This is a genomic window from Morganella sp. B601 (genome assembly GCF_051172335.1).
GTDB classification, from domain to species: domain Bacteria; phylum Pseudomonadota; class Gammaproteobacteria; order Enterobacterales; family Enterobacteriaceae; genus Morganella; species Morganella morganii.
In genome coordinates this window covers 115,344-173,014 of record NZ_JBPIZE010000006.1, presented here as the reverse complement: position 1 = coordinate 173,014, position 57,671 = coordinate 115,344, and the positions used below count along the sequence as shown (strand labels likewise).

The following is a 57,671-nucleotide window of genomic DNA, read 5'->3' as shown; positions in this document are numbered from 1 at the left end:
TTTAGTCGGGATTAGTTTTTGTAATCCGAAGCATTATAAATTGTCCCTTGATGATACACCAGCAAATACCTATAGTATGCCCACTTCCTAAGCCGGAACGAAAAGTTGAACAGTAGCGATACTGCAAAACTTTTGGCTATGTGGTTGTGATGTTGTGTTTGCAAGTTGTCCGGGAGTTCCGGACATAGTAGCTTAAGCTACTGTTTTTTTCACTTCCTGTACATTTACCCTGTCTGTCCATAGTGATTTTTTGAATGCACCGCCGATTGCGGTGCTTTTTTTTGCCTTCCGTCCGCAGATACGTTTCCCCCGTCTGGAAAGCCGCCACGATGTTGATTATAGTAAACCGTCGCTGACGGTGCTACCGCCGCGATCCGGCCGGTCACCACCGGGCTCCCGCCTCTGATGTACCGGATACCGCACTTTTTGCATAAGCTCTGTTTATCTCAGACTGCCGTTGATAACACTGATGAAAACCTTTTCTCCCGATACATTCCGCCGCGCCTTTCCCGGGACTGCCGGTGACACTGTTTTTCTCGACAGCGCCGCCACCGCCCTTAAACCGGAGGTGATGACACAGGCCACCGCCCGCTATTATCAGCATGACAGCGGTGCGACCGTTCACCGCAGCCATCACCGGCAGGCCAGAGCCGTCACTGAACAGTTTGAGCAGGCGCGTGACGCTGTGCGGCAGCTGATTCAGGCTGAAGATGCCCGCAGCTGTATCTGGACAAAAGGCACCACCGAATCCCTGAACCTGGTCGCTCAGGGCTTTTTCCGCCCGCGTCTGCAGCCGGGGGATGAAATCATTGTCAGTGAGCTGGAACACCACTCCAACCTGATCCCGTGGATCATGCTGGCACAGCAGACCGGGGCAACCCTGGTGAAATGGCCGCTGACAGCGGACAGAACACTGTGCTGTGATCAGCTGGAAACCCTGCTGTCACCGCGCACCAGGCTGGTGGCGGTCACACAGATGTCCAATGTCACCGGCTATCAGCCGGATATTGCCCGCGCGGCACAGCTGGCACATCAGCACGGCGCACTGATTATCGCTGACGGTGCTCAGGGCGTGGTTCACCGGCCGCTGAATGTCACCCTCAGTAATGTTGATTTCTATGCGTTTTCCGCCCACAAACTCTATGGCCCGAACGGACTGGGTGTGCTGTACGGCCGTCCGGAACTGCTCAGTGATATGCAGCCGTGGCAGGGCGGCGGCAAAATGCTGACGGATACCGACTTTTTCAGCTTTACCCCGGCACCGGTTCCCGCCCGTTTTGAAGCAGGAACACCGAATGTGGCCGGTGTTACTGCGTTCGGGGAAACCCTGCGCTGGCTGGATACAATCGATCTCACCGCCGCCCACGATTACACCATTGCACTGTGTGACAGTGCGGAGCAGCAACTCGCGGCACTTCCCGGTTTCCGCAGTTACCGCAGCCCGGGCAGCCCGCTGCTGGCCTTTAATATCAATGGTATTCATCACAGTGATATCGCCACGCTGCTGTCGGAAAAAAATATCGCCCTGCGCCACGGGCAGCACTGTGCACAGCCGCTGTGTCAGGCGCTGGGAACGGAAGGCTGTCTGCGGGTCTCCTTTATGCCGTATAATCAGCCGGATGATGTCCGTCAGCTGGTGCAGGCGGTACAATTTGCTCTTGAAATTCTGGCTGACGACTGAGAGAAAAAAATGACACACACATTCCCGGCACACCCGTTCGGCCACTCTATCCACCGTGAGCAGCTCACGGAAACCTTTTCCGCCTGCCGCTCATGGGAGGAAAAATACCGTCAGCTGGTGATGCTGGCGCGTCAGTTACCGGTACTGCCGCCGGAAAGCAAAGGTGAAGAGACAGAAATTAAAGGCTGTGAAAACCGCGTCTGGCTGGATGGCACACTCAGCAGTGACGGTACGCTGCATTTTTGGGGGGACAGTGACGGGCGGATTGTTAAAGGTCTGCTGGCGGTACTGCTGACCGAAGCGGAAGGTCTGACACCGGCGGCACTGTTATCTGCGGATTTATCCGCAGCGTATGAACAGTACGGACTGAGCGCGCAGCTCAGCCAGTCCAGACAAAACGGCATTCAGGCACTGATTGATGCCGCCCGCGCCATTGCACAGCGGTTCAGCGCCTGAAAGGCTTATTCCGCCGCAGCACGCTCCGCTTTTGCCACCAGTTTTTTCAGTGCATGAGAGACCGCCACAAACCCGAAGGATGCCGTAACCACGGTGGCGGCACCGAACCCGGCGGCACAGTCCATCCGCATACTCCCTTCCGCACTGTTTTTCATACCACAGGCCGCGCTGCCGTCCGCCTGAGGGTAACGCAGCGGCTCTGTCGAGAACACACAGTCGATCCCGAGCCGTCCTTTGCCGTTTTTGCGCACACCGTAGTCTGATTTCAGGCGCTCACGCAGTTTCGCTGCCAGCGGATCCTGTAAGGTTTTCGCCAGATCCGCGACCTGAATCTGAGTCGGGTCGATCTGCCCGCCGGCACCGCCGGTGGTGACCAGCGGAATTTTGTTACGGCGGCAGTAAGCCAGCAGCGCCGCTTTCGGGCGGACGCTGTCGATAGCATCAATCACATAATCAAATCCCGGGCTCATCATGTCCGCGACATTATCCGGCGTGACAAAATCATCCGTACAATGCACCTGACATTCCGGGTTGATGGCCAGGATCCGCTCCCGCATCACCTCAATTTTCGGCTGCCCGACGGTCCCCTGCATGGCGTGGATCTGCCGGTTGGTATTGGTCACGCACACATCATCCATATCAATCAGTGTAATGGCACCAATTCCGGTACGCGCCAGCGCTTCCGCCGCCCATGAGCCGACACCACCGATGCCGACAACACAGAAATGAGATCGGGCAAACAAGCGGAGCGCCTGCTGACCATAAAGACGACCAATACCGGCAAAACGCTGCAGATAAGCATCAGATAAAAGGGTTTGCATAATACAGAAACCTGCGGTGAAAAATGACAGAAACGACTAAGAAATAATGCGGGTGCATACTTCATTGCAAAGTATACACCGCGAGAATGAAAGACTACAGCGCCGGGTTCAGGATCGGCGGGATCCCTTTTTTCAGTACCCAGACACGGCCGTAGTGATTGTAGAAACCGGCCATCAGCCCGGCATCGTGGCCGATACCGTGATAGATATCGAAGTGATGCCCCTTGATAGCGCCGCCGACATCCAGCGCGATCATCAGACGCATATCATAACGCCCGGTAAAATTGCCCTGGTTATCCAGCACCGGGACTTCCGCCAGCAGCGTGGTGCCCGGCGGGATCAGGGTTTTATCCGAGGCCACAGAGGCTTTGGCAATCAGCGGTACCGCGCTCGCCCCTTTCACCGGCGCAAACTGCTTCGGTGTGAAAAAGACAAAAGAGGCGTTTTGCTCCAGTAATTCCTGCACTTCCTGCGGAGAATGATTATCGGCCCACTTGCGGATCGCCAGCATCGACATATCTTTCTTCTCCACCTCGCCGCGATCGATCAGAACACGCCCGATACTGGTATAACCGTGTCCGTTCTTCCCGGCATAAGCGAAAAAGTTCAGCTCAGAGCCATCACCGAAATCAATATAAGCACTGCCCTGAACATCCATCAGGAAGTTATCCATCAGTGAATTGCTGTAGGCAAGAACGTAGTTATCACTCAGCGCACCGTTATAAATCTGGGCCCGGCTCGGCAGACGGCTGCCTTTTTTCGGCGGCATGCGGTAGATAGGATACTGAAACTCCCCCTGACGGGTATGACGGGCCTGAACAACCGGGGTGTAATAGCCGGTAAACTGCACGTTTCCGTAGTTATCTTTGCCTTCCATCTGATAGCTGTGCAGGTTGAACTGCCGCAGTTGCGCAGTATCCGCACCGGAACGCAGCCAGTTTTCAACCGCGCGGAAGTTCTCGCTGTACTGGTTGTACAGGCGCGGTGAGGTTGTCCGGATGGCTTCCACCTGTTTCAGAAAGTCCGGGCCGTTGACCGGCACACCGGGACTGTTGACGTTCGCCACTTCCTGTAAATTCTGTGTCAGATGCCCGTCTTTATACTGCTGACCTTTATCTGTCGGGCGCGATTCACAACCAACCAATAACGAAAACAATACGCCGCACAACAAATACCTGCCGGTTTTGCTCATACCCATCTGCCAACCAATAATTTGAATTAATACAATATGTATGCGAACGATATCAAATCGCTTTTATTATGCAACCGGTTTAATTTTTGCCACTGAACAATCATCCGGCTAAATGAATAAAAAACATACAATAAGCCGGATAATTAACCAAATCAGGGGGTGGTATAGCTTTTTATCAAGAAAAAACTTGCATCAGCTCTCATCCTGAGTATAGTGGGCGCCTCACAGACGCGGGATGGAGCAGCCTGGTAGCTCGTCGGGCTCATAACCCGAAGGTCGTCGGTTCAAATCCGGCTCCCGCAACCAATTTTTGAAGTACGCTGTCTGTGAATACAATGTGATATGCTCAGTTAATGATATTCGGACGCGGGATGGAGCAGCCTGGTAGCTCGTCGGGCTCATAACCCGAAGGTCGTCGGTTCAAATCCGGCTCCCGCAACCAACCTTCATATCATTAACAAATTCGGACGCGGGGTGGAGCAGCCTGGTAGCTCGTCGGGCTCATAACCCGAAGGTCGTCGGTTCAAATCCGGCCCCCGCAACCACTCTTCTGACAAATTCTCTGTCAACTTTTCCTGAAAACACACAAAATTTATTCCTGAAAACGATTTTTTTCAGTGCATAACTATGTCTGTACTGTATCTGTCCGTTTCACACCACATCCTTGTGATGCACAATTTCTGTGATAAACCGTATTTTCAGTTGCGCCGTGCGACGGCTCCGCCGTTGGCAAAATACGCCTTAATCCCCAGGAAAATAGAATTTGCCATCTCCTGCTGAAATTTGGCCGTTTTCAGCAGACGCTCTTCCTCAAGGTTACTGATAAACGCCGTTTCCACCAGAATCGACGGAATATCCGGTGCTTTCAGCACCGCAAACCCTGCCTGATCAACCGTGCGCTTATGCAGTTTGTTGACATTTCCCATCCGTTTCAGCACTTCTGAACCGAATTTGAGACTGTCTTTGATACTCGCGCTCTGCACCATATCAAACATGGTCTGATCGAGGTATTTGTCACCGCTTTTGCTGACGCCCCCGATTTTATCCGCATCGTTCTGGGTCTGAGCCAGATATTTTGCGGTATTACTGGTTGCCCCGCGTGTCGAGAGCGCAAAGACAGACGAGCCTCTGGCAGAGCGGTTGGTAAAGGCATCCGCATGGATTGAGACAAACAGGTCCGCCCGCATTTTACGGGCTTTCGCCACGCGCACCGACAGCGGGATAAACACATCCTCGTTGCGCGTCATATAGGCACGCATACCCGGCTCGCGATCGATAAGCGACTTCAGGCGGCGGGCAATCTGCAGCACCACATCTTTTTCGCGGGTTTTGTATTTCCCGATAGCACCGGGGTCTTCCCCGCCGTGGCCCGGGTCAATCATAATAACAATCGGCCTGTCCTGACCGGCTTTACCCGGTTTCGGCGTTTCACGCGGCAGGCTTTCTTCGAGATCACCGCGGTTGTAATCTTCCAGCAGTGCCAGCAACGGATCGTCTTCTGTCGCAGCACCATTTTTCGGATAAAAATCAAGCACCAAACGGTTTTTAAACTCAGCGACCGGGGTCAGTTCCAGCACCTGCGGACTCATCGCCTGTTTCACTTCAAACACCAGGCGGACAGTCTGCGGATCATTCTGACCGACACGGATCAGCTTCAGATGCGGATCGCGATCCTGCACCTGCTTATCCATCCCTTTCAGTACACTGTTGAGGTGCACATTCTTCAGATCGACAACAATACGTTCCGGGTTTTGCAGTGAAAACTGCTTATATTTCAGCGGATGATCCGACTCAATAGTCACACGGGTATAACTGGATGCCGGCCAGATACGCACCGCCACAATCTGTGACGACGCCGCAAAGCCGAACGGGCTGATACTCAGCAGACAAAACGCCGCAGCTCCTTTCAGTAACAGACGGCGCGACGCATCATGTTCAGAATGACTCATGAAAAAATATCCATAGCGTAAATCAAATCAACAATAACCGGTGCGGGTTATGAAAACCGGAAAATAAAGAAGCAGAACAATTTATTCCGTAAATAATTTAAACGGCACTTTATCTAATCATTTGCGCCCTGTCATTATGCATTTTTGGCTTATATGGCGATAACGCGGCATAAAACCCGGTGAAATCTTAATCGGCGACCAAAATTTACGCTTGCTATTCCTTTGCAAAAAGAATAAAAATACATAAATTACGAATAAAAATTCACTTGCGAGGGGTGTTATGAAAGAGCGCAGTATCGAACTGGTGGACGGATTCCGTCAGTCGGTTCCTTATATTAATGCTCACCATGGCAAAACATTTGTGGTGATGCTGGGCGGCGAAGCTATCGAGCATGAAAATTTTCCCGGTATTGTTAATGATATCGGCTTACTGCACAGCCTCGGCATCCGCCTGATTGTGGTGTACGGCGCTCGTCCGCAAATTGAAAAAAATCTGCTGGCCCATCAGTGTGAGCCGGTTTATCACAAAAATACCCGTGTGACAGATGCGCGGACTCTCGAGCTGGTCAAACAGGCAGCGGGACAGTTACAGCTCGATATCACCGCCCGTCTGTCTATGTGTCTGAGCAACACACCGCTGCAGGGCGCGCATATCAATGTGGTGAGCGGGAACTTTGTGATAGCCCAGCCGCTGGGAGTGGATGATGGCATTGATTACTGCCATAGCGGGCGTATCCGCCGAATCGATGAAGATGCTATCAACCGTCAGCTCAATAACGGCGGTATCGTGCTAATTGGCCCGGTGGCCGTTTCTGTCACCGGTGAAAGCTTTAATCTGACCTCCGAGGAGATTGCCACGCAGATTGCCGTCAAACTGAAAGCGGAAAAGCTGATCGGCTTCTGCTCTGCGCAAGGTGTGGTGGCGGATGACGGCGGGATTATCTCCGAAATGCACCCGAATGATGCAGAGCACTATGTGCAGGCGCTGGAAGGCAGCGGCGATTATTACTCAGGAACCGTCCGTTTCCTGCGCGGTGCGGTGAAAGCCTGCCGCCGTGGCGTGAAACGCAGCCATCTGCTCAGTTACCAGGAGGACGGCGCGCTTATCCAGGAACTCTTCTCCCGCGACGGTATCGGGACACAGATTGTGATGGAAAGCTCGGAACAGACACGCCGCGCCAATATCAATGATATCGGCGGGATCCTCGAGCTTATCCGCCCGCTGGAGCAGCAGGGCATTCTGGTGCGCCGCTCCCGCGAACAGCTGGAAATGGAAATCGACAAATTCACCATTATTGAACGCGATAACACCACGATTGCCTGTGCCGCTCTCTATCCGTATCCGGAAGAGAAAATCGGTGAAATGGCCTGCGTGGCGGTGCATCCTGATTACCGCAGTTCCGCACGGGGCGAGGAATTGCTGCACCGGGTGACGCAGCAGGCAAAACAAATCGGGCTGGAAAAGCTGTTTGTGCTCACCACCCGCAGCATTCACTGGTTTCAGGAGCGCGGCTTTGTCCCGGCAGAAATTGAAAACCTGCCGGTCAAAAAACAGGCGCTGTATAACTATCAGCGGCGCTCAAAAATCCTGATCCTCGGCTTTCAGTAATCCGCCGGACTAACGTAAACGCCCGCTCAGCCCGCTGTACCGCTGAGTCGGCGTTTTCACCGCCCGCTTAACACACTCTTCCCGGCTGTATATGGTCAGAAACTTCTTCGCCCGCGTCAGTGCTGTATACAGCAATTCACGGCTGACCAGCGGCGAAGGCTGCACCGGCAGCACCAGTGCAGTATGGGCAAACTCAGAGCCCTGTGATTTATGTACCGTCATCACATATGCTGTTTCGTGTGCCGGAAGGCGGCTCGGGCGGATACTCCGGATAGTGCCGTCCGGCAGCCGGAAATACACCCGCAGTTCATGGTTTTCATCTGTCAGCATAATCCCGATATCACCGTTAAACAGCCCCAGCGGGCTGTCATTGCGGCTTATCATCACCGGTTTACCGTGATAGGCGCGGTGCCGGTGTATCAGCGGACGGCGGATATGCCCCTGCTGATGCAGCAGCCGTTCAATACGCTCATTCAACCCTTCCACACCGAACGGCCCCTCACGCAGTGCACAGAGCAGCCGGAACTGACTGAAGGCGTCAAGTACCGCTGCCGGGTCAGCATGCTGTTTCACCAGTGATAAAAACGGCAGATAGGCTTTCATGGTGTCTGTCAGTACCTGAGCATAGCCTTCTTCATCCTCCAGCGGCACATAACGGACATCCGGCCGCTGCCCGCCGAGAACCGCCATGGTTTCCCGGACATCGCCGTTGTTAACTGCGGTGGCCAACTGCCCGATGCCGGAACCGGCATCAAAACGGAAACTTTTACGCAGCAGGCAGAGATGATCCTGCACATTTACCGGGTGTGCCGGTGATTTATCCGGCAGCACACAGCCGGTCATTGCCTCCAGCGCCTGCCGCCGCTGTGGTGTGTAACCGGATTCAGCAAAACGGCAGATATCCCCCAGCACCGCCCCGGCTTCCACCGAAGCCAGCTGATCTTTATCCCCCAGCAGGATCAGCATAGCGTTCTCCGGCAGTGCATCAATCAGTGCCGCCATCATCGGTAAATCGACCATGGACGCTTCATCCACAATCAGCACATCCGACATCAGCGGGTTTTTCTGATGATGACGTAACCGGCGGCTGTCAGGCTGAGCGCCCAGCAGGCGGTGCAGGGTTTTGGCTTGATCCGGCATCATGGCCCGTTGTGTGTCCGTCAAATCAAGCTGAGCGATCGCCTCACCCAGCGATTCTGTCAGGCGGGCTGCCGCTTTGCCGGTCGGTGCTGCCAGTTCAATCAGCAGCGGCTCAGCGGCTGATTGCACCAGAGCCGCCAGAATACGGGCAACGGTTGTGGTCTTACCGGTCCCGGGCCCGCCGGAAATCACCGCAGTCCGGCTGCTGACTGCCACCGCTGCGGCAATTTTCTGCCAGTCCTCCGGTTCTTCCGTACCGAACAGTGCATCCAGAACCGGGCGCAGTTTCTCTGCATCAGCAGAAACCTGCTGAGGCCGGGAGAAAAATTCAGCTACCCGGCATTCATACTGCCACATCCGGTGCAGATACAAATTCTCTTCTGACAGCACAACCGGTGCAGAAAGTGAGCCATCACTAACCGCATCAGAGGCAGACAGAGCCGCTTTTATCTCCGGCAGTCCCGGCTCATTCAGTGCCCGCCAGACAGACTGCATGATCTCCGCATGCCGTCCGCCCTGTTCCGCTGCGGGAATAATCCGCGACAGCGGCAGGCAGACGTGTCCGCCGCCGGTTTGTGCACTGAGCAGCGCAAACACAAGTTGCAGCAGCGGATCAGTGTCCGGTGCCAGCATCGCCGCAAACTGACAGTCCAGGGGACGCAGGATCTGCTCTGCACATAAGGTTTGTAAGTGAGTATTCATTAACCTTCCTCCCCTTTAAACAGGGCATCCAGTTGCTCTGTGAATGCCTGCTCCGGGCGATAAAACCAGATCCCCCGGCCGGGATAGTCCGGTGTCATGCCGCGCAGAAAGAGATAATACACACCGCCGAAATGCGTCTGATAGTCATAATCCGGCAACCGGTGGCGCAGATAGCGGTGCAGCGCCAGCGTATACAGCTGATACTGCAAATCATAGCGGTGTTCCAGCATCGCCTGCGCCAGTGCGTCCGGCTTATAATCTGCGTGACTATCACCCAGATAGTTTGATTTATAGTCCGCTATGTAATATTTACCGTCGTGATAAAACACAAGATCAATAAAGCCTTTCAGCATGCCGGTCACTGCCGCGAAATCCAGCGGTGGTGCCTGTGCTGACAGCGGATCATACTGCCGCGTCAGTGCATCCAGTTTTTGCGCGGTCAGGTCGCCGTCTATCGGCAGGAAAAACTGCATTTCATCCTGTTTATAACGTACCGGGATTGCACTGAGCACCGGCCCTTCCGCAGACAACGGTGTATTAACCAGATCCGTGAACCAGGTTTGCAGGAACGGTGCCCATTCAGCAGAGAATCCGTATGACAGCAGTTGCTCCCTCAGCCACTCAAGTGAGGGCTCACTATCAAATTCAAGCTCTTCAAACAGGCTGTGCAGGAATGTCCCCGCCATCGCACCGCGCGGGAAGGTACCGGCGGTCTGTGCCGTTCCGGTTTCGTCCTGCACTTCACCGAGCGTATCTGTATCCAGTGACGGGCTGAGAGAACGGATCATCGCCATCATCTCTTCCTGTCTGTCCTGTGTATACACAGAGCCACCAGACGATGCGCCGTAGCTCAGGCCGCTGTAACTGGTCACACGCCAGCGGCTGCTGACAGACCGGGTAAACGGCTTCACCGCCAGGGACGGCGGCTGTGACATACCGGGCTGCCACAGTTGCAGTTGCGGTTCTGTTATCCGGGTAACGGCAACAGCGCTGTTTCCCTGACAAAAAGCATCAAGCCGCTCCGCCAGGGTTTTGCTGTCACATGCCTGTCCGTTCTGAAGCAGATACCCCAACCCGTTAAGATGCAGGTCGGTATTACCTGTTTTTTTGCGGTTCCCTCTGATAATCGGTGCAACACCCAGGCTGCAATGGTAAACAGCCCGCGTCACCGCCACATACAACAGACGCAAATCCTCTGCCAGACGTTCTTTATCCGCCAGGGCAAGCTGTGTTTCATCCGGTGACAGTGTCAGGCACGGCTCGAAGGTGGTTTCATCATGATAAAGCCGCTGACCACCCGCCTGAAAATTACAGATAAACGGCAGCCACACCAGCGGGTATTCCAGCCCTTTGGATTTATGGATAGTGCAAATCTGAACCAGATGCTGATCACTTTCCAGCCGCATCTGCTGGCTTTCCGACTGCGCATCCGGGCGTAATACCTGTTGTGCCAGCCAGCGCACCAGGGCGTGTTCATTTTCCAGCGTCAGTGATGTTTCCTGAAGTAACTCACTGATATGCATGATATCGGTTAAGCGCCGTTCACCGTCCTGCCCCGCCAGAAGATTTTCCGCAATCTTCCGCTGACTGAGCACCCGGCGCAGCATCGGCAGAACGCCCTGCTGCTGCCAGATCTGACCGTAACCGGCGAACTCATCCACCAGCCTGTCACGGGCAGCTTCATCCTGATTCAGTGCGTCAATTTGTGCAGCATTCAGACCAAACAATCCGGATGCCAGCGCACTGCGCAACAGCCGTTCTTTTTCCGGATTCAGCACCGCCTGGAGCAGCCACAACAATTCGCGGGCTTCCGGTGTGTCAAACACACTGTCGCGGTTTGAGAGAAAAACAGACGGGATCGCCCGCTGATTAAGGGTATCCTTTATCAGTTGGGCTTCCCGGCGGCTGCGTACCAGTACGGTAATATCTGCCGCACTGACCGGACGTTGTTTGCCGGGCTGGCCAATCAGTGCCGTGCCGTTTTGTCCGGCATCCAGCCAGTCGCGGATCTGCCCGGCACACACCCCCGCCATTGTCCGCTCATAATCCCCGCTGCTGACCCCCTCTGCGGCCTGCCACCAGAACTGCACCGCCGGTTGTGTTTTTCCGCCGATAATAAAAGCGGCATCATCATTATCCGGTGCGGAACTGACCGGCTGAAACGGGATCTGTTTAAAGCAGAAAGGCTCATCTGCCTGTAAAAACAGATTGTTGACGCTGTCGACCATCGTCTTCGCGGAACGGAAATTAGTTCCCAGGGTGTAATGCGCACTGACATCCCGCCGTGCTTTGATATAGGTGAAGATATCCGCGCCGCGGAAGGCGTAAATCGCCTGTTTCGGGTCACCGATAAACAGCAGCCCGTACGGATCTGCCGGTGTGCCGTTGTCACCGGTGTTTTCCTGATAGATAGTACGGAAGATCCTGTATTGCTGGGGATCGGTATCCTGGAATTCATCAATCATCGCCACCGGAAAACGTCTGCGCAGTGTCTGCGCCAGCAGAACGCCGTTTTCCTGATGCAGCGCGTTATCCAGCCGGGTCAGCAAATCATCAAATCCCATCTCGCCCCGGGCCTGTTTCTCCTGCGTGATGGTCCGGCGGATCTCATACACCGCGCGGGTAAACAGGACATCCTCCAGCGTCAGTGCCTGTGCTGTCAGTTCCTCAATCGCAGAGAACACCGGATGTGACGGCGGCGTACCGCCTTTTTTGGTTTTTTCATCCAGCACTGCCTGACTGAAACGTTCTATATTTTTCGGCAGTGCGTAATGTGTGGTTTCGGTTTCCTTCGCCCAGTCATCAATGCCGGCAATCCATCCGGGCACCAGATTAGCGCGGTAACTGCTTTTATTCAGATCAGAGTTCTGAATAAGACTGACAAAATCAGCATCACTTTCCCGCCAGCACTGTTTGACCTCATCAATCTCGGCGATAATTTTTTCATGGCGGGAAAGTAATGTTTCATCCGATTCCGGTGCATCGGTAATCCCTGGCAGTTCCCCCTGCAGCCAGGGGTAAATATCCCGCAGCAGCGCCTCAGGATCAGACCAGAGCTGTGTAATGGCTCTGGCCAGTTCAACCGGCAGCGGGTAACAATGACGCCGCCAGAAATCCTCACAGGCCTGTTTACGGACAGGATGCTCATCCTGAATCAGCGTTTGTTCAAAGAGCACACCGGATTCAAAGGCGTTGTGTGTCAGCATGCGCTGACAAAAACCGTGGATGGTAAAAATGGCGGCTTCATCCATCTGCCGTTCAGCCAGCAGCAGGCGCTGAGCAGCACTTTGTTTATCCTCAATCAGCGCCAGAAGCGGACCGAACCCGTAATCCTCCCCCGGTTCCCCGCCTTCTTCATGACGCAGACAGGCAATCCGCAGCTTATGGATGTTCTCACGAATACGCCCCCGCAGTTCATTGGTTGCCGCTTCGGTAAAGGTCACCACCAGGATCTCTTCTACCGATAACGGCCGGACAAACGCCCCTTCACCAATACCCAGCAGCAGACGCAGATAGAGCCGTGCCAGGGTATAGGTTTTTCCTGTACCGGCAGAGGCTTCAATTAACCGCTGCCCCTGCAGCGGTATTGTCATCGGATTTAAAGATTCAGCCGCCATCGTTTTACCGGATTTCTTCTTTAACAGGTAACAGTGCCTGGAAAGCCGTGACAGACGGATACGTCGTCCATCCGGCCGGTTTCGCGTAATCATCCGCTTTGCCGCCGGTACCGGTCACCTGAGAGTAAAGTGCCAGTCCTTTTTTCGACATCACCGCGTTCTCATAGAATGTCACCACATCCTGTTTGGTCATTTTTTTCACCGCCGCAATCGTCTGCTCGCGGGTGTTGAAATCAAAGTAATTATTTTTGAAATCAAATGAATAACGGGATGCTTCTTCCTCAAAGGTTTCCGGCGGCTGTGTCATTTCGGTCAGCAGTGCATTGCGGTATTTATCAAATTCCGCATTATCCAGTGCTTTCAGGCGTTTTTCCGCATTGATATAGAAATCATCAAAGCGTTGTGACAGATAAGCCGGATTCTTTTCATTGCTTTGCAGCAGGAAACCGATCCCCCACTGGCGGCCGAAATTCGGGTTAAATGCAAACAGGGCATACCCCAGTTGTTCCTGTGTCCGCAGCTGGTCATAGAACCAAGGATGCAGAATTTTCGACAGCACAGACGAGAATGCCGCGCCTTCCGTCCGTGAATAACCGTCCGGGATAAAGATGTTGGCCAGCGCGTTATCTGTGCTGTTGGCTTTTTCGTCAAAGTTTGGTTTCAGGGCTTTATCAATCACATAGTAATCCCCGACCCACCATTCCGTACCCTGTGAACCGAGCTGTGCCTGAGCTTTCGATGCAATCTGCTCTGCCTGAGGTGCTGTCAGATTACCGAATACAAACATCTGGAGAGCACCTTCACGGATAAGACGGTCACGGTACTGCGTGATGTCACTTTCGGTAATGGTGTCCAGCGCTGCGAGGCGTTCTTTATCTTCAAAATAAGGCACTGATTTCAGACGGCTGAACGGACGCATTGCCATTTCATAGGCTTTGCCGTTATCCGATACCGCAACCTGCTCACGATACCAGGATTTCGCCTGTGCAAGCTCCGATGCTGACGGTGTAAAGGACTGGTATTCACTCACTGCGGTGGTCAGCAGTTCCGGCAGATGCTGGGAATAACCACTGACGCTGATATTCAGACCATCATCATCACTGATATTGATCCCCATTCCTGCCACGCTGGCCTGATAACTGAGCTGATTCAGCTTCAGTTCACTGACATAACTGAGCAACGCGCTGGTGACAACATCTTTGGCTGTTCTGCCGGCATTCCGGTTACGCAGTTCCAGCGCGATAATTGCCTTCGGCTCATCCGCAAAATAGCGGCTCGGCATATAGAACAGGCGCAGTTTTGCAGTGTCTGTCAGTTGTACCGGTTTTTGCTGTTCCTGCTGTTTGATCAGATCAAAATTATCCGGAATAAACGGGTTCAGTGCAGGCAGAGAGAAACGGAAATCACCTTCAGATTTACGCCATTTATTCAACTGAGCTGCAGTCACTGCATCCACCTGATAAGGCGCATCAACGAAATAGGCTTTTTTATTGCTTGGTTCCTGCGGGCTGGTATACCAGATGCGGGCTTTTTCCGGTGTTAAATCCGCAAGGCGGGCTTTGATGGCGGCAGGATCCCAGTCATCAGCCAGATAGCCGACATTCAGAACATTTTTTACCGGATATTCCATCATCGTATTTGCCAGTGATTCCACATAATTCATATCACGGACAACCGAGTTGTAGCGGAATGCCAGCATATTCACACGGGCAATTTCATCGAAATAGTCTTTATTAATCCCTTTTTCTTTAATCAGATTCAGGTACGCAAAAACAGCGGCGGTAATTTCATCGCGCTTCGCCATACCCTCATCAGTCAGTGAGACAGAGATAATAAACACGCCCTGATTACGTGCCAGGGTTGAGGATGCCGATGCACTGACATTCTCCGCCAGCCCGTTGGATATCAGCCAGTTTGCCAGCGTTCCTTCACTGCGGCTGCCCAGCAGATACGCAATATAGGTATCTGTCTGCTTGCGGAAATCTTTGCTGTTGTTGTCGATGACAAACTCAAAATCCAGCGATTTCTGCGGCTGCGCAGGAACATAGTGAATGATTTTCTGCTGCTCGGCTGCAGTGATCAGCGGAACGGTAATCTGCGGAACAGTTGCGTGGCGATCCGGAATTGTACCGAACGTCTCATTAGCCAGTTTTGCCAGTTCTTCCGGGGACTCCGGCCCGTAGATCACGGCTTTCATCAGATTGGATGAATAATAGGTGTTGTAAAACTTCAGCAGCTCTTCATGCAGGATGCTGCCGGGCTTATCTCTCAGAGTTTCCAGGTTACCACCGGAAAAACGTGAAATCGGATGTGCCGGATTCCAGGTTTCAGCCCGGACCTGATACATGCGGTGCCCGTCACGGGAACGCGCCATGGTCAGCTCGGCATTAACCGCATTACGTTCTTTATCCGCATTCACCGGATCCAGCAGTGGTTCTGCCAGGGCATCAGCCAGCCGCTCCGTTGCCCCTTTCAGCGCATTATTTTCCACTTCAAAATAGAAGTCAGTGTAATTGGAGCCGGTACTGGCGTTATGGCTTCCGCCGTGCTTCGCCAGATAATCACTGAAATTACCAGGCTCAGGGAAACGTTTTGAGCCCATCAGCACCATATGTTCCAGATAGTGCGCAAGACCCGCCTGGCTCTGCGGTTCATCCATACTGCCGATAGCCAGACTGACCGCTGCAGCTGATTTACGTGCGGTTTTATCGGAAATCAGCAGAACCGTCATATTATTTTTCAGGGTGATTGCCTGATACTGACGCGGATCGTTGGCGCTTTTCTCAATCTCTCCGGGCAGAACCTGCCAGTTATTCTGAGCAAGTGCATTGGCACCGGTAAAAAAGAAAAGCAGCGTAAAAATAAACTGCACTAGTTGTTTAGGCATCAGCCTCATTCTCCCTGTTTTTCTGATGTTGAAACATCGGCAAAAAGAGTTGTTGTGAAAATTGCTTTATTGCATCCATAAGTGCTTCATCAAAATGGCGGAATGCGCGGACGACATAATCGTCCTCCGCCTCACCGGTAAACTGATATCCCCCCTGCAGTGTCTGCAGAAGCAGTAAACCGGCTTTATGTTGGAGTGCATCATCATCAGAGAGTTCACCGGTGTTCTCATCCGCCAGTGTGGTCAGCCATGCCCAGCCGCTTTTGACAAAGACAGGCAGCGGCTCATTCAGACCACGGACAAACACATCCAGCAGCGGACGCAGATAGCCCTGCGCCTGCTCCGCCGTCAGCGGCTCAAAGATCCACACCGTATCACCGCGCCCGTACATCCGGCTGTACTGCTGCCGTCCGCTCAGGCTGTATGTCAGATGTTCAATCCACAAACGCAGCCCGTCAGCGGCGGTAAGTGCCGCCGGACGCCAGCGGAGCAGCCCGTTCTCCTGAACTCCGGTCAGTTGCCCGCTGTAAGTATACGGCCCGGTAACATAGTGAAACGACTCAATATCAGATTCTGTCCGTGCATTGCGGATTTTTTCCGCCAGAACATCCATTTCCTGTAATTGTTCTTCCCAGTAAACCTGTGCAAACGCCCCGGCCGGCAGTTCCCCCGCCGCCTTCAGTATGCGGAAGACCCGCTCTTCCGGTTCGCCGTCCACCAGCGCATCAAGCAGCCGGGTGTTAAACCCGTAACGCTGTAAATTATCAACACTGAACGGTTCTTCTTCCGGCAGAGCCACATCCTCAATATCAAAATGGACATTCAGACGCTGCTGAAAAAATGCCCTGACCGGATGACGGTAAAACCTCAGCAGCTGATCAATGGTTATTTCTGTTATATCTTCTGACGGAACCGGGACATTAAACGGCCCCTGCGCTTCGCCCTGCCGTAATGCTGCCGGTAACCACTGCGGCGAAAAGCTCTGAAATTCCGCGCCCTCCCGGTAGTTATCCGCCGCAAACGGAACCCTGGTGTGCCGGACAATCAGATGATTTTCCAGCGCTTCCCGGCTGGTATCCAGGTCAGCAAACCGGTCTTTCTCCAGACAAAAACTGAGACCGGCATATTCCAGCAGTTCACTGACCAGCACTGACGGGTTACGCTCTTCATTATCGCGGATAGATCGGCCGATATAACTGATATATAAATATTCTTTTGCTGACCCCAGCGCCTCCAGGAAAAGATAGCGGTCATCATCCCGGCGTTTGCGGTCACCCCGGCGGCTTTTTTCCGCCATAAGATCAAACCCCAGCGGCGGGATTGTCCTCGGGTACACGCCGTCATTCATACCCAGCAGGCAAATAACCTTAAACGGCACAGAACGCATCGGCATCAGCGTGCAAAAGTTTACCGCTCCCGATAAAAAGCGCTGGCTGATTTTCTCGTCATCCAGCCGCAGAGAGAGCTCATCCCGGATCAATGCAAGCGGAACATCGCCGTCATAACAGGCTTTAACCCCCTGATCCAGTACCTGCTGCCACTGCTGTAACACCATACTGAGCACCGATTCGGTATCCGGTGTCGTCATGAAAAAGGCAGACAGAAGCTCAGAACCGGTTTCACGCCATTGTGCCGGTGTCCGCAGCTCACTCAGTATTTTCTGCCACTCCCGCAACGTATCAATAAAAGCAGCCAGTTGCCCGACCCGGTCCGCTGACATACCGGAAACCTCGTCATACGGCAGGATCCCGCGCCAGGTACCTTCCTCCTCTGCCATGGCATAGCCCAGCAACATGCGTTCCAGCCCGAATTTCCAGGTGTTCTGGCCAAAAACCGGCAGTGAGAAAGACTCAATATTATGGTCATCCAGCCCCCAGCGAACACCGGATCCGCTGACCCAGCGGCGCAGAAGCGGTAAATCGCTCTCATCCAGCCCGAACTGCTGCGCCACCGCCGGGACTTCCAGCAGACTGAGTACATGCTCTGAGGTGAAACGGCTCTGCGGTAATTCCAGCAGTGTCAGTACTGCCTGTAATACCGGATGAGCCTGGCGGGCTTTACGGTCTGAGATAGCAAACGGCAGATAGCGGTTTTCGTTTCCCTGGCCAAAAACCGCCTGAATATAAGGAGAATAACTGTCGATATCCGCCACCATCACAATAATGTCGCGGGGAGTCAGTGACGGATCATTCTCCAGCAGGTTCAGTAAATAGTCCTGCAAAATCTCTGTTTCCCGCTGCGGACTGTGGCAGGAATGGAATGTCAGGGAGCGGTCATTATCCGCAATCACCCGCCGCCGCTCACTGGTGACAAACTCCTCTTTGTTTTTTCCCACCACACTGCCGTCTTCCAGATTAAGAATATCCTGCTGAACAGCAGACAGCAGTGTATCTGCCGGGCGGTCGACAAAAGCTTTAATAGCATGGATTTCTTCAATATCTTCCAGGAAAAACAGGTTATCCCGGCCGGGACGCCCCCATGATGCCAGCAGCGGGTTACCGGTATTCTGTTCCCCGTCAGCCTCAAAATCGAACAGTGAAGGTGCATCCTCATCCGATTTAAACCAGCTGACGGCTTTTTTATCCCAATAGCTTTGCGGCTTGCGCGCCAGCATACGCCGCAGTGCAGCCGGGCTCTGTAAATCGCCCCAGTAATACTGACAGGGATTGGTAAACATCAGATGGATATGGGTATGCTGCCCGAGCGCCCGCAGAGCCTGCAGATACACCGGCGGTAATGCTGAGATACCGCAGATGAAGAGGCGGGGCGGCAGATTGGCGACAATCTCCGGGTCACCTTCATTGAGCACATCAATAAAGCGCTGATAAAGATTGGCACGGTGCCATTCCGGCTGCCCCAGGCTGCGGGTCAGTGTCTGCAAATCCCGCCACAGGCATTTCTGCCAGGACTGGTTATGGCTCAGCCCGTCAATCAGTTCATTATTTTCCCAGGCCGTCAGCCAGTCCGGCCGGTAGACAAGATACTGGTCAAATAAATCAGCAATACGTCCCGATAGCTGATGCAGTTTGCGTTTATCCCCGTCATCATCAAGATAATGGCGCAGCGGGGCAAAATCCGGATCATCAAGGCGCTGCGGCAACAGTGACATCAGCTTCCACGTCATTGCCCCTTTGCTGAAGGCACTCTCCTTCGGAATATCCGGCAGGACACGGGTAAACATATCCCAGATAAATGTGGCGGGAAGCGGAAATGTTATATTCGCGGCAATACCCAGTTTTTCTGCCAGACTGATTTGCAGCCACTGAGACATCCCCGGGCTTTGCACCAGCACGGTTTCAGGACAAAAAGGATCATTAATTTTATCATTATCAATAATATGGCATATCAGATCTTTCAGCAGGTCCAGATCATTGGAGTGATAAACTGTAAACATTGTCCTGTCCTTACATACATTGCCATCTGCCGGCAGTTAACCGGCGCTCTCCCGGAGAGACCAGCCCGATAGTAACGGAAATACAGCCCGGTGACACATTTTCCTGATAACTTTCCCATTTCTGCAGGGGAGATAAATGTGTCTGCATCATCTGCCGTAATATTCCGGGATCAGCCGTAAAACGCATCATCTGATGCAGATGACGCACCGTGCTGACATCCGCATACTGCCGCTGTTTTCCGCTGTGCAGCAACTGATAATAGCGTAATAATCCGGTAATCAGAATCGTAAAGATAAAGGCACAAATCATCACTTCCGGTAGCGACATTCCGCGTTCATTCATTGTTTTCTCCCGTTTCAGTATGCCGGTTGCAGCCGGGTTTTAAATCCGGCGGGCAAAAATCACTCCATCCCTGCGGCAGGGCTGTCAAAATCATGTTGCCTCCTTCTTCCCTGGCACTGACCAGCTGATAATGCGTGATATTTTGTTCAAACCAGGGAGAAAATATACTGCCCTGTAATAACAGCTTGTTGGCTCTCAGCCGCCGCAAACAACTCTTCAGTGCCGGGTCCGGTGCTGTCCGGCAGTAAAACTGTGTTTCGTTCAGTGCTTTCCGGGACCACGCCAGTGTCAGCCCCCATTCCAGTGCAGAGGCCGCACCGGCATCCGCCCGGTAAAATGCCGTTTCATCCTGACCGTTACGCCACTCTGTCTGATAAAAGCGATGTAAAACAGACAACATCATCAGTGAAATTCCCAGCAACAGCATAATCATCAGCAACAGGGCATTTCCTCCGGAGTGACCGTCTTTCTCCCCGCCGGATCTACAGGTGGTAATTAGGCATGACAATCAGGCTTTCTCCGGTTCGCTGTATTAAGGGCATGTCCCGCCCGGTGAGTGTCAGGGTCAGTTTCAGGCCATTTTTTCCGTACAGTTTTACCGGCGTAACCAGAAACCGGGAAACATTCACATAGCGGCTATCCGTGACCTTTTGCCAGCCGGTATCCCGGCAGCTGCGGGCATCGCGCGTCCATTCCAGTGCCTGCTTATTCAGACGGTAGCCAAAATGCTCCCCGATTTTACGGACATTCCGCTCCCAGCGGCCATTGTGATTGAGATCGTAAGCAACAATGATGCAACTGCCGGCTGTCTCGCCGCGCCGGGCGGAAATTTCCAGCGGTTTTCCCTGACAGAGCCCCCGGCAGAATGCCGTCCGCCGGAGATCTTTTTCCAGCCGCAAAAGAGTTTCCCGCATTATCGTATCCAGCTTATATTGCCGGAATGTGTTCAGCACATCCCGCCCCAGAGCCGGAAAAAAACGGGTTACCGAGACCAGAAGAATCGCACTGACAGCCATTCCCGCCAGCATTTCAAATAGCAATGAACCCTTTTCCCGTCTTTTATTCAGCATGACGGTACTCCGGATATCATGCCCGGCGAGCACAACCGTATACGGCCCGGGGCCGAGATAATCAGTTTTATCTGTCCCTGCGTATTTTCCAGTAAAAAGCTGGCAGCAGAGGCGGTATGCCGGGTTCCCCAGAACAACACGGTACCGGTCGTACCGGAAACAATCCGGACACCTTCCATCGGTGTGAATCCTTCCGGATCATCATCACACCGTGCTGCGGATACCTGATGACATGCCCGGCTTTTCTCACCAAACGTAACCGCGATTTTCCGTGTTTCGTTCAGATAGGTTGCTTTCAGTTTATGACTGCTGAGATATTGCTGAAACAACGCAGCCGTTTCTGTCAGATAACGCCGCTCTCTGTGGCTTTCCCATGAAATATTAATAAATGAAACAGGTAATGCCATAATAAATAAAACAATAATGACTTCCATCAGCGATATCCCCCGTTCTGTCTGCATGTATTCATCCGTTCGTTTTCTCTGCCGAAAAAATAACGGATTTACCACTCCCAGAAAGACAAGACCAAAAAAAATGCGATGCAACAGGAAAAAAATTCTGCGGAATAGTGCAAATTCACATTCGTTTTTCGTGTTGTGCGGAAAAAATTATCTGTCGGAGAAAAAAGTGTGGAGTGAACAAATTGAAGGCGCTAAAAAGTACAGACACCACCGCTCTTTAACAATACGGAAATTAACTGATATAAAAACCGGCCACCGGTACTGTATTTAAATATCAGCACCGGTGAACCGGACATCATCAGATAAAGAATAAAGAACCTACTAATGATTTTTATAAATAATAAAAATATTAACTCAATTATTAATGTAGTTGACAGATCTAATATTAATGGAGAATAAAAATAATATTATCTTGTATTAAAAAAATAAAAATAATGTTATAATATAAAAACCATATACTGCGTCAACAGGAAAACGAAAGTGGAACAATATTTAGACATTGCAAAGCGGATTCTGGAGGAAGGGAAATGGATTGAGAATAAACGGACAGGCAAAAGATGCCTGACAATTATTAATGCCGATTTCACTTACCACGTTGACAAAAATGAGTTCCCGCTGGTGACCACCCGCAAGGCATTCTGGAAAGCCGCAATTGCGGAAATGCTGGGTTACTTACGCGGATATGACAGCGCCGCTCAGTTCAGAGCCATCGGCTGTAATACCTGGAACGCTAACGCCAATGAAAATACCGACTGGCTGGCAAACCCGAACCGCAAAGGTGAGGACGATATGGGCCGCGTTTATGGTGTTCAGGGACGGCAGCTGAAAGTATCCCCGACAGAAGCACAGTATGATTTATTATTATCATTAAGTGATGCCGGAGATAAAGAAGGCGTTAAAGCACTGATTAATGAACTGCGAAAAAATACATTCGATCAACTCCGTAAAGTCTATGAAAATTTAAAAAAAGGAATTGATGACCGCGGTGAAATCATTTCATTCTGGAATCCGGGTGAATTTGATCAGGGCTGCCTGAGACCCTGCATGTTTATGCATCATTTTTCTGTTCTTGATGGTACATTATATTTAAACAGTTATCAGCGCAGTTGTGATTATGCACTGGGTTATGTTTTCAATGCACCGCAATGTTATTTCCTGCTGGCTATTATGGCTCAGATAACCGGCCTGAAATGCGGTAAAGTTTATCACAAAGTAGTTAACCTTCATTTATATGAAGATCAGCTGGAATTAATGCGTGATGTCCAGATTACACGTCAGCCGTTTGCGTCACCAAAACTGCATATTAACCCTGACATTAAAACGCTGGATGATTTAATGACATGGGTAACCACCGATGACTTCACAGTGACAGATTACCAGCACCACGACCCGATTAAATACCCGTTCTCTGTCTGAGAAACCATTAAACAACCGCACATAAAAAAACTGCATCCGTTACGATGCAGTTTTTTATTACTCACTAAAGCCTGATCTATTCCGGTGCGTTCTGTTTTCCGGTATCACTCTGCTTTTTATTACCCGGGCATTTGTATGCCCATACCATCATCAGTACGCCAATAATAATCATCGGCACAGACAGAATCTGCCCCATGCTGATCCCGCCGAATAAACCAAGCTGGGCATCCGGCTGGCGGAAAAATTCCACAATGATACGGAACAGCCCATAGCCGATCAGGAACAGACCTGACACGCTGCCCATCGGGCGGGATTTGCGGACAAACACATTCAGAATGATAAAGAGGACGATCCCTTCAAGCAGCATTTCATACAGCTGCGACGGGTGACGCGGCAGAACGCCGTATTGCTCAAGCACCGGCATCAGAGACGGATCAGCAGCAGCCAGTTTCACGTCTTCACTGTAAGACGTCGGGAACAGAATGGCCCACGGTGTATCGAGAGTCACACGTCCCCACAGTTCGCCGTTAATAAAGTTACCGATGCGCCCCATACCGAGACCAAACGGAATCAGTGGTGCCACAAAGTCAGCAACCTGTAAAAAATGACGCTTCGTGCGGCGGGCAAACCACCACATAGCAATAATAACGCCCATCAGTCCGCCGTGGAATGACATACCGCCATCCCAGACTTTGAACAGATACAGCGGGTTTTCCGCAAACAGCGGGAAGTTATAAAACAGCACATAGCCGATACGGCCGCCCAGGAAAACACCTACAAACCCGGCATATAACAGTGTTTCAACTTCACTGCGTTTCCAGCCGCTGCCCGGTTTGTCTGCACGCCGGTTGGCCAGCCACATGGCAAACACAAACCCGACAAGATACATCAGCCCGTACCAGCGTAACGCCACCGGCCCCACAGAAAAAATAACAGGATCAAAATCCGGAAATGCCAGATAAGTGTTACTCATCGTACCTCACACTGTGTGTTGTATCCGGCCGCAGACGCTGCATTGCCCGCCGCAGGCCGGGATATATGACTGTAAGGACGGAACAGCCTCATCTCCGGAGTGCCGGTCAGGCACTGCCCCGGATAAGCTGTCCCAGCCCCTTGTTCTCAATAAACAGCTCCGCTTTTTCACGGATTTCAGCCGCTGTCTGTGCATCCAGCAATGATGCCAGCAGCGGCTCCAGTGCTCCGGCATCCAGATGCCGCAGCAAATACTTAATACGCGGGATACTCCGCCCGTTCATACTCAGCTGACGGTATCCTAAACCAATCAGTATCATTGCACCTAACGGATTTGCCGCCATTTCCCCGCAGACCGAGACCGGGATCCCCAGCCGGGTGGTTTCAGTCCGGACAAAATTCAGCATACGCAGGACCGCCGGATGAAGCGAGTCATATAATGGTGCAACATGTGTATTATTCCGGTCAACCGCCAGCAGATACTGGGTTAAATCATTCGTACCGACAGAAATAAAATCAATATATTGCTTCAGTTCCGGCAGCATAAACAGCAATGACGGTACTTCCAGCATCACCCCCACCGGCGGACGTTCCACCCGTTCCCCAGTCAGTGCCGAGACTTCCTCACAGGCGCGGTCAAGCAGGCGGATGGCCTCTTCAACCTCCGCGAGCCCGGAAATCATCGGGAATAATATCTTCAGATTATTCAGCCCGATATTAGCCCGCAACATGGCCCGCAACTGGATAAGAAAAATCTCCGGCTGATCCAGCATCACGCGGATACCACGCCAGCCCAGACACGGGTTTTCCTCGCTGATAGGCATATACGGCAGCTGCTTATCCGCACCGATATCCAGTGTCCGCAGTACCACCGGTTTCCCGGCAAAGAGTTGCAGCATATCCTGATAACGGACTTTCTGCTCTTCTTCTGACGGAAACCCATTATGGACAAGAAACGGTATTTCCGTACGGTACAGGCCAATCCCGTCAATACTTTTGACGATTTTCTGCTCATATTTCAGACTGAGCCCGGCATTCAGCTGAACAGAAACCCGTTCGCCGCTTTTCAGTGCAGCTGAGCGGCTGAGTTCATCCTCGGCCAGCTGGCTGATAGCCTGCTCCTGCTCAATAATCTGACGGAATTCCTGTGCTATCAGCGGCTCCGGTTCGATATACACCACGCCCCGGTAGCCGTCGAGGATAAGCAGACGGTTGTGTAACAATTCCGGCTGAATATCCGCGCCCATAATAACCGGAATACCCATCGCCCTGACCAGAATGGCGGAATGGGAATGTGTTGCCCCGTCACGCACCACCACACCGGCAAGCTGTTCCTGCGGCAGCTCTGCCAGCAGGCTGGCACTCAGCTCATCAGCCACCAGCACAAAGCGTTCCGGCCACTGGTTGCTGCCGGTAAAATTATCATCAAGATGGAATAACAGCCGCTGCCCGAGTGCACGCAAATCCGTGGCCCGCTCCCGCATATAGCTGTCCTGAAGCCCGGCAAACCGGCCCGCAAATTGCTCAATGACCGTTTTGACTGCCCATTCGGCCACAAACCCCTGCTCCACAATACTGTATAACCCTTTTTTCAGTTGCAGGTCATTCAGCAGATGGGAGTAGAGATCGAAAATAGCGGCACTCTCTTTTTGTGAGGCGGCATTAAAACGCTTGCTGATACGGCGGCACTCTGCCGTGGCATCCTCCAGCGCTTTATTCAGGCGGGCACGCTCCTGCACGCGGTCCAGTGCCGAGGCTTCAGAAACATTCTCAAGCACCGGCTGTGAACGGTCTTCCCAGCCATAGGCCATCACAATCCCGGAAGAAACCGGAATAGCCTGGATCCGGGTCTGACGGAACTGCCCGAACAACCCTTTGGTTTGTGCCTGAGCCAGCAGTACGGCAAGCTGCATCGCCAGAGTGACAATAAAAGACTCTTCCGTTTCACTGAACAGGCGTTTTTCTCTCTGCTGAACCACCAGCACGCCCAGTAACTGGCGGCGGTAAACCACCGGCGCACCGAGAAATGCACGCAGGTTGTCTTCTTTAACCTGGGGGAGATATTTAAAACCGGGGTGTTCGCGGACATCCGCGATATTGATAAGCTCAGCGCGGCGGCCGACATGACCGACCACACCTTCGCCGAAAGCAAGGCTGACAGCACGGCCGCGGGGCTTTTTCAGCCCCTGCGTTGCCATCAGATAAAAACAGTGATGCTGATTATCTGCCAGGTAGATGGAACAGACATCCGTTCCCATCGCCTGACAGGTTTCTTTAACCAGAAGCTCCAGCGCTTCCGCGAGATCGGCGGCGGCAGCCACTTTTTCAATCACTTCACGTAAACGCGTCAGCATCCGTTCCCCCTAATTCTGGCGCCGGCGACGGTAGGGAGACGGTGCCCGCACAGCCGTCGCTTCGCTGTTGGCAGGCATCACAACGGAAGAAAACTCTTTCATTACGCGGCGGTACACATCACGTTTGAAAGAGACCACCTGACGAACAGGATACCAATAGGTGACCCAGCGCCAGCCGTCGAATTCCGGCGACTTGCTGCGGGTCACATTGACCTCTTTGTCCTCGCAGAGCAGCTGAAGTAAGAACCAGCGCTGCTTCTGACCGATACAAACCGGTTTGGTATCCCAACGCACCAAACGTTTGGGTAATTTGTAGCGCAGCCAGTTGCGGGTGACCGCCAGGATACGCACATCTTTACGCGTTAAACCAACTTCCTCATACAACTCACGGTACATGGCCTGTTCCGGTGATTCGCCGGGATTGATACCTCCCTGAGGAAACTGCCACGAGTGCTGTCCGTAGCGGCGGGCCCATAAAACCTGGCCTTCCTTATTACAAATTACAATCCCGACATTCGGGCGGTAGCCATCATCATCAATCACTCGACTACCTCAGAAAAAAACTGAAAGATAGCCAATTGTTTCACACTCCCATCATGGGGTAAACCTCTGCACTCAAAATCCTTCAGCCCGCCGCATTTCCGGCTCTGACGGAAGAAAAACAACACACCGCGTTAACGGTTCCGGACAGTGGCAAATTCCTGAGAAAAACACTACACTATTCCTCTCTCAACGGGGTGCAGTTCCGGCTTTCCGGCCGGTGTTGCTGAGATAACACCCGAGGAACCTGATCCGGTTAATACCGGCGTAGGGATTTGAGCCGCCACTGCTGACAGCACAGCCTGTCGCCATCATGCTGCACTCAGATCCTTTGCCAATCCTTCCCTTACAGGAGCGCAAAGTGTTACAGAAACTGACCAGAAATATCATTGCAGGCGGTCTTGCCGCACTGTTTTCTTTCCAGGCGGCTGCAGATAACAGCAAGCCGGTTCTGACTGTCTATACCTATGACTCATTTGTTGCCGAGTGGGGACCGGGACCGGAAATTAAGAAAAACTTTGAAGCGCAATGCAATTGCGAACTAAAACTCGTCGGTCTGAGTGACGGCGTGACGCTGCTGAACCGTCTGCGGATGGAAGGTAAAAAATCACAGGCCGATATCATCTTAGGTCTGGATAACAACCTGATGCAGGCGGCACTGGATACCGGACTGTTTAAAGAAAGCAATGTTGATCAGTCAAAACTGGTGCTGCCGGTCAAATGGGAAAGCAAAACCTTTATTCCTTATGACTACGGCTGGTTTGCCTTTATCTACAACAAAGACACCCTGCCGAACCCGCCGAAAAGCATGAAAGAACTGCTTAACAGTGATCAGAAGCTGACCATTATTTATCAGGATCCGCGCACCAGCACACCGGGACTGGGATTACTGCTGTGGATGGAAAAACTCTACGGGGATGATGTGGCTGCACAGTGGGCCAAAATGGCGAACAAGACCCTGACGGTCACCAAAGGCTGGAGTGAATCTTACGGCCTGTTCCTGAAAGGTGAAGCTGACCTGGTACTGAGTTATACCTCTTCGCCTGGTTACCACATGCTGGCAGATAACAAAGATAACTATGCCGCAGCACTGTTTGAGGAAGGACATTATCTTCAGGTGGAAATGGCAGGTGTACTGGCCTCCTCAAAACACCCGGCACTGGCGGAACAGTTCATGCAGTTTATGCTGACACCGGATTTCCAGAAAACGCTGCCGACCACCAACTGGATGTATCCTGTGATTGATATGCCGCTGCCGCCGGTTTACGACAAAATGCCGAAACCGGCGAAAACGCTGGAATTTGATGCAAAAGAAGTGGCGAAAGAGCGCAATCAGTGGATACGGATATGGCAAAACGCAGTCAGCCGTTAATTGCCGCGTACCTGATACCGGGCGCACTCGCGTCCGGTCTTCTTCTGGTCGTTGCTGTCAGTGCCTTCGGGGCGCTGTGGTTTAACACACCGGATACAGACTGGCAGCAGATATGGGATGACAGCTACCTGTGGCATGTCGTCCGCTTTACCTTCTGGCAGGCTTTCTTATCCGCACTCTTTTCCGTTATCCCGGCTGTTTTCCTGGCCCGGGCACTCTGGCGCCGACGTTTCCCGGGACGGACGGTCTTTCTGCGGTTATGCGCGATGACGCTGGTACTGCCCGTGCTGGTAGCCGTATTCGGTATTCTGTCAGTTTACGGACGTAACGGCTGGCTGGCACATATTTCCGGTTTTCTGGATCTGGACTATACCTTCTCCCCGTACGGATTACAGGGCATTCTGCTGGCGCACATCTTCTTCAATATGCCGCTTGCCACCCGGATGCTGTATCAGCAGCTCGATAATATTGCCACGGAGCAGAGACAGCTCGCCGCTCAGCTTAATATGAATGAATGGCAGCATTTCCGGATTGTGGAATGGCCTTATCTGCGCCGTCAGTTGCTGCCGACCGCCGCACTGATTTTTATGCTCTGCTTTGCCAGTTTTGCCACGGTGCTGGCACTCGGTGGCGGCCCGGCGGCAACTACCATTGAACTGGCGATTTATCAGGCACTGAATTATGACTTTGATATTGGCCGCGCTGCCCTGCTGGCGCTGATCCAGCTGGTGTGCTGCATCGGGCTGGTGCTCGTCAGCCAGCATTTGTCCGGTCATTTTTCTGTCGGCTTTACCCAGTCACTGCAATGGCGCAACCCGCAGGACACGCTGCCGCGCAGACTGGCTGACGGCCTGATCATCCTCTGTGCCCTGCTGTTTCTGCTGCCGCCGTTTTTTGCCATCATCGCGGACGGTCTGAATCCGGGATTACTGCCGGTTCTGCAGCAACCGGCACTGTGGCGAGCTTTTTTCACCTCGCTCGGAATTGCGCTGGCTTCCGGTTTTATCTGTGTGCTGCTGACCATGATGCTGTTATGGAGCAGCCGTGAACTGCGGCTGCGGCAGGCGGTCAGAGCAGGACAGGCCATGGAGCTTTCCGGGCTGGTGATCCTCGCCATGCCGGGAATTGTACTGGCTACCGGGTTTTTCCTGCTGCTCAACAGCACGACCGGCACCACTGATTTGGGAGCAATTCCATACGGGCTGGTGATCCTGACCAACGCGCTGATGGCGATTCCGTATGCACTGAAAGTGCTGGATAACCCGATGCGTGACCTGGCTGAACGCTATAACCCGCTCTGTCTCTCGCTGAATATCAGCGGCTTCAACCGGCTGAAACTGATTGAACTGAAGGCTCTCCGTAACCCGCTGGCACAGGCAGTGGCATTTGCCAGTGTGCTGTCGGTCGGGGATTTTGGTGTGATCGCGCTGTTCGGCAATGAAGATTTCCGCACGCTGCCATTCTATCTTTATCAGCAGATCGGCGCTTACCGCAATGCGGATGCCGCGGTCACTGCACTGATCCTGTTTTTACTCTGTTTCGGGCTGTTTACCGTTCTGGAACGTCTGCCGGGGAAACGCCCATGATTTATTTTGATCATATTCTTTACCGCTATCAGCAACAGACCATGAATTTTCATTTTTCCGTTGCCGCCGGAGAAAAAATTGCCATTCTCGGCCCGAGCGGCGCGGGTAAAAGTACCCTGCTGTCACTGATTGCCGGGTTTCAGTTTGCCGAAAGCGGCACTATTCTGCTGAATAATGAAGATCACACCCGCACACCGCCCGCTTCACGCCCGGTATCCATGCTGTTTCAGGAAAATAACCTGTTTGCTCACCTGACGGCTGAACAGAATATCGCTCTCGGTTTTCATCCCGGGATGAAACTGAATGCGGAGCAAAAAGTGCAGCTGGCACAAATCGCTGAACAGGTTTCGCTGACACCACTGCTGAAACGGCTGCCGTCACAGCTTTCCGGCGGTCAGCGCCAGCGGGTGGCACTGGCACGGTGCCTGGTGCGTTCCCAGCCGGTTTTGCTGCTGGATGAACCTTTCTCCGCACTGGATCCGGCACTGCGCAATGAAATGCTGGCACTGCTGGAAACCATCTGTGATTCACGGCAGCTGACACTGATGATGGTCTCCCACAATACAGATGACGCGGCCAGAATCGCGCCCCGCGCGATGGTGGTGGATAACGGTACCATTGCCTTTGACGGCAGTACCGCCGCCCTGGTCAGCGGTGAGGTTCCCCAGGCTCAGATCCTCGGTATCCGTCCGTAAACCGCACCTTAAATACTGTATATATCCACACCACTCTGCTATAGTTATTTTTTCATCAGCAGAACGGACAAAATGATGGCAGGGCACAACAGTTTTCCCTCCCGTCAGGTGGCAGCACCGGCGGAAGCCGGTTTTATTCTGACCCGTCACTGGTCTGATACCCCGCGCGGTATTGAGGTCCGTTACTGGCTGGCGACAGATAACGGGCCACGGCATGTTTCTGTTCCGCTGCAGCAGGCTGTCGGCTTTGTCCCGCACCGGGAGCTGGCGGAAAGCCGTCCCTTCATTAACAACATTCCCGGCGCCACACTGACAGCACGTCCGCTAAAGGATTTTCATCAGGATGATGTCAGTGCCGTTTACTGCCGCCAGTACCGCCAGTTACAGCAACTGGAAAAACAGCTCGGCGAACAGCATCTGCACCTTTATGAAGCGGATATCCGCCCCTGCGAGCGCTATCTGATGGAGCGTTTTATCACCGCCGCTGTCTGGGTGCAGCCACAGCCGGATGGTCATGTGCTGATGAAACCGCATCCGGATTACCGCCCGGCGCTGAAAATCGTTTCTCTGGATATCGAAACCACCGAGTTCGGTGATCTTTACTCCATCGGGCTCTCCGGTTGCGGTGCTGATACTGTTTTTATGCTCGGCCCGGAGAACGGCACACCGCTGACCAATCCTGATTTCACGCTGGAGTATGTCCCGCGCCGCCCGGATCTGCTTCACCGTCTGAACCAGTGGCTGGCGGAACATGATCCGGACATGATAATCGGCTGGAGCCTGATCCAGTTTGATCTGCGCATTCTGCAGCGCCATGCGGAAAAATATCAGATCCCGCTGATTTTCGGCCGTAATAATGCCCCGCTTTCCTGGCGGGAGCACGGCTTCAAACCCGGACAATTTTTTGCCGGTGCTCCGGGGCGGCTGATTATTGACGGTATCGATGCCCTGAAAGCCGCGACCTGGCAGTTCCCGTCTTTCAGTCTGGAGGCCGTGTCTCAGACACTGCTCGGCGAGGGCAAAGACAGCGATTCCCCGTATGACCGCATGGATGAAATCAACCGCCGTTTCCGTGAGGATAAACCGGCGCTGGCACGGTATAACCTTCAGGACTGCCGTCTGGTCACCCGGATTTTTGAGCACACCCATCTGACAGAATTTTTACTGGCGCGGGCTGCCGTAACCGGCCTGGCACCGGATCGCATGGGGGGTTCTGTCGCCGCCTTCACCCATCTTTATCTGCCGCCGATGCACCGTAAAGGCTATGTCGCACCCGACCCCGGCGAGAAACCCGGTGAGCCGATACCGGGCGGCTTTGTGATGGATTCTGCCCCGGGATTATATGACTCGGTGGTGGTGCTGGATTTTAAAAGCCTGTACCCCTCCATTATCCGCACTTTTCTCATTGATCCGATTGGCATGGTCGAAGGTCTTGCCGCACCGGAACAGGCGGTTCCCGGGTTTAAGGGCGCGTATTTTTCCAGGGAAACCAACTGCCTGCCGGATATCGTCAACCGAATCTGGCATGAGCGGGACATGGCAAAACTGGCAGGGGATAAGCCGCTGTCGCAGGCACTGAAAATTATTATGAATGCGTTTTGTGGTGTTCTGGGTGCCGCCGGATGCCGTTTTTATGATCCGCGCCTGACCTCCTCCGTCACCATGCGCGGACATGACATCATGCGAAAAACCCGCACTATTATTGAGTCTCTGGGTTATCAGGTCATTTACGGCGATACCGATTCCACCTTTGTCTGGCTGAAAAGTGCGCACAGTGAAGCGAATGCGGAACGTATCGGACGCTGGCTGGTGGAAAAGATCAATCAGTGGTGGCAGACACATTTAAAGGACGAATACGGACTGATCTCCGCCCTGGAAATTGAGTATGAAACCCACTACCGCCGCTTTCTGATGCCGACGATCCGCGGAACTGACCTCGGCAGCAAGAAACGGTATGCGGGGCTTTCGGGGGATAACATGGTCTTTCGCGGGCTGGAGACGGTCCGCAGTGACTGGACACCGCTGGCACAGCATTTCCAGCAAACCCTGTACCGGCTGATTTTCGATAAAATGCCGTATCAGCAGTTTATCCGTGATTATGTCCGTGACACACTCGCGGGACGCTACGATGACCGGCTGGTGTACCGCAAGCGTCTGCGCCGTCCGCTGGCGGATTATCAGCGTAATGTGCCGCCTCATGTCAAAGCGGCCAGAATGGCGGATGAGTATAATGTCCGCATGAATCGTCCGCCGCAGTACCAGCGCGGTGCGGGGATAAGCTATATTATTACCCGCTCCGGGCCGCAGCCGCTGGAGATTCTGACGGCACCGCCGGACTATGAGCATTACATTAATAAACAACTGATGCCGATAGCCGACGCCATTCTGCCTTTCCTGGAGGATAACTTCACCACATTGTTAACCGGGCAATTATTGATGCCATTTTAATTTTGCCATTTTACAGGTGACGATGCGGATCTTATGGATTAACATAGCGCCCCTTTACTGCTTTTAACACCGGAGCAGAGTGATGCAGCTGACGCTGCTGTTCTGACTGTCGGTGTTTTTTCCCGGTGAATACAATGCCGTTTTTGTATCACCGGTAATGATGTCCACAGCATTTTTCTAATTAGCCCTGAATAACAGAATCGAGCCAAAAATATGCCGTTTACTCTTGGTCAACGCTGGATAAGCGATACTGAAAGCGAGCTGGGATTAGGTACAGTTGTATCTGTCGACGCCCGGATGATCACCCTTCTTTTCCCTGCCACCGGTGAAAACCGTCTCTATGCCGCAGCCGATGCCCCTATCACCCGTGTGATGTTCAACGAAGGGGATACCGTTACCAGTCACGAAGGCTGGCAGCTCAGTGTGACCGCCGTTGAAGAGAGCGACGGATTATTAACCTATACCGGGCAGCGTACCGATACCGGTGAGGAAAATGTCCGCCTGCGCGAAGTGTTTCTCGACAGTAAACTGACATTTAATAAACCTCAGGATCGCCTGTTTGCCGGTCAGATTGACCGTATGGATCGCTTTGCGCTGCGCTACCGTGCCCGCAAATTCCTGAGTGAAGAGTACCGCCGCGCCACCAGCGGCCTGCGCGGCATCCGCGCCAGCCTGATCCCGCATCAGCTGTTTATCGCCAATGAAGTCGGTAAACGCCACGCGCCGCGTGTTCTGCTGGCGGACGAAGTGGGCCTGGGTAAAACCATTGAAGCCGGGATGATTATCCACCAGCAGTTAATGGCCGGACGCGCCGAGCGCGTGCTGATTATCGTACCGGAAAGCCTTCAGTACCAATGGCTGGTGGAAATGCTGCGCCGTTTCAATCTGCGGTTTTCTCTGTTCGATGACAGCCGCTACACCGAAGCACAGCACGAGAGTGACAACCCGTTTGAGACCGAACAGCTGGTATTATGCTCGCTGGATTTTGTCCGCAAGAGCAAGCCGCGTTTTGAACACCTGGCGGAAGCCGGCTGGGATATGCTGGTGGTGGATGAAGCACACCATCTGGTCTGGAGCGAAGAAGCGCCAAGCCGCGAGTATCAGGTGATTGAAACCCTGGCAGAAAGCATTCCGTCTGTACTCCTGCTGACCGCCACTCCGGAACAGCTGGGCATGGAGAGCCACTTTGCGCGTCTGCGCCTGCTGGACCCGAACCGTTTCCATGATTTCGAAACCTTTGTTGCCGAACAGCAAAAATATCAGCCGGTTGCCGATGCGGTCACTCTGCTGCTCGACCGCGCACCGCTGACCAAAGATCAGCAAAATGCCATTCATGACCTGATCGCCGAACAGGATATTGAGCCGCTGCTGAAAGCCGCCAATACCGACAGTGAAGACGGCGAAAATGCCCGTCGCGAGCTTATCAGCATGCTGATGGACAGACACGGCACCAGCCGCCTGCTGTTCCGCAACACCCGCAACGGTGTGAAAGGCTTCCCGCGCCGCGAACTGAAAGCCATTAAAATGCCGCTGCCGGCACAGTATCAGACCGCGATTAAAGTCGCCGGGATCATGGGCAGCAAGAAAACCACGGAAATCAAAGCCCGTGAGATGCTCTATCCGGAGCAGATTTATCAGGAATTTGAAGGCGAAAACGCCACCTGGTGGAACTTCGACCCGCGTGTTGAATGGCTTCTCGGCTTCCTGCTGGCAAACCGCAATGAAAAAGTGCTGGTAATTTGTGCCCAGGCCGCAACCGCTCTGCAGCTGGAGCAGGTTCTGCGCGAGCGCGAAGGCATCCACGCTGCGGTTTTCCATGAGAATATGTCCCTGCTGGAACGCGACCGGGCGGCGGCCTACTTTGCCTCCGAAGAGGAAGGCGCACAGGTGCTGCTCTGCTCTGAAATCGGTTCTGAAGGGCGTAACTTCCAGTTTGCCAATCAGCTGGTGATGTTCGATCTGCCGTTTAACCCGGATCTGCTGGAGCAGCGTATCGGACGCCTCGACCGTATCGGTCAGAAACGCGATATTCAGATCAGTATTCCGTATCTGGAAAATACCGCACAGGCCGTACTGCTGCGCTGGTTCCACGAAGGTCTGGAAGCCTTTGAATATACCTGTCCGACCGGCCGCACCATCTATGACCGCTATTACGACAGACTGATTAACCTGATGGCAAACCCGGCGGATCTCAGTGGTTTTGATGAATTTATCGCGGAATGCCGGAAGACCCATGATGTACTGAAACAACAGCTGGAACAGGGCCGTGACCGCCTTCTGGAGATGCATTCCAACGGCGGCGAAGCCGGTAATGAGCTGGCTGCTGAAATTGCGGATCAGGATGAAGATACCGAACTGGTCACCTTTGCCCTGAATCTGTTTGATATTGTCGGCATCAATCAGGATGACCGCAGCGATAACATGATAGCCCTGACTCCGTCTGACCACATGCTGGTGCCGGATTTTCCGGGTCTGCCGGAAGACGGCTGCACCATCACCTTTAAGCGTGAACAGGCATTGTCCCGCGAAGACACACAGTTTATCAGCTGGGAACACCCGATTATCCGCAACGGTCTGGATCTCGTCCTGTCCGGTGATACCGGCAGCTGTGCGGTCTCCGTGCTGAAAAACAAAGCCCTGCCGGTCGGCACACTGCTGACAGAGCTGATTTATGTGGTGGAAGCACAGGCTCCGAAGAATCTGCAGCTGACCCGCTTCCTGCCGCCGACACCGGTGCGTCTGCTGATGGATGTGAAAGGCAATAATCTGGCATCTCAGGTGGAGTTTGAAAGCTTTAACCGCCAGCTGAATGCCGTAAACCGCCATACCGGCAGTAAGTTTGTCAATGCGGTGCAAAATGAGGTGCATCAGGTGCTGCGTCTGTCCGAAGACGTTGTTGCCGGTCAGGCCCGTGAGCTGATTACCGCAGCGAAAGCAATGGCTGATCAGCACCTTACTCTGGAACACGACCGTCTGCTGGCACTGAAATCGGTTAACCCGAACATCCGTGATGACGAGCTTGATGCCATTGAGGAAGAACGTCAGCAAATCCTGTCACATCTGGATGATGCCAACTGGCGCCTGGATGCTATCCGGCTGATTGTCGTTTCACATCAGTAACCTGTATCCCGGCAGAGAATATCTGCCGGGTCTCTGATTTGGTGATCCCATGCTAATGGAACCCTATAACCCGCCTGCCGATCCCTGGCTGAACATCCTCTGGCAGGATGAAAGTATCATTGTGGTGAATAAACCAAGCGGGCTGCTTTCCGTACCCGGCCGTGCGCCCGAACATAAAGACAGTGTGATGACACGCATTCAGCGTGATTATCCGGCCGCAGAATCTGTTCATCGTCTGGATATGGCAACCAGTGGTATTATTGTGGTTGCGCTGACCAAAGCCGCCGAGCGGGAGCTTAAACGGCAGTTCCGCGAACGGGAACCAAAAAAAACCTATGTCGCCCGTATCTGGGGACATCTGGAGCCGGAAACCGGCATGGTGGATTTACCGCTCATTTGTGACTGGCCGAACCGGCCGAAACAGAAAGTGTGTTTTGAAACCGGCAAACCGGCTCAGACAGGTTATGAAGTGCTGGAATATGAGGAAAATGCCACACGGGTAAGACTGTTTCCGGTTACCGGACGTTCGCATCAGTTGCGGGTGCATATGCTGGCACTGGGACACCCGATTCTGGGGGACCGTTTTTATGCACATGATGAAGCAAGAGCCGCAGCGCCCCGGCTGCAGCTTCATGCAGAGGCGCTGTCTGTCACACATCCGGCAAACGGTAAGCCGATGCATTTTACTTGTAAATCAGATTTTTAGTGGATTAACACGGTCACCGAATTCATTGAGGCAAGAATCAGGCAAAGTGCTAATCCCGCTACTCCGATAAGAACACGGGTATTGGCCATGGATCATATCCTTAACATATTTAATAAAATATTTACGTAATTTTTCAACTACATTTATATTTTATAGCAATTATATGAAAAGAATATGATCCGCCCTGCACTTTCCCGGCAACACGTTTTATACCTTAAAAACAGGATTAAACGGATTTATTTAAAGCCTTTCTCTTTTTTAATGAGATCATATGCTGCCTGGATAGATTGCGCTTTCTCTTTCGCCAGTTCCATCATTTCCGGTGGTAATCCCTTCGCTACCAGTTTATCCGGGTGATGTTCACTCATCAGCTTACGGTAGGCGCGTTTGATAACCGTACTGTCGTCGCTTTCTTTCACGCCCAGCACCCGGTAAGCGGCGGCAAGGTCTGCGGTCTGATCGCGGTAATAACCCTGCTGAGACTGCTGCTGCCAATTACCGCTCTGTGCCCCGCCGTGCATCTGCGCCTGCATCATTGCCAGCACATTTTCAAACTGATGACGCGGGATCCCCAGCTCTTCGGCGATCACCAAAAGTACCTGGCGTTCATTCGGATGCAGTTCCCCGTCACCGAACGCCGCCTGGATCTGGATTTCCAGAAACATGCGCAGTAAATCCGCCCGCCCGTAACAGGCGCGGCGTAACTGGCGCAGTGCATCGCGCAGCGGGAAACCGGCCGCTTTACCTTCACGGAAAGCATTCTGAGCCTGAGTCCGTGCACTGCCGTGCAACTGCATGCGATCCATCAGAGCGGTGGCCAGATAAATGTCTGACTCCGTTACCCGGCCTTTTGATTTGGTCAGATGCCCCAGAATCTGAAAGGTTGTGCTGAAAAAGAGTGCCTGTCTGGACTGATTGTTGCTGAATGAGCCACCCAATTGCTGACTGCGGACTTTATCAATCGCATGACCAATAAGAAAGCCGAGAAAAATACCCCAAAAACCGGCCCCTGACGCCATGCCTAATAAAATTCCGATGATTTTTCCCAAATAGTGCATATACTCCTCAATTCAACAATGCCCTTGGCGCAATTTTGCATTATCATACTACCCATTCTGTACGATGCCTAACGCCATTTGGATACGTGAACCTGTTTCACGCGCGCTCTTTTTTCGTGTAAATTAGGCTTTTGGCGTTCGGGCAATGTGCTACCGAGGACGGAATTGCAGACATACTTATGAAGAAGAGTTATCCAACCCTGCTGGCCACCATTATCTGGACAGCGTTATACAGTCAGGCAGCACAAGCCGCCACACTTGCCGAGCAATGTATGCTGGGTGTTCCGGTGTATGACGAGCCGGTTGTTGACGGTAAGCCCGGCGATTTTCCGGTCAATATCACTGCACAAGGTGTGTCAGGCGAATATCCGCACGCGGTAAAATATGATGGTGGCGTTGATATCCGCTCAGGTAACCAGAATCTGAAAGCGGAGGAAGTGGAAGTCACCCAGAGCGGTGAAGAAACTAATCCTGTCCGTATTGCGACAGCGACCGGTGATGTCCGCTATTCTGATCCGCAAATCCGTCTGAAAGGGCCGAAAGCGTGGCTGAATCTCAATAACAATGATGCTGATGTTGAGAAAGGTGATTACCAGATGGTCGGCCGTCAGGGCCGCGGTGATGCCGACAAAATGAAGCTTCGAGGCGAAAACCGTTATACCATCCTCGAAAACGGGGTCTTTACCTCCTGCCTGCCGGGCAATGACAGCTGGAGCGTCAAAGGCTCTGAGGTCATTATTGACCAGGAAGAGCAGGTTGCGGAAATCTGGAACGCCCGTTTCCGTGTCGCCAATGTCCCGATCTTCTACAGCCCGTACCTCCAGTTACCGATCGGTGATAAACGCCGCTCCGGTTTTCTGATCCCGAACGGCAGCTATTCCAAATCATCCGGCCTGGAATTTACCCTGCCGTATTACTGGAATATCGCCCCGAATTACGATGCCACTATCACGCCGCACTATTTCAGTAAACGCGGCCTGAAAATGGATAATGAGTTCCGTTACCTGACACAATTCGGTACAGGCACACTGGCCTTTGATTTCCTGCTGGATGACTCGCAGTATAAGAAAGACAAAGAAGCCGCCGGTGATGCAGAGTGGGCAAAACGGGAATCCAATGACCGCTGGTTATTCTACTGGGGTCACAGCGGGTCGTTTGCACAGGACTGGTGGTTCTCTTCTGACTACACCAAAGTCAGTGACTCGCGCTATTTTACCGATTTCACATCCGCTTACGGTAACTCCACTGACGGCTATGCCACGCAAAAACTGGCTGTGGGTATCCGAAAATCGAACTGGAACGCCACCGTAACCGCCAAACAGTTCCAGATTCTGACCAACAATGATAACGCGACCTCCTACCGTGCTGAGCCGCAGTTAGATCTCAATTATTATAAAAATGACCTCGGAGTGTTTGATTTCCGTGCCTACGGTCAGGTCTCCCGCTTTACCAGCGTAGGTAAAAATAATCCGGATGCTGTCCGTATTCATGCGGAACCGACACTCAGCATGCCGCTGTCTAACGGCTGGGCCAGCTTCAATACTGAAGCGAAACTGATGGCAACCCATTATGATCAGGATATTCCTGAAGTACTGAAGAACTCCGAACTTGAAAAAAATGTTACCCGGGTGCTGCCGCAGTTTAAAGCTGATGCGAAGATGATCTTCGAGCGGCCGATGTTCTTTAATGACAGCTTCACCCAGACATTAGAGCCGCGCGCGCAATACCTGTATGTCCCGTATAAAAACCAGGACAATATCAATAACTTTGACTCCACACTGATGCAGTCCAGCTACAGCGGTCTGTTCCGTGACCGCATGTACAGTGGTCTGGATCGCATTGCATCCGCCAACCAGGTCACTACCGGGATAACCAGCCGGATTTATGATGATGAATTAGTTGAACGATTTAACGTTTCTGTGGGTCAAATCTACTACTTTGAACGTCCGCGTACCGGTGACTCTCAAAATACTGTCGTGGATGAAAAAGATGAAACCGGTTCGATGGTCTGGGCAGGTGATTCCATGTGGCGTTATAACGACAACTGGGGCCTGAAAGGCGGTATTCAGTATGACCGCCGTCTGGGCAGTGTCTCCATGTCCAACGCTACTCTGGAATACCGTCAGGATGCCGAGCGTCTGATTCAGCTGAATTACCGCTATGTGGACCGGGACTATATTCAGGCTATGCGTCAGCATACCCGGTATGGCGAAAAATACGTTTCACCGCCAAACCAGCAAGGCATCTCTCAGGTCGGTATTGTGGCCAGCTGGCCAATTGCGGAGCAGTGGGCTTTTGTCGGTCAGTATTACTATGACACCAAAGAGAGCCAGCCGGCCAGCCAGTTAGTCGGTCTGCAATACAATACCTGCTGCTGGGCGGCAAACGTCGGTTACGAGCGTAAGATTATCGACTGGAAAAATGATGCCAGTGAGTACGACAATAAAATCACGTTTAATATCGAATTACGCGGTATGAGCAGCAATTACAGTCTGGGCAGCCAGAAAATGCTTGAGCGCGGTATTCTGCCGTATGTTCCGGCATTTTAACCGCCTGAGCTGACACAATTTTCACATGCCGTACCGGCGGTACGGCGATACGAAACATGATGGGATACTTATGAAAAACTGGAGAACACTCATTCTCGGCCTGATGTTCACGGCAAGCACAACCTCATTTGCAGCACCGCAGCAGCTTGATAAAGTTGCGGCAGTCGTGAATAACGGTGTGGTTCTGGAGAGTGATGTCAATAATATGCTTCAGACTGTCACCATGAATGCCCGCAATGCCGGTCAGCAGATTCCGGATCAGGCAACATTACGTCAGCAGATTCTTGAACGTCTTATCATGGACAATATCGTGATGCAGATGGCCGGACAGATGCAGATCTCTATCCCTGACCAGGCGGTTGACGGCGCTATCGAAGATATCGCCCGTCAGAACAACATGACCCTTGCCCAGATGAAAGATCGTCTGAAACGCGACGGTATGAGCTATGACAAATACCGCAGCGATATCCGCAAAGAAATGATGATGGCGGAAGTCCGTAACAACGAAGTCCGCCGCCGTGTCGTGATCCTGCCGCAGGAAGTTGATTCTCTGGCAAACCTTATCAGCACACAGAACGCTGCAGATACTGAACTGAACATCAGCCATATCCTGATCCCGCTGCCGGAAAATCCGACAGAAGAGCAGATGAATGCAGCAAAAGAAAAAGTCACCACCATTATGAATGAACTTCAGCATGGTGCTGACTTCGGTAAACTGGCGATCACCTATTCTGCGGATCCGCAGGCGCTGAAAGGCGGTAATATGGGCTGGAGCCGTTTACAGGAGCTGCCGGGTCTGTTTGCCGAGCGCCTTCAGACAGCCAAAAGTGGTGAGATTGTCGGACCGGTGCGTTCCGGTGTCGGCTTCCACATTCTGCGCGTGAATGAAGTCCGCGGAAACAGCCAGCCGATTTCTGTGACCGAAGTGAAAGCCCGTCATATTCTGATCAAACCGTCACCGGTGATGACCGATGACCAGGCCCGCAGCAAACTGCAGCAGATTGCCTCTGATGTGAAAAGCGGTAAAACCTCCTTTGATGCTGCGGCAAAACAATTCTCAGAAGATCCGGGCTCTGCCCTGCGCGGTGGTGAGTTAGGCTGGTCAATGCCTGATATCTACGACCCGGCTTTCCGTGACGCACTGATGAAACTGAAAAAAGGCGAACTGAGTCAGCCTGTCCGCTCCTCTTTCGGCTGGCACCTGATCCAGCTTGAAGATACCCGCAACGTGGATAAGACCGAAGCGGCTCAGAAAGATCGCGCTTACCGTATGCTGTTTAACCGTAAATTCAGCGAAGAATTACAGAGCTGGATGCAGGAACAGCGCGCCGGCGCTTACGTGGAAATTTTAGATGGCAGTAACAAATAAGCTGAAACCTGTCGTTATTACCCCCGGCGAACCTGCCGGGGTTGGTCCTGACCTGACAGTCGCGCTGGCACAGCGCGACTGGCCGGTAAAACTGGTAGTTTGTGCCGACCCGCAGCTGATGCAGCAACGCGCACACGCCCTGTCACTGCCGCTCACCCTTGAACCTTATTCACCGGATACCGCCTGTCAGCCGCAGCGCGCCGGTACACTGACGATTCTGCCTGTTGAACTGAAAGCGCCGGCTGTCGCCGGTGAGCTTAACGTGGCAAATGCCGCCTATGTGACCGAAACACTGGCCCGTGCCTGTGACGGCTGTTTACAGGGTGAATTTGGTGCTTTGATTACAGGTCCGGTACACAAAGGCATCATTAACGATGCAGGGATCCCGTTTATCGGCCACACAGAATTTTTCGCTGACCGCAGTCACTGCAAACGTGTGGTGATGATGCTGGCCACAGAAGAAATGCGGGTAGCACTGGCGACCACGCATCTGCCGATTTTACAGGTTCCGGCAGCCGTTGACCGCACCTGCCTGCATGAAGTGATCACCATCCTCAATCATGACCTGCGCACCAAATTCGGTATCACACAGCCGCATATCATCGTCTGTGGTCTGAACCCGCATGCGGGGGAAGGTGGCCATATGGGGCATGAAGAGATAGACACCATTATCCCGGCACTCGATGAGCTGCGGACACAGGGCATTTCCCTGGAAGGTCCGCTGCCGGCAGACACCCTGTTCCAGCCGAAATACCTGGAGCGTGCGGATGCCGTGCTCGCCATGTATCACGATCAGGGTCTGCCTGTGCTAAAATATCAGGGATTCGGCCGTGCCGTGAATATCACGCTGGGACTGCCGTTTATCCGGACCTCTGTCGACCACGGCACAGCCCTGGAACTGGCAGGTACCGGCAAAGCAGATGTGGGTAGTTTTATTACCGCATTAAATTTAGCGATTACAATGATTAAAAACAGTCAATGAATACACGAGTCCATCAGGGGCATTTTGCCCGTAAACGTTTCGGGCAGAACTTCTTAACCGATCAATTTATTATCGACAGCATTGTCGCGTCGATTAACCCGCAACCCGGCCAGGCGATTGTTGAAATCGGGCCGGGACTGGCTGCACTGACTGAGCCGGTCGCCGATCGCATGGACAAAATGACGGTCATTGAAATTGACCGTGATCTGGCCGCCCGTCTGGCCAGCCATCCGTTTTTACAAAGCAAACTGACCATTATTCAGCAGGATGCCATGACCGTGGATTTTACGGCACTGGCACAGGAACGCGGCCAGCCGCTGCGGGTGTTCGGTAACCTGCCGTACAATATCTCCACGCCGCTGATGTTCCATCTGTTCACGTTCACTAACGCAATCAGTGACATGAACTTTATGCTGCAAAAAGAAGTGGTTAACCGTCTGGTTGCCGGTCCGGGCAGCAAAACATACGGCCGCCTGAGTGTCATGGCACAGTATTACTGCCAGGTCGTTCCGGTTCTGGATGTACCGCCGACGGCATTCCGCCCGGCACCAAAAGTGGATTCAGCGGTTGTCCGTCTGATCCCGCACCGCGAAAATCCGTATGTGCTGAAAGATGTTGCGCTGCTCAGCCGTGTGACCACGCAGGCCTTTAACCAGCGCCGCAAAACGATCCGCAACAGCTTAGGTGATCTGTTCAGTCCGGAAACCCTGACTGAACTGGGTATTGATCCGGCCACCCGTGCAGAAAATATCAGTGTTGCGCAATACTGTCTGATGGCCAATTACCTGGCGGAACATCCCGCCTCATAGGGGATTCATCATGAATAACGACCCGAGAATTTGTATTCAGGTTCAGAGTGTTTATATCGAAAGTCAGTCTGAACCGGATGCGGAACGCTATGTTTTCGCGTATACCGTTTCTATCCGTAACCTGGGTCGTGATCCTGTGCAGCTTATCAGCCGCTACTGGCGTATCACTAACAGTGAAGGCCGCCAGACAGAAGTTCAGGGGGAAGGTGTCATCGGTGAACAACCGGTGATCCGGCCCGGTGAAGAGTATCGTTATACCAGCGGCACGGTTCTGGAAACACCGCTGGGCACCATGGAAGGTTATTACACTATGGTGGATCACGAGGGTGCGGATTTCATCAGTGAGATCCCTGTTTTCCGGCTCGCAATACCAACCTTTATTCACTGATTTTCTATGGCAACCTATCTTATCGGCGATGTTCATGGCTGTTACCATGAACTTCGCGCATTACTGGCTCAGGCTGATTTTGATCCGCAGGCAGATACTCTGTGGCTGACCGGTGATCTGGTCGCCCGCGGCCCGGATTCACTGGATGTCCTCCGCTATGTCAAAAGCCTGGGTGACTGCGTCAGGCTGGTGCTCGGCAATCATGACCTGCATCTGCTGGGGATCTACGCGGGGATCAGCCGTAACAAACCGCGCGATCATCTGAACAAACTGCTCAGCGCACCGGATCTGGATGAGCTGATCAACTGGCTGCGCCGTCAGCCGATGTTGCAGGTTGATCATGAGAAAAAGCTGATCATGGCACACGCCGGGATCACCCCGCAGTGGGATCTGGATACCGCCATTCTGTGTGCCCGTGAAGTGGAAGCGGTTCTCAGCAGTGATACCTATCCGCTGTTCATTAATGCTATGTATGGTGACCTGCCGAATGACTGGTCACCTTCCCTCACCGGCCTGCCGCGTCTGCGTTTTTCCACCAATGCACTGACCCGGATGCGTTACTGTTTCCCGGGCGGACAGCTGGATATGGTCTGCAAAGATAAACCGGATCAGGTTTCCGCGCCGCTGAAACCCTGGTTTGCCCTGCCGTCAAAACTGCCGGAAGGCTACAGTGTGGCCTTTGGTCACTGGGCGTCACTGGAAGGCAAAGGAGCACCACGCGGTATCTATGCACTGGATACCGGCTGCTGCTGGGGCGGACAACTCACCATGCTGCGCTGGGAAGATCGCTGCTATTTCTGGCAGGAGTCTTTTGCGGTGCGGGATGAGGATGATGACTGACCGGCCACCGGTAACAGACAAGAAAAAAGCAGAGCCGGTGGCTCTGCTTTTTTTATATCAGCATTATTTATGAAATAATACGAATCAACTGATTAATCAGCTCTTACGGCGCTCTAAGATTTCAAAGCAGAAACCGTGAGAGTTTGCTTCATCCGCGTCATGATATTCCATAAAAGTGGAGTCCCACTCATCCGGCTCATAGTCAGGGAAGTAAGTATCCCCGCTGACTTCCGCATCAACGTGTGTCAGATATAAACGATCCGCCAGCGGCAGGAATTGTCCGTAGACTTTACCGCCGCCCATCACCATGATCTCGCCGTCTGTTTCTTTCTGTGCAATCACCAGAGCTTCTTCCACAGACTTAGCCCAGACCACGCGATCATCGTTGCCCGGCGTACGGCTGAGCACGATATTAAGGCGATCCGGCAGAGGACGGCCGATAGATTCATAAGTCACGCGACCCATGATCACCGGTTTATTCACCGTATTACGTTTAAACCATGCCAGGTCTTCCGGCAGTGTCCATGGCATCGCATTTTCCATGCCAATAACCCGATCCATAGCTAAAGCAGCGATCAAGCTAATGTTCATTCATTTCACCTTAGGGCTGAGAGAAATTTTGCCGTCACTATACGTAAACTACTCAATGCCGTCGACTGAATTCAGTGTTTCATCAATACAAATAATTTATTTGTCTTCACACTTGAAGGTGAGTCATACTTTTACTCTGCATTCATGTCTTTTTCAGCAAGGATATACCACATGTATGACGCCACTCTGATGGTCACCACCATCGCTGCGCTCGGTATGATTTCCCCGGGCCCGGACTTCTTTCTGATTGTGAAAAACGCAGCCCGTTACCAGCGTGCCGCCGCCATGATGACCGCGCTGGGCGTGCTGTCCGCGATAGCTATTCACATGACCTACTGCGTGGCCGGGCTTGCTGTGATCATCACCACCACACCGTGGCTGTTTATGATCCTCAAATATGCCGGAGCGGCTTACCTTATCTGGATAGGGATCAACAGCCTGCTGGCACGTGCCGGACATACCCTTGATACCGGGGACGGCTCACATCAGCGCATTTCTTATAAGAAAGCCTTTATGCAGGGATTCCTCTGCAACCTGCTGAACCCGAAAGCCACACTCTTTTTCCTTGCTATTTTTACCCAGGTGCTGGATATCAATTCCGGATTTGGTGAAAAACTCTGGTATGCTGCTATTGTGATGGGACTGGCGGTGGTTTACTGGCCATCGCTGGTACTGCTGATTCAGAGTGCTCCGGTACGCCACGGATTGGCGAAAATTCAGAAATATATCGATAAGGTCCTTGGCGTCGTCCTGATTGGCTTTGGCGTCCGGGTCGCAATGAGCTGATGATTATGATAATGAAAACAGATAAATACACTTTTCAGCCGGAATTTCAGAATGTGATACAGGATGCAGTACAGTCCCTGTGTACTGCACTGCCGGGTATTCTGCACAGCATCTATGTTTACGGCAGTGTGGCTGAAGGCCGCGCTGTCCCGGGCCGCTCTGATCTGGATCTGACCCTGGTTTTGCACCGGCCGCTCAGTGCGGCGGAAAAAACCATTCTCCGTTGTCTGGACAAAGCACTGACCGCGCGTCACAGCAGTGTGTCAAAAATCGGGTTTGATACCGGCCTGCTGTCAGAAGTGACCTCTGCGGAAGAACAGCCGGTCTGGGCTTACTGGCTGGCACACTTTTGCCTGCCGGTCTGGGGTGATGACCTGACACTGAAACTGCCTGTCGTGACACTGAACCGTGAGATTATACACGGCATTAACGGTGATTTTCCGGTACTCGTCCGTACCAACCTGATGCAGTTACAGAAAAGCCCGCCTCTGACTGAGATCCGGCGGATAAAACGGGAAACCGCGCGGCGTCTGCTGCGTGCCACCGCCCTGGTGTGGAATGACTATGAGACCTGCACTTACCCGCTGCCGCTGCCGCAGATGGCCGGAAAAGCGATTGCGCTGTATCCGGAAAAGCGCCACGCGATCACCTTCCTGCTGGGGCAGACCGAAGAACCGGATACCGGCATCATTCAGTTTATCGCGGTTGCCGGGACATTCTCCCGCTGGCTGCGGGATGAGGAAAAACGGCTGCTGAGCCGCTGAGAAACCATAAAAAACCGCTGATTATTCAGCGGTTTTTTTATATCCGGTATTTTAATACTGAGAAGACGGCTCGATTTCCAACTGCCCGGTAACCCCTCTGTCCGCCTGCTCCAGGAACTGGCTGTAATAGAAGAACGGGAAGTGAGAATACGATGGCTGCATCATCTGCACCAGCAATTCACTGCGCCCGTCAATCCAGACAGTGTCTTTCCAGCCGTAATCCTGCGGCTGCGGTGACTGGCCGTTATGGTTGATCACCTTAAAGCGGACACCGCTGATATGGAACGGCTGCGGAGTATCAGTTGTGACAACCCAGCGCTCCCAGTTGCCCTGCTGTGTGCGGATATCGGTGCGGCTCATATCCCACATTGCGCCGTTAATCCCCGGCGGTGACAGACTGAGTGACACATCGCGGTTACGGACACCGGTCGTGATCTGTGTCGGATCCTGAATCAGGGTGGTTGGCAGGTTATCCGTTACCAGCGAGATCAGGCCGGTTGCGCGGATAGTCAGCACATTGGTATTCACCAGTGTGTTTGATGTCTCAAACAGACTTTTAAAACGCTCTGTCAGAGTAGCGGATTCCCCGGCCGTGATAGTCAGTGTTTCTGTTTTTGACATATCGATCAGCACTTCGCGTCGTTCACCCGGCGACAGGGACAGCACCTCAACCGCCACCGGTGACGGCAGCAGGCCCTGATCAGAGGCAATCATATAGAACGGACGGCCATCACTGAGTTTCAGTTCAAAGCGGCGTGCGTTTGCAGCATTGACCATGCGCAGCCGGATCCAGCCTTTCGACACTTCCAGATACGGATCTTCCGCACCGTTGACGATCAGCCGGTCACCGATAAACATACCGTCACTTTCTGTGCGGTACTCTGGTGAACCGAAGGAATCCAGGCGTTTATCCTGAATGATCAGCGGGAAATCATTGACGCCGTACTCTTTCGGCAGCGGCAGATTACGGCTTTCCTCATCATCCACAATCCACATGCCGGCGAGCCCGTTATAAACGTGCGGCGCCATCCGGTTCGGGGTATTGGCATGATACCAGCAGGTTGCAGCCGGCTGGCGCACCGGGATCACCGGCGACCAGTCAGTATTTGGCGAAATCAGACGCGCGGCACCCCCGGCGACCGTTCCCGGCACCAGCAGCCCGCTGACATTGACCGCAACCGGCTCTGACAAGCGGTTGCTGTAAATCATTTTGATGTCATCGCCGTTACGGACGCGGACAGTCGGCCCGAGATAACGGCCGTTAAAGCCCCAGACACTGGCCTGAGTTTTACCGTTAAATGACCAGTGTGTGCGCTGCATCGTCAGAAATAACGGCTGTCCGTTGCGGCTTTCCAGCAATGGCGGAACAGGTAACGGTTGACTGCCGCCCTCATCTGCCGCGCGGACAGACAGAGGCAGTGAGCCTAAACACACAGCTAAGCCGGATGCTTGAATAAACCGGCGCCGACTCAGGGTCATAGCATCTCCGAAAAAAACGTTTCCATGATTTTTATGATTTGTGCCGAACACCCGTATGCCGGTGAGCAGACAGAGACATCCGTGTTATCGTTTCATGAAGGGCATACGCTTAACAACGGAGTGTTAAGCGTATGATATAGCGGATGAAGAGCAATTCCTAAACTTATCTATGATAAGTTGCAAAATAATAAGGCTGGTATTGTATAACCGGCGTGACAGTCACGGAAATCAAGCGTCTTTACGACCCTTTTGTTTTTCCATTTCAATCACTTCCTTATCCAGCTCCGCGATACGTTTGATCATCATCTGGCGACAATCTTCGGCCAGTTCACGCACCTGTTCGCGGGTATATTTTGAGGTATCAACCGGCGGCAGCATTTCCACAATCACCACACCATTATTCCAGCGGTTCAGTTTAATACGCCCCTGAGTGGTGGACACACATACCGGCACCACCGGCACACCAGCGGCCATTGCCGCGTGGAAAGCACCGGTTTTAAACGGCAGCATACCGCGGCCACGGCTGCGCGTGCCTTCCGGGAACATCCAGACAGAGATATTGCGCTTTTTGATCTGATCCGCCACCTGGGTAATGGTGTTATGGGCTTTGCTGCGGTTGCTCCGGTCAATCAGGATATTCCCCGAAATCCAGTACAACTGCCCGAAAAACGGGATCCAAATCAGGCTGCGTTTACCGACAGTCACCGTGCGCGGCTGCACCGCATTCGACATGGTGATCATGTCATAGTTGTTCTGATGGTTGCCCACATACACACAGGAACCGTAGTGTTTCGCTTCTTCCGGAATGCGGTACACCATTTTGATGCCGAAAACATGAGAGAGCTTGCCGTACATGCGGCCGAAAGTCATCACATGCTTCGGGTTACGCGGGCTGGTCAGGCAGATAAGAATGCCGGCCAGACTACCGAAAATACAATAAAAAATAACGATGATGATACGTAAAATGGCTAACATGCGTCCCCCGCAAAATGGCCTTTTAAGAAAAGCGGGGCAATCATTGCCCCGTGAATAGTATCGCTGTTAATACCGGATATTACGCCTTCGGCTCCGGTTCAGAAATATCAATCCGTTCGATCTTTTTCTGCATACCGCGCGGCAGTGCCGTACCACGGCGCCCGCGCTCAGCACGGAATTTCTGCAGATCTTCCGGACGCAGCATCAGTTTACGCTTACCGAAATGCAGTGTCACACTGGCATCCGGGCGGATAACAAACAGATGTGCCAGGCCGTCTTCCCCGGCTGCAGCCGCCGCAGAGGTAATGGAGATAATTTTGTTCCCCTTCCCTTTTGACAACTGCGGCAGGTCACCGACAGGGAACAGCAGCATCCGTCCTTCCTGTGATACTGCCAGCAGAAGGTCGTTTTCCTCGTCATTCACCTCAATCGGCGTCATGACTTTCGCGTTATCCGGCAGCGTGATCAGCACTTTCCCGGCTTTGTTTTTCGCGACCAGGTCACTGAATGTACAGATAAAGCCGTAACCGGCATCCGAGGCCATCAGGTACTTCTGATTTTCATCGTTCATCAGCACCTGTTCAAACACGGCGCCCGGCGGCGGTGTCAGTTTGCCGGTCAGCGGCTCGCCCTGACCACGGGCACCCGGCAGTTCCAGCGGGTCGAGCGAGTAACTGCGACCGGTGGAATCAAGGAATACCACCGGCTGATTACTTTTACCCCGTGCCGCACCGAGGAAGGTATCACCCGCTTTGTAGTTCATGCCGGACGGGTCGATATCATGGCCTTTGGCGCTGCGCACCCAGCCCATCTGTGACAGCACAACCGTCACCGGTTCGGACGGCAGAATGTCATGCTCGCTCATGGCTTTCGCCTCTTCGCGCTCATTGAGCGGGGAGCGGCGATCGTCACCGTACTGTTTAGCGTCTTCCTCAAGCTCTTTTTTCAGCAGCGTGTTCATGCGCCGCTCAGAGCCGAGGATAGCCTGTAATTTATCACGCTCTTTGGCCAGTTCATCCTGCTCGCCACGAATTTTCATCTCTTCGAGTTTGGCTAAATGACGTAATTTCAGTTCGAGGATTGCTTCTGCCTGAGTATCACTCAGCCCGAAACGATCCATCAGTACCGGTTTCGGCTCATCTTCCGAACGGATGATTTCAATCACTTCATCAATGTTGAGATACGCGAGCAGCAAACCGTCGAGAATATGCAGACGGCGCAGTACTTTTTCCAGCCGGTGATTCAGGCGGCGGCGCACCGTTTCGCGGCGGTAAACCAGCCACTCATTGAGGATCTCAACCAGCCCTTTGACCGCCGGACGTCCGTCCAGACCGATCATATTCAGGTTGATACGGTAGCTTCTTTCCAGATCCGTGGTCGCAAACAGGTGAGTCATCACCTGCTCAAGATCGATCCGGTTACTGCGCGGCACAACCACCAGCCGGGTCGGATTTTCATGATCCGATTCATCGCGCAGATCTTCCACCATCGGCAGCTTTTTCGCCCGCATCTGTGCAGCTATCTGCTCCAGCACTTTCGCGCCGGAAACCTGATGCGGCAGCGCGGTGATCACCGCATTACCGTCCTCAGTTGTCCACACGGCGCGCATACGCACAGAGCCGCGGCCGGATTTATAGATCTTACGGATATCTTCCGGTCCGGTGATAATTTCCGCTTCTGTCGGGTAATCCGGGCCCGGGATAAACGCCATCACCTCTTCGAGAGACAGAGACGGCTTGTCGATCAGCGCCAGCAGTGCACCGGTCACTTCACGGGCATTGTGCGGCGGAATATCCGTCGCCATACCGACCGCAATCCCGGTGGTGCCGTTGAGCAGAATGTTCGGCAGACGCGCCGGTAACATTTTCGGCTCCTGCATGGTGCCGTCAAAGTTCGGCACCCAGTCTGCGGTGCCGTGCCCCAGTTCACTGAGCAGCACTTCCGCATATTTTGACAGGCGCGATTCGGTATAACGCATGGCGGCGAAGGATTTCGGATCATCCGGTGCCCCCCAGTTCCCCTGACCGTCCACCAGCGGGTAGCGGTAAGAGAACGGCTGCGCCATCAGTACCATCGCCTCATAACAGGCGCTGTCACCGTGCGGATGGTATTTACCCAGCACGTCACCGACCGTACGGGCGGATTTTTTGTATTTGGCGGAGTTGCTTAACCCCAGTTCAGACATGGCATACACGATACGCCGCTGAACCGGTTTTAACCCGTCGCCGATAAAAGGGAGTGCCCTGTCCATGATGACGTACATGGAATAGTTGAGGTAGGCATTCTCTGTAAAATTATGAAGCGCCTGGCGCTCCACACCGTCATGAGTTATTTCACTCATTCACTCTGTTCCTCTGACCTTTTGTGCCGTCACGGGGTGACATCACACATCCAATTCCACCCGATCACCCTTTTCCTGCAGCCAGTTACGGCGGTCTTCCGCACGTTTCTTGCCGAGCAGCATATCCATCACCGACATCGTTTCCTGATAGTTTTCCTCACTGATAGTGAGCTGTACCAGACGCCGGGTATTCGGATCCAGGGTCGTTTCACGCAACTGACCGGGGTTCATTTCCCCCAGCCCTTTAAAACGCTGCACATTCGGTTTGCCGCGCTTGCGGCTTAATTTATCCAGAATCGCATTTTTCTCGCTCTCATCGAGGGCGTAATGCACCTCTTTACCGAGGTCGATACGATAGAGCGGCGGCATAGCCATATAGACATGACCGGCTTTCACCAGCGCCGGGAAGTGACGCACAAACAGCGCGCACAGCAACGTGGCGATATGCAGCCCGTCCGAGTCCGCATCCGCGAGGATACAGATTTTGCCGTAACGCAGGGTGCTTAAATCATCGCTGTCCGGGTCGATACCGATAGCCACGGAAATATCATGCACTTCCTGAGACGCCAGCACTTCATCAGACGACACTTCCCAGGTATTCAGTATCTTACCACGCAGCGGCATGATGGCCTGGAATTCGCGGTCACGCGCCTGTTTGGCTGAACCGCCCGCCGAGTCCCCTTCCACCAGAAACAGTTCGGTCTGATTCAGATCCTGGGATGAACAGTCCGCCAGTTTCCCCGGCAGAGCCGGACCTGACGTCAGCTTTTTGCGCACCACTTTTTTCGCAGCCCGCAGACGGCGCTGGGCGCTGGCAATCGCCATTTCCGCCAGCTGTTCCGCAGCCTGTACGTTCTGATTGAGCCACAGACTGAATGCATCCTTCACCACACCGCTGACAAATGCCGCGCACTGACGTGATGAGAGACGTTCCTTGGTCTGACCGGCAAACTGCGGATCCTGCATTTTCACGGAGAGCACATAGGCACAGCGCTCCCAAATATCGTCGGCGGATAACTTCACGCCGCGCGGCAGGATATTGCGGAATTCGCAGAACTCGCGGATACCGTCGAGCAGCCCCTGGCGCAGACCATTGGCATGGGTACCGCCCAGCGGGGTCGGGATCAGGTTGACGTAGCTTTCGGTAAGCAGTTCGCCGCCTTCCGGCAGCCACAGCAGCGCCCAGTCCACCTCTTCGTTGTCCCCGGCATGTTTGCCGGTAAACGCCGCTTCCGGCAGAGTGACCAGGCCGTTGACGTTTTCCATCAGGTAATCGGTCAGGCCATCCTGGTAGCACCAGCGCTGTTCGGTCTCGTTCACATTATCTTTGAAAAGGATCTCAACACCCGGGCACAGCACGGCTTTGGCTTTCAGCAGATGCACCAGCCGGGAGACAGAGAAGCGCGGACTGTCAAAAAACTGCTCATCCGGCCAGAAATGCACGCTGGTACCGGTGTTGCGTTTGCCGCACTGCCCGATGACAGCCAGTTCACTGACTTTGTCACCATTTTCAAAGGCAATCTGATAAACCTGTCCGTCACGGCGGACAGTCACTTCGGTGCGTTTTGACAACGCATTGACCACGGAAATACCTACCCCGTGAAGACCACCGGAAAACTGATAGTTTTTATTGGAGAACTTCCCCCCGGCATGCAGGCGGGTCATGATCAGTTCGACCGCAGAGACTTTCTCTTCCGGATGGATATCCACCGGCATTCCGCGCCCGTCGTCAATCACTTCAACAGACTGATCTTTATGTAAAATAACTTCGACAGATTTAGCGTGACCGGCTAAAGCCTCATCGACGCTGTTGTCGATAACTTCCTGAGCAAGGTGATTCGGCCGCATCGTGTCCGTGTACATACCCGGACGGCGGCGGACAGGCTCCAAACCACTGAGGACTTCAATATCCTCTGCGTTATAAGATGATTGCGTCATGTTGGATTATCGGTTTTTCGCTAAAAAATAAACAAAATACGTGAATGATACTGGCGATAATACCAGTCCCTGATAAATTTAAATACGATTTTTCATTAATGGCCGAGGCCGAGGAACTCAATTATCTGCGGAAAATAGCGCTGAAATCCGGTAAAGGCATGGTTTCCGCCGGGTTCAATCGTCTGTTTGCATGCCACCAGATGGGTGACCGCCTGGCGGTAATCCAGCACTTCATCGCCGGTCTGCTGCAATAACCAGATCAAATCCGGTGATTCGACAGGATCGGCAAAAATCGCCCGTAAATCCTGCATATGATGCGGTTCGAGTGTGTAACGCTCGCCGGTGTAGGGGTTTTGATTTTCCCCGATATAATCCTGAAGCAGATCAAACGGATATACTGCCGGATTGACCACCACAGCGGGGACATCAAACGCCTGTGACAGCCAGAGGGCAAAATACCCGCCCAGCGATGATCCGACAATTCCGGTGGTCTCACCGGCCAGCGAGTTCATCAGATCTTCCAGAAACAGTGCAGCCTCATCCGGATAACAGGGGATCTGCGGCTGTAACATCCGGATCGCCGGATGGTGCTCAGCCAGCCACGCTTTCAGCATCGTCCCTTTCTCTGACAACGGGGAACTGTTGAAGCCGTGCAGATAAAGGAGCGTCGCCATCAGTAACCGTCCGAACCCAGGTCGGGGCTGAATTCATCCGTATCCAGCCGGAACAACTGTGTGGTCAGCGACGGATTATCACCGGTGGTCAGCTCCAGATAACGCCAGCCCGGAGCGGCGGTATCCAGTGTAAAATTGGTACAGTGCGGTTTGAACTGGACACAGGTCGACGGCGTGGCCAGCATGCGGATACCGTTCCACATCACATCCAGATCCTGATGAATATGCCCGCACAAAATACCTTCAATATTCTGATAGCGGGTCAGAACCTCAGCCAGCATATGCGAGTTGCGCAGGCTGTGCTGATCGAGCCAGGTACAGCCGGATGCCAGCGGATGGTGATGCAGCATAACAACAGTATGGCGGTCAGGCTGCTGCGCCAGGCAGTTATCCAGCCAGATAAGCTGGTCATCACTCAGTTCGCCGTGCGGCACACTCTGAACCTGACTGTCGAGCAGCAGGATCTGCCACTGATCCCCGAGCAGCACCTGCTTGGAGGGAGAGATACCGGCGGCGGCCAGTTCCTGCGCCATGGACGGCTGGTAATCATGATTCCCCGGCAGCCAGACACACGGCGCCGGTAAACGGGCAATACCGTCCGTAAACCGCTGATAGGCCCGGGTGCTCTGATCCTGAACCAGATCACCGGTGGCAACAATCAGGTCGGCCGGTAACTGCTGTTTTACGATAGCATCCAGCACGGCATGGTAACTGTGCAGGGTATTAATGCCCAGCAGCGTGTCGGTTTCGCCGGCAAAAAGATGCGTATCGGTAATCTGTAAAATTCTGACCGCAGCGCCGTCAGCCACGGGCAAGTGCAACGGGGTTTCCAATCGATGTCCTTGTTATTTTAACAACTAACGTATAATGATAACGTGTTTCGGTGAAGAAGATCTGCAATCCCGCACACAATTCCCCGGATGCGTATAAAAAAATCCGGATTATTTATCCCGCCACGTTGTGCGTATGCGTTCATAGTGCAGTGTAAGCCACTGAATTGCAATGACAGTTGCTGCGTTATCGATCACACCTTTTTCAACCCATTCATACGCCTGTTCCCGGCTGACCACATGAACACGAATGTCCTCATTCTCCTGCGCCAGCCCGTGAACCCCGCCCGCCGCTGTGGTATCCGCCTCGCCGATATACACATACATCCGCTCTGACGTCCCGCCCGGGCTTGAAAGATAGCTCAGTGCAAAGGTACAGCGGCCGATTTTCAGCCCCGCTTCCTCTTCCGCTTCACGCCGTACCACATCTTCGGCGGATTCCCCGCTTTTATCGATCATCCCGGCCACGGCTTCCAGCAGCCAGGGTGTCTGACTGCTTTCGGTGGCCGGCAGACGAATCTGTTCAATCAGCACAATTTCATCACGAACCGGGTCATACGGCAAAATCACTCCGGCATTGCCCCGTTCGAAGACCTCGCGGCGGATTTCCGGACTCCAGCCGCCCTCAAATAACCGGTGACGGAAACGGTATTCATTAATCTTCAAAAATCCTGAAAACAGGGTTTTCTTACTGATTATCTCCACGTCATCGCTGCTGAACGCAAAAGGTAATCCGGATGTGTGTTTCATACTATTTTCTCCGCCAATACATCAATTATCAGTGATAATGGCCTTTTTCCTCTGCTGAGATAAAGAAATTTTCATCCCGTTGAGGTAAAGTTAATCTAATTTAACGCAGAAGGCACAAACGGCTACCTTTATTAGCGAGCGGACTCTGCTAGAATTAGAGCCATTTGGTGCTTCCCGTGAGGCAACTGACAGATTAGCGCTGTGCAAAAAGGAATCCTAATGAAGAAACTGCTTTCTCTTCTCATTGCTGTGAGTGTGGCAGGTTTCAGTTCTGTCACCCAGGCTGAAGACCTCCTGCAGGTTTATCAAAAAGCGAAAGAGACTAACCCGACCCTCCGTCAGACTCAGGCTGAACGTAACCAGGCTTTCGAAAAAATTAACGAAGCCCGCAGTCCGTTACTGCCGCAGTTAGGTTTAAGCGGAGGTTATGACTATAACACCGGTTACCGTGATAACAGTAACCAGAGCAATAATGCACTGAATGCACAGCTGAAACTGACTCAGACAATTTTTGACATGAGCAAATGGCGTCAGCTGAATCTGCAGGAACAAACTGCCGGGATCAGTGACATCACATTCCAGAGTGCCCAACAACAGCTGATTGTGGATACCGCCGTTGCTTACTTTAATGTTCTGCGCGCGCTGGATACCCTGTCCTTCGTACAGGCACAGAAAGAAGCCGTCTACCGCCAGCTGGATCAGACCACTCAGCGTTTCAATGTCGGTCTGGTAGCCATTACTGACGTACAGAACGCCCGCGCTAACTACGACAGTGTTCTGGCTCAGGAAGTCGCAGGCCGTAATGATGTCGAAAACGCCATTGAAGCACTGCGTCAGGTGAGCGGTATTTATTACAGCGAATTAGCTTCCCTGGATGTGAACCGCTTTAAAACCAATGCCCCGGATGCCATCGAAGCACTGCTGAAAGAAGCACAGGAACGTAACCTCAATCTGCTGAGTGCCACACTGAGCCGTAACCTGGCGAAAGAGCAAATCAGCCTGGCAGAATCCGGCCACTATCCGACTGTGAACCTGAGTGCCGGCACAGGCGTAACCAACACCGATTACAGCGGCAACGGCTACCCTAACGGTCGTCCGGATAACAGCTATGCAGGTCAGAGCACCATCGGTGTGAACGTCAGTATCCCGCTGTACACCGGGGGTGCTGTGTCATCACAGGTTGATCAGGCTCAGTACGGCTATACCGCTGCCAGCGAAAAACTGGAAGCGACACTGCGTCAGGTTGTTCAGACCACCCGCTCTTCTTACAACAATATCAACGCCTCAATCAGCAGCGTGAACGCCTACAAACAGGTTGTGACCTCTGCGGAAAGCTCACTCGATGCAACCGAAGCCGGTTATCAGGTGGGTACGCGTACGATTGTGGATGTGCTGAACGCCACCACTACCCTGTATGAAGCGAAGAAAAGCCTGTCCAACGCCCGTTATGACTATCTGATTAACCAGCTTTATATCGGTCAGGCACGCGGTACGCTGAATGAAGACGATATTCTGCGCCTCAACCAGGTGCTGGGTAAAACTATCTCCACATCACCGGCTTCCGTGGCTCCGACCACCCGCTGATCCTGATGTTTGTATGATAAGAACCCGCCTTCCGGCGGGTTTTTTTATATTTTTGCTGTTTTTACGGATAATACTTCTGCCGGGCAGTGAAATATCAGGTTATATACCGGAGGCCGCAATATAATTACACCGGCCGGGCGTATTCTCCCCGTAAAAATACCGCGATACCGGTATCTTTTTTTTCTGTTAATCTGATTTAATTCACATCAGATGCAAAAAGCAGATTATTGCTTTAATTTCACACAGTTTTCCCCTATCCTAGACAGTAATTACCTCCCATAAAACCGTTTCCGGATATAACGACGATGACAATGAAACGCACCAAGAATATTAACCGCGACGCTTTCCGCAAAACCTGGCGTCAGTACCGCCTGGCACCTGTTGCGGCTGCTGTCGGCGCTGTTCTGATGTTAACCGCCTGCGATGAAGCCGA

At 52.9% G+C, this 57,671-nt stretch carries 43 protein-coding genes, 3 tRNA genes and 1 riboswitch (1 of these 47 only partly in view); of the genes, 23 read left to right on the top strand and 23 right to left on the bottom strand.

Annotated features, from left to right (window positions below; all coding sequences use genetic code 11):
* Positions 1–469 precede the first annotated feature (469 nt).
* The gene (gene csdA, locus ACSBQN_RS16070) at positions 470–1,681 is read left to right on the top strand and encodes a cysteine desulfurase CsdA (RefSeq protein WP_152696985.1); all 1,212 of its coding nucleotides are present in this window, start codon (positions 470–472) and stop codon (positions 1,679–1,681) included.
* Positions 1,682–1,690: 9 nt separating this feature from the next.
* Positions 1,691–2,137 carry a cysteine desulfurase sulfur acceptor subunit CsdE gene (gene csdE, locus ACSBQN_RS16065; protein ID WP_024474963.1) on the top strand — a complete coding sequence of 149 codons (447 nt, stop codon included), beginning with the start codon at positions 1,691–1,693 and terminating at the stop codon, positions 2,135–2,137.
* A 5-nt stretch (positions 2,138–2,142) separates the two neighbouring features.
* Here the strand turns inward: csdE and tcdA are convergent, their stop codons facing one another.
* Complete coding sequence (gene tcdA / locus ACSBQN_RS16060; protein WP_024474964.1) at positions 2,143–2,958, bottom strand: tRNA cyclic N6-threonylcarbamoyladenosine(37) synthase TcdA; 816 nt, start codon at positions 2,956–2,958, stop codon at positions 2,143–2,145.
* Positions 2,959–3,052: 94 nt separating this feature from the next.
* Positions 3,053–4,150, bottom strand: coding sequence for a murein transglycosylase A (gene mltA, locus ACSBQN_RS16055; protein WP_024474965.1), 1,098 nt, complete (start codon positions 4,148–4,150; stop codon positions 3,053–3,055).
* A 229-nt stretch (positions 4,151–4,379) separates the two neighbouring features.
* Here mltA and ACSBQN_RS16050 point away from each other — a divergent pair.
* The 3 genes from ACSBQN_RS16050 (at position 4,380) to ACSBQN_RS16040 (ending at position 4,695) form a co-directional block, all read left to right on the top strand.
* Positions 4,380–4,456 (top strand) — tRNA-Met (locus ACSBQN_RS16050).
* A 59-nt stretch (positions 4,457–4,515) separates the two neighbouring features.
* Positions 4,516–4,592 (top strand) — tRNA-Met (locus ACSBQN_RS16045).
* A 26-nt stretch (positions 4,593–4,618) separates the two neighbouring features.
* Positions 4,619–4,695, top strand: a tRNA-Met gene (locus tag ACSBQN_RS16040).
* A gap of 153 nt (positions 4,696–4,848) precedes the next feature.
* Here ACSBQN_RS16040 and amiC read toward each other — a convergent pair.
* Positions 4,849–6,099, bottom strand: a complete 1,251-nt coding sequence (gene amiC, locus ACSBQN_RS16035) for an N-acetylmuramoyl-L-alanine amidase AmiC (protein WP_004237199.1) — start codon at positions 6,097–6,099, stop codon at positions 4,849–4,851.
* A 280-nt stretch (positions 6,100–6,379) separates the two neighbouring features.
* Here amiC and argA point away from each other — a divergent pair, with 280 nt between their 5' ends.
* The gene (gene argA / locus ACSBQN_RS16030; protein WP_004242197.1) at positions 6,380–7,708 is read left to right on the top strand and encodes an amino-acid N-acetyltransferase; all 1,329 of its coding nucleotides are present in this window, start codon (positions 6,380–6,382) and stop codon (positions 7,706–7,708) included.
* Positions 7,709–7,717: 9 nt separating this feature from the next.
* Here argA and recD read toward each other — a convergent pair whose 3' ends face one another.
* Genes recD through ACSBQN_RS15990 form a run of 8 tightly spaced genes read right to left on the bottom strand, consistent with a single transcriptional unit; the run spans position 7,718 to position 21,322 of the window.
* Positions 7,718–9,550 (bottom strand): exodeoxyribonuclease V subunit alpha, encoded by a 1,833-nt coding sequence (recD, locus tag ACSBQN_RS16025; protein WP_214167872.1) that lies wholly within the window; start codon positions 9,548–9,550, stop codon positions 7,718–7,720.
* Positions 9,550–13,167 (bottom strand): exodeoxyribonuclease V subunit beta, encoded by a 3,618-nt coding sequence (gene recB / locus ACSBQN_RS16020; RefSeq protein ID WP_354632951.1) that lies wholly within the window; start codon positions 13,165–13,167, stop codon positions 9,550–9,552. The genes recD and recB overlap by 1 nt, the downstream gene beginning before the upstream one ends.
* A 4-nt stretch (positions 13,168–13,171) precedes the next feature.
* Positions 13,172–16,063: a pitrilysin gene (gene ptrA / locus ACSBQN_RS16015; protein WP_193376677.1), complete on the bottom strand. Its 2,892-nt coding sequence runs from the start codon at positions 16,061–16,063 to the stop codon at positions 13,172–13,174.
* Positions 16,047–19,448, bottom strand: a complete 3,402-nt coding sequence (gene recC, locus ACSBQN_RS16010) for an exodeoxyribonuclease V subunit gamma (RefSeq protein WP_024474969.1) — start codon at positions 19,446–19,448, stop codon at positions 16,047–16,049. Before recC ends, ptrA begins: the two co-directional genes overlap by 17 nt.
* A gap of 10 nt (positions 19,449–19,458) precedes the next feature.
* A complete protein-coding gene (locus tag ACSBQN_RS16005; RefSeq protein WP_024474970.1) occupies positions 19,459–19,791 on the bottom strand; it encodes a prepilin-type N-terminal cleavage/methylation domain-containing protein in 333 nt (110 codons plus the stop codon).
* Positions 19,784–20,299, bottom strand: a complete 516-nt coding sequence (locus tag ACSBQN_RS16000; protein WP_241770884.1) for a YgdB family protein — start codon at positions 20,297–20,299, stop codon at positions 19,784–19,786. The genes ACSBQN_RS16005 and ACSBQN_RS16000 overlap by 8 nt, the downstream gene beginning before the upstream one ends.
* A complete protein-coding gene (locus ACSBQN_RS15995; protein WP_024474972.1) occupies positions 20,274–20,861 on the bottom strand; it encodes a prepilin peptidase-dependent protein in 588 nt (195 codons plus the stop codon). Before ACSBQN_RS15995 ends, ACSBQN_RS16000 begins: the two co-directional genes overlap by 26 nt.
* A complete protein-coding gene (locus ACSBQN_RS15990; protein ID WP_024474973.1) occupies positions 20,855–21,322 on the bottom strand; it encodes a PPDA in 468 nt (155 codons plus the stop codon). Before ACSBQN_RS15990 ends, ACSBQN_RS15995 begins: the two co-directional genes overlap by 7 nt.
* A gap of 480 nt (positions 21,323–21,802) precedes the next feature.
* Between ACSBQN_RS15990 and thyA the strand changes: the two genes are divergently transcribed.
* On the top strand, positions 21,803–22,738 hold the full coding sequence (gene thyA, locus ACSBQN_RS15985) for a thymidylate synthase (protein WP_024474974.1): 936 nt from the start codon (positions 21,803–21,805) through the stop codon (positions 22,736–22,738).
* A 76-nt stretch (positions 22,739–22,814) separates the two neighbouring features.
* On the opposite strand, the gene lgt is transcribed toward thyA, so the two are convergent.
* The 3 genes from lgt to rppH form a co-directional block, all read right to left on the bottom strand.
* Complete coding sequence (gene lgt / locus ACSBQN_RS15980; RefSeq protein WP_024474975.1) at positions 22,815–23,711, bottom strand: prolipoprotein diacylglyceryl transferase; 897 nt, start codon at positions 23,709–23,711, stop codon at positions 22,815–22,817.
* 106 nt (positions 23,712–23,817) lie between these two features.
* Positions 23,818–26,064 carry a phosphoenolpyruvate--protein phosphotransferase gene (ptsP, locus tag ACSBQN_RS15975; protein WP_024474976.1) on the bottom strand — a complete coding sequence of 749 codons (2,247 nt, stop codon included), beginning with the start codon at positions 26,062–26,064 and terminating at the stop codon, positions 23,818–23,820.
* 9 nt (positions 26,065–26,073) lie between these two features.
* On the bottom strand, positions 26,074–26,607 hold the full coding sequence (gene rppH / locus ACSBQN_RS15970; RefSeq protein ID WP_004242185.1) for an RNA pyrophosphohydrolase: 534 nt from the start codon (positions 26,605–26,607) through the stop codon (positions 26,074–26,076).
* Between the two features lie 180 nt (positions 26,608–26,787).
* Positions 26,788–26,896, top strand: a riboswitch (TPP riboswitch).
* Positions 26,897–26,989: 93 nt separating this feature from the next.
* Here rppH and thiB point away from each other — a divergent pair.
* From thiB to rluA, 6 genes are all read left to right on the top strand, one after another.
* Positions 26,990–27,976 carry a thiamine ABC transporter substrate binding subunit gene (gene thiB, locus ACSBQN_RS15965; RefSeq protein WP_046024432.1) on the top strand — a complete coding sequence of 329 codons (987 nt, stop codon included), beginning with the start codon at positions 26,990–26,992 and terminating at the stop codon, positions 27,974–27,976.
* Positions 27,952–29,562, top strand: a complete 1,611-nt coding sequence (thiP, locus tag ACSBQN_RS15960) for a thiamine/thiamine pyrophosphate ABC transporter permease ThiP (protein WP_004242183.1) — start codon at positions 27,952–27,954, stop codon at positions 29,560–29,562. Before thiB ends, thiP begins: the two co-directional genes overlap by 25 nt.
* On the top strand, positions 29,559–30,257 hold the full coding sequence (thiQ, locus tag ACSBQN_RS15955) for a thiamine ABC transporter ATP-binding protein ThiQ (protein WP_036409229.1): 699 nt from the start codon (positions 29,559–29,561) through the stop codon (positions 30,255–30,257). The genes thiP and thiQ overlap by 4 nt, the downstream gene beginning before the upstream one ends.
* Positions 30,258–30,329: 72 nt before the next feature.
* On the top strand, positions 30,330–32,705 hold the full coding sequence (locus tag ACSBQN_RS15950) for a DNA polymerase II (RefSeq protein ID WP_024474978.1): 2,376 nt from the start codon (positions 30,330–30,332) through the stop codon (positions 32,703–32,705).
* A gap of 213 nt (positions 32,706–32,918) precedes the next feature.
* Complete coding sequence (rapA, locus tag ACSBQN_RS15945; protein ID WP_036409232.1) at positions 32,919–35,825, top strand: RNA polymerase-associated protein RapA; 2,907 nt, start codon at positions 32,919–32,921, stop codon at positions 35,823–35,825.
* Positions 35,826–35,880: 55 nt separating this feature from the next.
* Positions 35,881–36,531, top strand: a complete 651-nt coding sequence (gene rluA, locus ACSBQN_RS15940; protein ID WP_036409235.1) for a bifunctional tRNA pseudouridine(32) synthase/23S rRNA pseudouridine(746) synthase RluA — start codon at positions 35,881–35,883, stop codon at positions 36,529–36,531.
* 236 nt (positions 36,532–36,767) lie between these two features.
* On the opposite strand, the gene djlA is transcribed toward rluA, so the two are convergent.
* On the bottom strand, positions 36,768–37,589 hold the full coding sequence (gene djlA / locus ACSBQN_RS15935) for a co-chaperone DjlA (protein ID WP_004242174.1): 822 nt from the start codon (positions 37,587–37,589) through the stop codon (positions 36,768–36,770).
* A gap of 179 nt (positions 37,590–37,768) precedes the next feature.
* Between djlA and lptD the strand changes: the two genes are divergently transcribed.
* From lptD to apaH, 6 genes are all read left to right on the top strand, one after another.
* Positions 37,769–40,138 carry an LPS assembly protein LptD gene (gene lptD, locus ACSBQN_RS15930; protein ID WP_024474981.1) on the top strand — a complete coding sequence of 790 codons (2,370 nt, stop codon included), beginning with the start codon at positions 37,769–37,771 and terminating at the stop codon, positions 40,136–40,138.
* Positions 40,139–40,208: 70 nt separating this feature from the next.
* The gene (gene surA / locus ACSBQN_RS15925; protein ID WP_024474982.1) at positions 40,209–41,507 is read left to right on the top strand and encodes a peptidylprolyl isomerase SurA; all 1,299 of its coding nucleotides are present in this window, start codon (positions 40,209–40,211) and stop codon (positions 41,505–41,507) included.
* On the top strand, positions 41,491–42,489 hold the full coding sequence (gene pdxA, locus ACSBQN_RS15920; RefSeq protein WP_024474983.1) for a 4-hydroxythreonine-4-phosphate dehydrogenase PdxA: 999 nt from the start codon (positions 41,491–41,493) through the stop codon (positions 42,487–42,489). The genes surA and pdxA overlap by 17 nt, the downstream gene beginning before the upstream one ends.
* Positions 42,486–43,298, top strand: a complete 813-nt coding sequence (gene rsmA / locus ACSBQN_RS15915; protein ID WP_004237170.1) for a 16S rRNA (adenine(1518)-N(6)/adenine(1519)-N(6))-dimethyltransferase RsmA — start codon at positions 42,486–42,488, stop codon at positions 43,296–43,298. Before pdxA ends, rsmA begins: the two co-directional genes overlap by 4 nt.
* Before the next feature lie 10 nt (positions 43,299–43,308).
* Entirely contained in the window at positions 43,309–43,686 is a 378-nt protein-coding gene (gene apaG, locus ACSBQN_RS15910; RefSeq protein ID WP_004237169.1) for a Co2+/Mg2+ efflux protein ApaG, read from the top strand.
* A gap of 6 nt (positions 43,687–43,692) precedes the next feature.
* Positions 43,693–44,526 (top strand): bis(5'-nucleosyl)-tetraphosphatase (symmetrical) ApaH, encoded by an 834-nt coding sequence (apaH, locus tag ACSBQN_RS15905; RefSeq protein ID WP_152696989.1) that lies wholly within the window; start codon positions 43,693–43,695, stop codon positions 44,524–44,526.
* A gap of 96 nt (positions 44,527–44,622) precedes the next feature.
* Here the strand turns inward: apaH and folA are convergent, their stop codons facing one another.
* Positions 44,623–45,117 carry a type 3 dihydrofolate reductase gene (gene folA / locus ACSBQN_RS15900; protein ID WP_024474985.1) on the bottom strand — a complete coding sequence of 165 codons (495 nt, stop codon included), beginning with the start codon at positions 45,115–45,117 and terminating at the stop codon, positions 44,623–44,625.
* Between the two features lie 171 nt (positions 45,118–45,288).
* Between folA and ACSBQN_RS15895 the strand changes: the two genes are divergently transcribed.
* Positions 45,289–45,903, top strand: coding sequence for a LysE family transporter (locus ACSBQN_RS15895; protein ID WP_004237166.1), 615 nt, complete (start codon positions 45,289–45,291; stop codon positions 45,901–45,903).
* A gap of 11 nt (positions 45,904–45,914) precedes the next feature.
* Complete coding sequence (locus tag ACSBQN_RS15890) at positions 45,915–46,667, top strand: nucleotidyltransferase domain-containing protein (protein ID WP_225310107.1); 753 nt, start codon at positions 45,915–45,917, stop codon at positions 46,665–46,667.
* A 51-nt stretch (positions 46,668–46,718) separates the two neighbouring features.
* Here ACSBQN_RS15890 and ftsP read toward each other — a convergent pair whose 3' ends face one another.
* The 7 genes from ftsP to nudF form a co-directional block, all read right to left on the bottom strand.
* The gene (gene ftsP / locus ACSBQN_RS15885) at positions 46,719–48,146 is read right to left on the bottom strand and encodes a cell division protein FtsP (protein ID WP_004237164.1); all 1,428 of its coding nucleotides are present in this window, start codon (positions 48,144–48,146) and stop codon (positions 46,719–46,721) included.
* Between the two features lie 228 nt (positions 48,147–48,374).
* On the bottom strand, positions 48,375–49,121 hold the full coding sequence (locus tag ACSBQN_RS15880) for a 1-acylglycerol-3-phosphate O-acyltransferase (protein WP_004242167.1): 747 nt from the start codon (positions 49,119–49,121) through the stop codon (positions 48,375–48,377).
* Between the two features lie 79 nt (positions 49,122–49,200).
* On the bottom strand, positions 49,201–51,462 hold the full coding sequence (gene parC / locus ACSBQN_RS15875) for a DNA topoisomerase IV subunit A (protein WP_036409243.1): 2,262 nt from the start codon (positions 51,460–51,462) through the stop codon (positions 49,201–49,203).
* Positions 51,463–51,504: 42 nt separating this feature from the next.
* Positions 51,505–53,400, bottom strand: coding sequence for a DNA topoisomerase IV subunit B (gene parE / locus ACSBQN_RS15870; RefSeq protein WP_354632952.1), 1,896 nt, complete (start codon positions 53,398–53,400; stop codon positions 51,505–51,507).
* Between the two features lie 95 nt (positions 53,401–53,495).
* On the bottom strand, positions 53,496–54,074 hold the full coding sequence (gene yqiA / locus ACSBQN_RS15865; protein WP_024474989.1) for an esterase YqiA: 579 nt from the start codon (positions 54,072–54,074) through the stop codon (positions 53,496–53,498).
* Positions 54,074–54,907: a 3',5'-cyclic-AMP phosphodiesterase gene (gene cpdA, locus ACSBQN_RS15860; RefSeq protein ID WP_004242163.1), complete on the bottom strand. Its 834-nt coding sequence runs from the start codon at positions 54,905–54,907 to the stop codon at positions 54,074–54,076. Before cpdA ends, yqiA begins: the two co-directional genes overlap by 1 nt.
* 108 nt (positions 54,908–55,015) lie before the next feature.
* On the bottom strand, positions 55,016–55,654 hold the full coding sequence (nudF, locus tag ACSBQN_RS15855; protein ID WP_354632953.1) for an ADP-ribose diphosphatase: 639 nt from the start codon (positions 55,652–55,654) through the stop codon (positions 55,016–55,018).
* Positions 55,655–55,873: 219 nt separating this feature from the next.
* Between nudF and tolC the strand changes: the two genes are divergently transcribed.
* Positions 55,874–57,238 (top strand): outer membrane channel protein TolC, encoded by a 1,365-nt coding sequence (gene tolC / locus ACSBQN_RS15850; RefSeq protein WP_024474990.1) that lies wholly within the window; start codon positions 55,874–55,876, stop codon positions 57,236–57,238.
* Positions 57,239–57,543: 305 nt separating this feature from the next.
* Positions 57,544–57,671, top strand: partial view of a DUF1190 family protein gene (locus ACSBQN_RS15845; RefSeq protein ID WP_024474991.1) — the start only. 547 nt of this gene lie beyond the right edge of the window; 128 of the gene's 675 nt are visible here — the first part of the coding sequence; the start codon lies at positions 57,544–57,546; its stop codon lies beyond the right edge, outside the window.

Excerpts from the sequence above, each read along its gene's own strand:
- csdA (WP_152696985.1), top strand. The coding sequence starts at position 470 with ATGAAAACCTTTTCTCCCGATACATTCCGCCGCGCCTTTCCCGGGACT.
- csdE (WP_024474963.1), top strand. The coding sequence starts at position 1,691 with ATGACACACACATTCCCGGCACACCCGTTCGGCCACTCTATCCACCGT.
- tcdA (WP_024474964.1), bottom strand. The coding sequence starts at position 2,958 with ATGCAAACCCTTTTATCTGATGCTTATCTGCAGCGTTTTGCCGGTATT.
- mltA (WP_024474965.1), bottom strand. The coding sequence starts at position 4,150 with ATGAGCAAAACCGGCAGGTATTTGTTGTGCGGCGTATTGTTTTCGTTA.
- amiC (WP_004237199.1), bottom strand. The coding sequence starts at position 6,099 with ATGAGTCATTCTGAACATGATGCGTCGCGCCGTCTGTTACTGAAAGGA.
- argA (WP_004242197.1), top strand. The coding sequence starts at position 6,380 with ATGAAAGAGCGCAGTATCGAACTGGTGGACGGATTCCGTCAGTCGGTT.
- recD (WP_214167872.1), bottom strand. The coding sequence starts at position 9,550 with ATGAATACTCACTTACAAACCTTATGTGCAGAGCAGATCCTGCGTCCC.
- recB (WP_354632951.1), bottom strand. The coding sequence starts at position 13,167 with ATGGCGGCTGAATCTTTAAATCCGATGACAATACCGCTGCAGGGGCAG.
- ptrA (WP_193376677.1), bottom strand. The coding sequence starts at position 16,063 with ATGAGGCTGATGCCTAAACAACTAGTGCAGTTTATTTTTACGCTGCTT.
- recC (WP_024474969.1), bottom strand. The coding sequence starts at position 19,448 with ATGTTTACAGTTTATCACTCCAATGATCTGGACCTGCTGAAAGATCTG.
- ACSBQN_RS16005 (WP_024474970.1), bottom strand. The coding sequence starts at position 19,791 with ATGAATGAACGCGGAATGTCGCTACCGGAAGTGATGATTTGTGCCTTT.
- ACSBQN_RS15995 (WP_024474972.1), bottom strand. The coding sequence starts at position 20,861 with ATGCTGAATAAAAGACGGGAAAAGGGTTCATTGCTATTTGAAATGCTG.
- ACSBQN_RS15990 (WP_024474973.1), bottom strand. The coding sequence starts at position 21,322 with ATGCAGACAGAACGGGGGATATCGCTGATGGAAGTCATTATTGTTTTA.
- lgt (WP_024474975.1), bottom strand. The coding sequence starts at position 23,711 with ATGAGTAACACTTATCTGGCATTTCCGGATTTTGATCCTGTTATTTTT.
- ptsP (WP_024474976.1), bottom strand. The coding sequence starts at position 26,064 with ATGCTGACGCGTTTACGTGAAGTGATTGAAAAAGTGGCTGCCGCCGCC.
- thiP (WP_004242183.1), top strand. The coding sequence starts at position 27,952 with ATGGCAAAACGCAGTCAGCCGTTAATTGCCGCGTACCTGATACCGGGC.
- thiQ (WP_036409229.1), top strand. The coding sequence starts at position 29,559 with ATGATTTATTTTGATCATATTCTTTACCGCTATCAGCAACAGACCATG.
- ACSBQN_RS15950 (WP_024474978.1), top strand. The coding sequence starts at position 30,330 with ATGATGGCAGGGCACAACAGTTTTCCCTCCCGTCAGGTGGCAGCACCG.
- rapA (WP_036409232.1), top strand. The coding sequence starts at position 32,919 with ATGCCGTTTACTCTTGGTCAACGCTGGATAAGCGATACTGAAAGCGAG.
- rluA (WP_036409235.1), top strand. The coding sequence starts at position 35,881 with ATGGAACCCTATAACCCGCCTGCCGATCCCTGGCTGAACATCCTCTGG.
- djlA (WP_004242174.1), bottom strand. The coding sequence starts at position 37,589 with ATGCACTATTTGGGAAAAATCATCGGAATTTTATTAGGCATGGCGTCA.
- lptD (WP_024474981.1), top strand. The coding sequence starts at position 37,769 with ATGAAGAAGAGTTATCCAACCCTGCTGGCCACCATTATCTGGACAGCG.
- surA (WP_024474982.1), top strand. The coding sequence starts at position 40,209 with ATGAAAAACTGGAGAACACTCATTCTCGGCCTGATGTTCACGGCAAGC.
- pdxA (WP_024474983.1), top strand. The coding sequence starts at position 41,491 with ATGGCAGTAACAAATAAGCTGAAACCTGTCGTTATTACCCCCGGCGAA.
- rsmA (WP_004237170.1), top strand. The coding sequence starts at position 42,486 with ATGAATACACGAGTCCATCAGGGGCATTTTGCCCGTAAACGTTTCGGG.
- apaG (WP_004237169.1), top strand. The coding sequence starts at position 43,309 with ATGAATAACGACCCGAGAATTTGTATTCAGGTTCAGAGTGTTTATATC.
- apaH (WP_152696989.1), top strand. The coding sequence starts at position 43,693 with ATGGCAACCTATCTTATCGGCGATGTTCATGGCTGTTACCATGAACTT.
- folA (WP_024474985.1), bottom strand. The coding sequence starts at position 45,117 with ATGAACATTAGCTTGATCGCTGCTTTAGCTATGGATCGGGTTATTGGC.
- ACSBQN_RS15895 (WP_004237166.1), top strand. The coding sequence starts at position 45,289 with ATGTATGACGCCACTCTGATGGTCACCACCATCGCTGCGCTCGGTATG.
- ACSBQN_RS15890 (WP_225310107.1), top strand. The coding sequence starts at position 45,915 with ATGAAAACAGATAAATACACTTTTCAGCCGGAATTTCAGAATGTGATA.
- ftsP (WP_004237164.1), bottom strand. The coding sequence starts at position 48,146 with ATGACCCTGAGTCGGCGCCGGTTTATTCAAGCATCCGGCTTAGCTGTG.
- ACSBQN_RS15880 (WP_004242167.1), bottom strand. The coding sequence starts at position 49,121 with ATGTTAGCCATTTTACGTATCATCATCGTTATTTTTTATTGTATTTTC.
- parC (WP_036409243.1), bottom strand. The coding sequence starts at position 51,462 with ATGAGTGAAATAACTCATGACGGTGTGGAGCGCCAGGCGCTTCATAAT.
- parE (WP_354632952.1), bottom strand. The coding sequence starts at position 53,400 with ATGACGCAATCATCTTATAACGCAGAGGATATTGAAGTCCTCAGTGGT.
- yqiA (WP_024474989.1), bottom strand. The coding sequence starts at position 54,074 with ATGGCGACGCTCCTTTATCTGCACGGCTTCAACAGTTCCCCGTTGTCA.
- nudF (WP_354632953.1), bottom strand. The coding sequence starts at position 55,654 with ATGAAACACACATCCGGATTACCTTTTGCGTTCAGCAGCGATGACGTG.
- tolC (WP_024474990.1), top strand. The coding sequence starts at position 55,874 with ATGAAGAAACTGCTTTCTCTTCTCATTGCTGTGAGTGTGGCAGGTTTC.